This is a genomic window from Empedobacter brevis NBRC 14943 = ATCC 43319 (assembly GCF_000382425.1).
Classification (GTDB): domain Bacteria; phylum Bacteroidota; class Bacteroidia; order Flavobacteriales; family Weeksellaceae; genus Empedobacter; species Empedobacter brevis.
Map to the genome: position 1 here is coordinate 1 of NZ_KB908293.1, position 57,671 is coordinate 57,671.

The window sequence follows — 57,671 nt, forward strand, 5'->3', positions numbered from 1 at the left end:
AAATAATTTCCGGTATTTATAAGCTCCTATGTCAACTACAATACTACTCGTCTTTCGTATTGGGATTGCAAATATACAACCCATTTTTCCGAAACTCCAAACGAAATTTACATTTATTTTACACAAATACCCTAACTCATTGTTATATCGCTAAATATTTTTTAAAAAATCATAAATTAAAACCGAAAAGTGGCCGGATCCCTGCTAAAACAAGCGCGAAATCTATAGAGGGTAAAACCAAAAAATGTCTAGCGATTTGTGATTATTCAACGAAAAGAGAGGAGAAATTCGGGTTATTGAATCGTGGAAGCATCGTGCTATTAACTATAAAAGGAGAACTTCATCGTTCTCCTTTTTTAGTTGAATACTAAATTATGGTTATCGTTTTAACTTGATACAAACAAACTGTTATTTTACTCTATTCAGATTAATATTTAACTTATATTCTAGAATTAAATAACCTCAGCCACAACAAAAGTACTTCCTCCAATGTAAATCATATCATTTTCAGATGCATTTTTCTTAGCTGCTAACAGAGCCTTTTCTACTGTATCAAAAAAATGTTTGTCTTTCATCTCTTCCGGAATGATTTTGTATAATTCGTCAATCGTATATTGACGAGGAACATCTGGTTGACAAAAATAGTAAGTTGCTTTTTTGGGAAAAAATTTCAAAATAGATAACACATCTTTATCGTTTACAAATCCTAAAACCAGATGCAGTTGATTATACGCTTGTTCGTTTATTTGTTTCGAAACTTCTACCAAACCATGAGGGTTATGTGCCGTGTCAGCTACAATTAAAGGATCATGACCTAAAACATCCCAACGTCCACGAAGGCTTGTATTTTTAACAACATTCAATAATCCATTTGAAATGTTTTCTCCAGAAATATTCCAGTTTTGCTTCTGCAGTTGTTCAATTGCTGTTAAAACAGTACGTTTATTTTTGATTTGATAAGAACCTTTCAGATCTGAGGGCAAATCTTGAAAATGTTTATCTTCTGCAAATAGTACATCTGCATTTCGTTCTTTTGAAATCTGTTCGAAAACAGATTTTGTTTCAGTAGTTGTCTCTCCAATCACTACAGCAGTATTTGGTTTAATGATCCCAGCTTTCTCTAAAGCAATTTTATCCAATGTATCGCCCAAAAACTGCGTATGATCTAATCCTATATTTGTAATTACAGAAAGTTCAGGCAAGATAATGTTTGTAGAGTCTAACCGTCCTCCTAAACCTGTTTCGATAATTGCAATATCTACTTTTTGTTGAGCAAAATATTCAAAAGCCATTGCTATTGCAATTTCGAAGAAAGAAGCTTTTTGCTGAATAATTTTTTCTTCATGCTTCTCTACAAAATTAATCACAAACTCTTCATCAACCATTACTCCATTTACACGAATACGCTCTCTAAAATCCTTTAAATGAGGAGAGGTTGTTAAACCTACTTTATAACCGGCTTCCTGAAAAATTGAAGCTAACATATGAGACGTACTTCCTTTACCATTTGTTCCTGCAATATGGACTGATTTAAATTTCTTTTGCGGATTCCCTAAATATTCGCACAAAGCAGTAATATTTGTTAAATCGGCTTTCATTGCAGATGCTCCTACGCGTTGAAACATTGGTAAATTTGTAAACAACCAATTGATTGTTTCTTGATACGTTCTCATTTATTTAAAATTTTACACGAAGATACAACGCGTAAGAATAAAAAAATCGAATTCTTCTGAAGAAAAATTCGATTCTATTCTTTAATTATGCTAACTTCTCAATTAATCTGAATAATCTTGTCTTGTTGTTAATAAAATTCTTAATACGATAAAGCCAACGACTGCAGCCGTTAAAGATGCTACAAGAATCATCAGTTTTGCTTCATTTATATAACTTGGATCTTTAAACGCTAGCATTGAAACAAAAATAGACATTGTAAATCCAATTCCTCCTAAGATACCAACTCCGAAAACGCGTTTAAAATTAACCGCCGTTGGCAATTCACATAAACCTAATTTCACCGCTATAAAGGTAAACAATGTAATTCCAATTGGTTTTCCTACAACTAATCCTAAGAAAATACCTGTAGCCAAAGGGATACTAAAATGTGACAATCCTCCTCCATCTATAGTAATTGCAGTATTTGCTAAAGCAAACAGAGGTAAAATAATAAATGCTACAGGAATATGTAAAGCGTTTTCCATTTTTGCAGAAAGAGATTTGGTGTCATCTTTTTCGAACGGAATGGTAAATGCCACCAAAACTCCGGCAATGGTTGCATGAATCCCTGAATGCAGCATAAACCACCACACAGCAGTTCCACCAATAATATATGGAATCATATTTTTTACCTTCAGTTTATTCAAAGCAAAAAGCCCTAAGAGAATTACAATTGCAATTCCAAACTGTGTGAAATCTAAAGGTAATTCCGGATTTGGGTAAAACAACGCAATGACTACAATCGCGCCTAAATCATCGATAACTGCTAAAGCTGTTAAAAAAACTTTTAACGATAAGGGTACACGATTTCCCAGCATTGTAATAATAGCTACAGCAAAAGCAATATCTGTCGCCATCGGAATACCAAAACCGTGAATTGTATCTGTTCCTTTATTCGCCAAAAAGAAAATAAATGCCGGGACTAACATTCCTCCCAATGCAGCAAACACCGGTAAAATTGCTTTTTTGGTATCTGATAATTCACCTACAAAAACTTCTCTTTTTAATTCTAAACCGATTAAGAAAAAGAAGATCGCCATTAGTCCGTCATTTATCCAATGCGCAAATGAATGTCCAAACATATCCACTTGCCAAATGGAATCATAAGATTCAGCAAATGGTGAATTGGCTAATAATAATGAGAAGGCGGTACAGAAAATAAGTAAAATTCCTCCTGAAGTCTGGCTATGAAAAAATTTGTTAAAAAGTTTCGAAACGATCATTTATTCTTTTTTTAGTTCGGTAAAAGTAATGCAGCCGTTTTTAATTGCCTAATCCTAATCGTACAATAAAGTGTAAATTATCCATGAACTTCTAAATAATTTTCAAAATACTTTTTTGATACCAGTTACTAAAATTGAATATTTTTTCCATGACAACAATGAAACCCAATGGTAGAATGAACAGCATATAATGTTCACTTTCGATAATAAAATAGCTACAAAACAGCAGAAATCTAAGATGTTCTAAATACGGCAACCATCTTTTTTGTTCCAACTGTGCACCAATATTAATTAATGAAATCAACACAAATGCGGTAAAAGAAATTTTTGTGAATTCATCGAATTTCTCAAAATAGTACGTCAGGGCAATCATCATGGCAAACGATAAAATAAGTTGTCCATTAATGTATCCTTTGTATTTAAAATTATAACTTTCCGATTTATTTTTTGACAACCATTTTTTCTCTATCACCGGCCTAATTTCCTGATCCATAACTGCCGGACTGCCAAAATAAATGATTAATTTTTCTTTGATTGATGATTTTCTTTTTGCAGCTTCATACAGCTCAAAATAATAATGAAAATGTTGCCACAGAAAACTATAACTATTAATAGGATGGGTTAAACCATATTTCGGCTTTTCTTCTTCTTTCTGAAACGTTCCAAATAATTTGTCCCAAAAAACGAAGACATCGCCATAATTCTTGTCTAAATACTTTTCGTCTGAGGCATGATGAACGCCATGCAAAGAAGGAGTAATAAAAATATATTCCAACCACCTTTGCTTCTCTAACATCTGCGTATGTGTAAAAAAAGAATACACTCCATGTACAACCAAAATTGTCATAACCAAATTCGGATGAAACCCTATAAAGGGTAATACACACCAAAATACATTTCGTATAATTGCTTGTAATGTTGTGATACGTGCTGCAACTGTAAAATTAAATTCTTCAGATTGATGATGAACAATATGTGCACCCCAAAAAATATTCACTTCATGTCCTAATCGATGATACCAATACCAAACAAAATCTGTTGCTAAAAGCATCAATATCCAGATCCACCAAGCATTTGAAATCTCTAAAAGGCGATAATTTTCATATATCCAATTATACAATTGATAAAAGCTGGCTGTGATAAATAGATTTAACAATCGTTCTGCAATTCCAATTGAAATATTAGAAATTGAACTCTCATATTTATAAATATTCTTTAATTTTTTCCTTTTTACTACAGCATATTCTAACCATAGAAACAGAAAAAAGGCGGGTAAAGCGAATGCTAAATATTCAGGATGATTCATACTTACGCCGTTAAAAACTGATTAATATATTCATTGAAAATCACAGGTTGTTCCATCATCGGAACATGGCCACACCGATCTATAAACGCTAATCTTGCGTTGGGCAAATGGGTATAAAATTCTTCTGCTACATCCGGAGGAGTAACAATATCCTGCTTTCCCCATACCAATAATACAGGTTGATTTATTTTATGCAACAAATGTTTTAAATTTTGCCGTTTCGCATCTCTCGCAATAGAGATAATAGACAACGCTTTCGTCGGTGTATTTGCTGTAGAAAAAACATCATCGACTAATTCTTTCGTTACAACATCTTTCGTCTCGAAGATTTCTTCTACTTTATTTTTAATATAGTTGTAATCTCTTATGCGAACAAAAGATGCCTGTAAATTATTTTCATATAATCCCGAACTACCTGCAAGTATTAATTTATTGACAAGGGTCGGATGGGCTAAAGCATACAACAATGCGAGATGCCCGCCTAAAGAATTCCCAATTAAAATAGGGTGATGAATATGATTAGCTTCGATATAATCTTCTAAAAAATGGACCAATGATTGAAGCGAATTTCTTTTTAGCTGATTAGAAAACAATGGTAAAGTTGGTGTAAAAACATTGTAATCTTTTTCTAAATTTTTGATCACATCTTCCCAATTGCTAAGGCTTCCGAACAAGCCATGCAATAAAATAATATCTTTATTTTTTTCGTATTTCATCCTACATTTATTCTTGGTAACAAGACAAATGTAAATAAAATATTTAAAACTCTATTAATTATATAGATTTTATAGATTATATATTATTCCTGAAGAATGATCTCTTGAAGCTCCTGTTACCGATGCCAAACAATTTATTTCGTTATTTAAACGGCGATATCCTAGAAAAGCAAAAATCAATGCTTCTTTGAAGTCAATTAAACTATCGGTTGGAACGATGATTTCGATCCCGCACAATTCTCGTAATCGGTTCATAAAAAATAAATTTCGAACTCCTCCCCCGGTTATCAACACATTGTTAATATCGTATTCAGTAAAGATTTTATGAATTTGAATTGCAAAGTGCTCAACGCAACTTCTTAACTTATCTTCGGTTGAGATCTCGTACTTATCAACAATTGTTAAAAACTTAGCTTCTACCCATTCAAATCCCAATGATTTTGGAAAAGGTTGTTGATAAAACTGAAGTTGATTTAATTCCTCCACCAAATCTTGATGAACATCTCCTTGTTTCGAAAGTGCTCCATTCTTATCATATTCAAGCCCCTCCAATTTTGAATAATGGTTCAATACAATATTAACAGGGCAAATATCAAATGCAATTCGCTTATTATTTCTGTTCAGCGAAATGTTTGAAAATCCCCCAAGGTTTAAACAAGCATCATACTGATGAAACAACAATTCGTCACCAATCGGAACCAAAGGTGCACCTTGTCCTCCAAGAATAACATCCTGTGTCCGAAAATCACACACGACTTTCTGGAAACACCGGGAAGCAATTGCAGCTCCATTCCCTATTTGCAATGTAAAAGAATGTTGTGGCTGATGAAAAATGGTTTGCCCGTGAGAAGAAACAAAATCAACTTTCTGAATGTTATGCTTTTGCATAAACTCAGCGACCTGGTCACCAAGAAAATAGCCGAATTCAACATCTAACTTACCCAAGTCCATCGCAGCATATTGATAAGCTTCAGTTAATTTCGTCCGCCAATCTGATGTGTAATAAATGGTTTCTGCCTCTAGGATTTCAAACGAATCAGTGTTCTCAAACCTAACATAACAAATATCCAAACCATCTAATGAGGTTCCAGACATTAAGCCGATACAAAAAGTAGGATTTTTCATCATGTAAATTTAATGAGAGTATTTGATAGTAGATGAATCCCGAAGTTAGAAATTCGGAATTCGTTTCAGCATCACATTGAAAGATTCCTCAATATGCTCGGAAAGACAACGAAATTATTACGCGTTACTCAAAACTTAAAACGCGTTAGGGATAGAAGTGAAAATCCTTTGTTTGTTTTTTTTCAACAAACAAAGATTGTAACGTATAGCCCGACCGAAGGGAACGCCCAAACAAAATACATCTTCGTGAATAAATTGTTGATGAAATTTATGATAATGTTCTCTATAAGTTGGTTTTAAATGAAGAGATAATATCTTATATTTGAAAGATAATATACAAACAATAAACATGGCACATGATGTAATCTTCGATTTGATTGAAGAAGAAAAAGAAAGACAATTAAACGGAATTGAATTAATCGCGTCAGAAAACTTTGTTTCTGACAATGTAATGCGCGCGATGGGTTCTGTTTTAACAAATAAATATGCAGAAGGTTACCCAGGAAAACGTTACTACGGAGGTTGTGAAGTAGTAGATGAAGTAGAAACGATCGCTATTGAGCGTTTGAAAGCTTTATTCAACGCAGAATATGCAAACGTACAACCACATTCAGGTTCTCAAGCAAATGCTGCAGTTTATTTGGCTTGTTTAAAACCGGGAGATAAAATCTTAGGATTCGATTTATCACATGGTGGGCATTTAACACACGGTTCTCCTGTTAATTTTTCTGGCTTAACGTATCAAACTTCTTTCTACGGTGTAGATAAAGAAACCGGACGTATCGATTACGAAGCAATGGCTGAAACTGCACGTAAAGAAAAACCTCAAATGATTATTTGTGGTGCTTCTGCTTATTCTCGCGACATCGATTATGCTAAATTCCGTGAAGTGGCAGACGAAGTGGGCGCTTTATTATTGGCCGATATCTCTCATCCTGCCGGATTGATTGCTCGTGGAATTTTAAACGATCCGATGCCTCATTGTCATATCGTGACAACAACAACACACAAAACTTTACGTGGACCTCGCGGCGGAGTAATTATGATGGGAAAAGATTTTGAAAATCCTTGGGGAGCGAAGACACCTAAAGGAGAAGTAAAAATGATGTCTCAAATTTTGAACGGTGCTGTTTTCCCGGGAACACAAGGTGGTCCTTTAGAACATGTAATTGCATCTAAAGCGGTTGCTTTTGAAGAAGCTTTGTCTGACGGTTACATGGATTATATCGTACAAGTTGTGAAAAATGCAAAAGCTTTGGCTGCTGCCTTAGTGGCAAAAGGTTACGATATTGTTTCGGGAGGAACGGACAATCACTGTATGTTAATCGATTTACGTAACAAAGGAATTTCAGGAAAACAAGCAGAGAATGCATTGGTACTAGCGGAAATTACATGCAACAAAAACATGGTCCCTTTTGATGACAAATCACCTTTCGTAACATCTGGTATTCGTTTAGGAACTGCTGCTATCACGACAAGAGGTTTAGTTGAAACCGATATGCAGACAGTTGCAGATTTGATTGACGAAGTTTTAATGAACATCGATAATGAAGAAGTTATTGATGGAGTTGCAGACCGTGTAAACGACTTTATGTCTTCTCGACCTTTGTTTCAGATGAAATAAATTGAATGTTAAAAATTCATTGAGATAATAGAAAAGCCTTGAACAGTGTTCAGGGCTTTTTAGTTGATACAATTAAAGTAAAAAGTCTTCATAAATAATCATACTAAACGAAAAACAATATTGCAAAAAAAAAGCAACCTCTATAAAAGAGATTGCTTTTGATATTTAAAATAAGATAAAAGTCGTTTGTCTTACGCATTCAATGCTTCTGCTCCACCAACGATCTCTAATATCTCGTTTGTAATAGCAGCTTGACGAGCTTTATTGTATTGGATTTTCAAGTTTTTCTGTAACTCGCTTGCGTTGTCTGTTGCTTTGTGCATTGCAGTCATACGGGCACCGTGTTCAGAAGCATTAGCATCTAATACCGCTTTGAATAATTGCGTTTTTAACGTTTGAGGAATTAAATCTTTCAAGATTTCTTCCTTAGAAGGATTGAAGATATAATCTAACTCAGCTGTGTTAGCTTTCTCTTCTGTTTTATCTAAAACAACTGGTAAGAATTGTTCATTTTGAACGATTTGTACCGCTGCATTTTGAAATTGGTTGTAAATAATTCTGATTTGATCAAATTGACCTTCTTCAAATTTAGCAACTAAATCATCTGCAATCTCAGCTACATCTGCAAAATTTAAATTATCCCAAATGCTTGATGCATTTTTGTAGATTGATTGAGATTTTTTGAACGTTTCGTATGCTTTTTTACCAATTGTTAAAAGCTCTACTTCTTTACCGGCTAATTCATCAGCCAACAAAGCATTTACTTTTTTGATAATACTTGAATTGTATCCTCCACATAAACCTCTGTTTGAGTTAATAATGACTAAAAGTACTTTATTAACTTCGCGTTCTTCTGTTAATGCTCCTCCTACTTCAACTTCTAAAGTAGAACTTACATTTTGTAAAAGTTCACGTAATTTATCTGCATAAGGACGTAACTGAACGATTGAATCTGTAGCACGTTTCAATTTAGCAGCAGATACTAATTTCATAGCACTTGTAATCTGCATTGTAGAACCTACAGAAGTAATCCGGTTACGTATATCTTTTAAATTTGCCATAATTCTATTTGAGATGAAGGATGAAAAGAAACTTGAAGATTGAAACCTTCAAGTTTCATTTGTATATTTCTTAGTACTTAGAAGTAGTTTCTGTAATCACTTTCTTCAATACATCTATAATTTCATCTGTCCATTTACCTAAACGGATAGATGTTAAAGTGTCTGCATATTTGTTGCGCATTAACTCAATAAAATCCGCTTGCCACTCTTTCACTTTATTAACAGGAACGTTTTTCAACATCCCGTTAGTACCCGCAAAAATAACTGCTACTTGCTCTTCTACTGAAATTGGAGAGTTTACATCTTGTTTCAATAACTCTACGTTACGCTCACCTTTTCCAATTACATTCATTGTAGCTGCATCTAAATCAGAACCAAATTTAGCGAAAGCTTCTAACTCGCGGTATTGAGCTTGATCTAATTTCAATGTTCCAGATACTTTTTTCATTGGTTTTGTTTGCGCAGAACCACCAACACGAGATACAGAGATACCTACGTTAATCGCCGGACGAACACCAGAGTTGAATAAATCAGACTCTAAGAAGATTTGTCCATCTGTAATCGAAATTACGTTTGTTGGGATATAAGCAGAAACGTCACCAGCTTGCGTTTCGATAATCGGTAATGCAGTTAAAGAACCACCACCTTTTACGATACCTTTCATCGATTCCGGTAAATCATTCATTTGAGCTGCAATTGTATCATCTTTGATCACTTTGGCAGCACGCTCTAATAAACGAGAGTGTAAGTAGAATACGTCTCCAGGATAAGCTTCACGTCCCGGTGGGCGACGTAATAATAAAGATACCTCACGGTATGCAACGGCTTGTTTAGATAAATCATCATACACGATTAATGCAGGACGACCAGAGTCACGGAAGAATTCTCCGATTGCAGCACCAGCCATTGGAGCATATACTTGCATTGGAGCAGGGTCAGAAGCATTTGCAGCAACGACTACTGTATATTTATCTGCACCGTGATCTTGTAATGTTTTCATAATTCCTGCTACTGTAGAACCTTTTTGTCCTACTGCTACATAAATACAGAAAACTGTTTCACCTCTATCGTAAAACTCTTTTTGATTTAAGATTGCATCTAAAGCAACAGATGTTTTACCTGTTTGACGGTCACCAATGATTAACTCACGTTGTCCACGTCCAATTGGAATCATTGAGTCAATTGAAACGATTCCTGTTTGTAACGGTTCGTTTACCGGTTGACGGTAGATTACACCAGGAGCTTTACGCTCGATAGGCATTTCATATAATTGTCCTTCGATAGGTCCTTTACCATCGATAGGATTTCCTAACATATCAACAACACGTCCTAACATTCCTTCACCAACATTGATAGAAGCAATTTTGTTCGTACGTTTTACTGTGTCACCTTCTTTAATACCTTTTGAAGGTCCGAAAAGTACAATACCTACGTTGTCTTCTTCAAGGTTTTGTACCATTCCTTCTAACCCGTTTGAGAATTCTACTAATTCTCCGTATTGAGCATTGTCTAACCCGTAAACACGAGCAATACCATCCCCAACAGTTAGAACGGTTCCAACTTCTGCTAATTCAACTGCTGAATCGAAGCTAGAAAGTTGTTGTTTTAAAATAGCTGATACTTCAGCTGGATTTATTTCTGGCATCTGTGAAATATTTAAAATTTAGGAATGTAATCGTTTTTCGAAAAATCTTTTTTAAGTGTAGCTAACTTCGTTTTAATCGATGAATCTACTTGGTTGTTTCCTATTTTCAATACGAAACCTCCAATTAAAGAAGCATCAACTTTGTTTTCTACTTTTACTTGACTATTTACAGCTAACGTTTGTTTTGCTTTTGCTATAATGTTATCAATTGTATGTTGATCCAATTGTACAGCTGAAGTAATTTCTGCTGTCACAATATTATTTGCCTGATCGTATAATGTAATAAATTGATCAGCAATTTTAGACAAGATATTTTCTCTACCATGTCTTACAACTAACGAAATGAATGTTTGAGAAGTTTTAGATAAAGATTTGAAAATCTCGCTCAACGCAACTTCTTTTTTCTTCACATCAATCACCGGTGAATTTAAGAAAATTCTTAAATCGTCATTTGATTTGATGATGTGACTAACTTCATTCATTTCAGCATACACTTCGTTTGTTTGATTTGCTTCAGTTGCAAACTCCATCAAACCTTTAGCATATCTATGTGCTGCTCTGAATCCTGCCATGATTAATTGAATTTTACGTGATCAATAACATCATTAACCAAAGCTTCTTGAGCAGATTTGTCTGCCAATTCTTTCGTTAAGATTTTTTCAGCAATTTCAATTGACAACTGTCCAACTTGATTTTTGATATCAGCCATAGCTGATGCTTTTTCATTTTGGATCGCTGTTTTAGCATTTTCAATTAATTTGTTTGCTTCTACAGTTGCAGAATTTTTCGCCTCGTTGATGATATTTTCTTTCATTTCACGCGCTTCTTTCAAGATAGCATCACGTTCAGCACGAGCTTCTTTCATGATCTTCTCGTTTTGAGCGTTTAATAAAGTCATCTCTTCTTTTGCTTTTTTAGCTGCGTTTAATGCATCCTCGATAGATTGTTCTCTTTCTTTAACTGCAGATAAAATTGGTTTCCAAGCTAATGATCTTAACAATACTAATAAGATGATAAATACGACCGCAGTCCAAAAAATAAGACCAACTGAAGGTGTAATTAAATCCATTGTGTGTATGTATTAAATTTTATTTTTTACTAATTAATTTTTTAATGAATTAGCTTCAACAACCAACCGTTATTGAAGCTAATTTTAATTCAAATATTATCCGTTACCTAATAACGCAACTACGATACCAAATAAACCTGCACCCTCGATTAAGGCTGCTGCGATAATCATAGCTGTTTGAATTTTTGAAGCCGCTTCTGGTTGTCTAGCGATTCCTTCCATAGCTGATCCACCGATTTTACCGATACCTAAACCAACTCCTAAAACTGCTAAACCAGCTCCGATTGCTGCAATACTTCCTGTCATGATAATTGTATTTAATTATTAAAAAATTATTTTATTGTTTTTTATATTCTATTTTAATGATGTTCGTGTTCAGCAACTGCTGTTCCGATGAATAAAGAAACTAGCATTGTGAATACGAAAGCTTGTAACGCTGCTACCAACAATTCTAAACAGTAGATAAATAATGCCAATGGGATAGAACCTCCTGCCATTGCTTCTGTTTGGAAAATGAAAATCAACGAGATTAACGACATGATGATAATATGACCAGCAGTAATGTTCGCAAATAAACGAATCATTAAAGCGAAAGGCTTCGTAATAATCCCAATCAATTCAATTGGAGCTAAAATAATTTTCACAGGAACCGGAACGCCAGGCATCCACAGCATATGTCCCCAATACCCTTTATTTCCTGAAAAATTAATAACAATTAAAGCGATAAATGCTAATACAAATGTAACAGCGATATTTCCTGTAACGTTAGCTGCACCTGGTAATAACCCTAATAAGTTGTTGATCCAGATAAAGAAGAATAACGTTAATAAATAAGGCATAAACTTCGCATATTTTTTCTCTCCTATATTTGGAATTGCGACTTCATCACGAACAAAAATGATAATTGGTTCAATAAATCCTGCGATACCTTTTGGTACCATATTTCCTTTTTTGTAGTTAGAAGCAACTGCAGAGAAAACTAAGATTAAAATCACAAAAGACAATAACATTGACGCTACGTTTTTCGTAATCGAAAAATCCAAAGGTTTTGCATTTTCCAAATGAATAGTTCCTTTCTCATCTACATGTGGAGTAACAGAACCTTGTGCGTCTGTTTTGTAGATTTTTTCGTGGTAGTTAATGTAGTAATTTCCATTACTTTCTACAACAGCCTCATTGTGGTGAAATTTAGAAGACATGAAAACATTTAATCCATTGTCATCCCATAATATAACTGGTAATGGAATAGAAACACTCTTTTCTCCTTCTCCAAAAAAATGCCAGTCGTGAGCATCAGCAATGTGGTGCATAATACCTGGTACTGGGTTAAATGTAGATTCACCAGATTTCACTTTAGCAGCTTCCTCTTGGTTTTTCACTTGCTCACTTTTAATTAACTCCTCAAACGTTTTTGGAAGATTCTCATGCGGAACCGCTGTAGAGGCGAATCCGAAATTGAAAAGTAACAAAAACGCTAATAACGCTGAAAATTTCATGTATAATTCCTTTGTTTCTAAATTGCGTGCAAAATTATAGTAAATTAACCACTTACCAAAGTCAAATGCTAAAAATCATTAAACTTTTTTTAACTTTAAATTAATTAAGCGAATAAACACTAAAACTTCGGCTAGCAAAATTACAAAATAACTTATAATTAATTGCACTACATTCGATTTAATTTCTTGATTCACAACAACCAAAGCTAACACAACAGCCATCTTCGCAATCATCCCTCCCATAAAGGCAAAACCAACATAATCAGGGAATTTTATCTTCACAAAACATCCTACTTGTAAAATCATTAAGGTAATTAAACCAATTATTAAATACATCTTTGGTACAATCAGCGGATTTTCGCTAAAATTGTAATGTACCACAATTGCATAATGAATGGCACAAAAAAGTGCAATCATCATAATAAAAGTGAAAGCTAAAAAAATAAATTTCTTGATCATCTGATTATTTTTTCGGTAATTGCTTTAACATCAAATATAACCCTGCAAAAACTCCCAGCAAAGATAAGCCAGCCGTCCATAATGGTTGCTCTGTTTCGAATTTTTTATCCAAAATAGTTCCTAACCATGTAAACAAAGCAATCACAGCAGCCATCTGCATTCCCATTGCAGAAAACTTTAAATATTGATTTACACCTTCGGTCTTTCGATTTTGTTTCATAACTTTTATGTAATTTTGCAAAAAATTATTTCGTGGTAAAGATAGGAAACATAGAATTACCAGACTTCCCTTTATTGCTTGCGCCGATGGAAGATGTAAGCGATCCGCCATTTCGCAGGTTATGCAAAATGCATGGTGCAGATTTGATGTACACAGAGTTTATCTCTTCTGAAGGGTTGATTCGTGACGCAATTAAAAGTCGTCAAAAATTAGATATTTTTGATTATGAACGTCCAATCGGTATTCAAATATTTGGAGGAGATGAAGAAGCTATGGCCATGTCAGCAAAAATTGTTGAAACCGTTCAACCGGATATCGTAGACATTAATTTTGGTTGTCCCGTAAAAAAAGTGGTTTGTAAAGGTGCCGGAGCTGGTGTTTTAAAAGATATTGATTTGATGGTACGTTTAACAAAATCGGTTGTTGAAAGTACTCATTTACCTGTTACAGTAAAAACTCGTTTGGGTTGGGACTCAGATTCTATCAACATATACGAAGTTGCAGAACGTTTACAAGATACAGGCATTAAAGCATTGTCTATTCATGGTCGTACACGAACACAAATGTACAAAGGTGAAGCCAATTGGGAACCAATTGCAAAAGTAAAAGCAAATCCAAATATTGAAATTCCAATTTTTGGAAATGGCGACATTGATTCACCTCAAAAAGCGATTGAATACAAAGAGAAATATGGTGTAGATGGCGTAATGATTGGACGTGCCGCAATTGGATACCCATGGATTTTTGAACAAATAAAACATTATCGCGAAACCGGAGAATTATTAGCAGAACCTACCATTATCGAACGAATGGAAGCTGCTAAAAACCATTTAAAATGGGCCATTGATTGGAAAGGTGAACGTACCGGTATTTTAGAAACCCGAATGCATTATACCAATTATTTCAAAGGTATTCCCAATTTCAAACCTTATCGTACAAAATTAGTCACACAAGATAACCTTGTTGATTTGACACAAACTTTTGAAGAAATCGAAAGAGAATTCATTCCAAGTTTAGAAGAAATATAATTTTACTCATAAAAAAATCCACCAACTACTTGGTGGATTTTTAATTTAAACTTGAGACTATAATTAATTACAGTTATCTACAATCATTACTTCTTCAGGATTCAACGTATCATATTTCATTAATACCACTTCATCTACGTCAGCTCTTGATTGCAACGTAACTTCATAAACTTCTTCGTTCACAGGATATTGTATAGTTGCTTTCGGACGTTTAAAAGTACCGCTTGTCTCAACCACAACTCCTTCTACACATTTTCCGGATTTTGCCAATTGATCTTCCAGTTGATTTTTTTTGTATTGGCTAAATCCAAATGCTGCAACACCTAAAATCGCAATGATGATATAAAAATATTTTTTCATAAACTTTTTTATGTTTCTTATTCGTTTTTGTTTGAAACAAATTTATGCGCAATCCTATTTTTATAAAATCCCCATTAATGGCTAATTTTGAGTTTCGGATTTGGTTTTCAAGGCGTAAAGTGCAAACGTACCTAACCAATGACTTCCCATATAATCATCATTTGTGATATTATTTAATGAATAATTCAAATGATTTTGTGCGATTTTTTTCAACTGATTTAATTCCGGTAATTTGTTTTGAATTTGATACAAAGCTGTAGCGCGACTAAAATTCAATCCATCCAAATGTACCAAATGTCCGTCTGTACGATCCGAAACAACACCGGGTTTTAAATCAAAATTCTTTTTGAATAATTCCGGTAAAAAACTTTTCAGCCATTTTTTATATTCGTCATTCTGTTGAATTTTTGACATAACCAACGCTTCTTCCAAACAAGGTGAAAGAAAATCAGAACCACTTGGCTCGAACACAATGTTACATTTTTTGTCTTTTGCATACAAACGATTCGCATTCTCTATAATTGCTTTTTCGAACGATTGATCGTTTACCGAACGCGCATAATCTATTGCCAGACTTAGTCCAAAAGCTGTATTATCATGAGTTCCTGTACGAATTGGATACACTAATTTCGGTAAATACTCTTTGTATTTTACAAGAATCAAATCCGTCAATGGTCTTAAATTTTCTGCCCAAACCTGCGCATCTTTATCCTGCCAATTGTTTAATTCCATTTGTAATTGTAACAACCAAGCCCAACCATATGTCCGTTCGAAATTCTTATTGTTTTTATCATTGAAAAACGACATTTCAACCGCTACGTTTTCAGGTATTATCAATTGATTTAATTCATTTCTCACCTGGTTATTTTGATCCAATTCCGGAAAATCTTTCATCAATTTTACAATCGACCAAAATCCATGTACAGAAGAATGCCAATCGAAACACCCATAAAAAATGGGACGCAATTCTTTCGGTGTTTTTAAATCGTGTTCACTTCCTAGTACATTTCCTAATTTATTCGGGTATTCAACAGAAATACAATGCGTCGGTAATTCAAATATTTTCTTCGCCTGTTCCAAATGTAATTCCTGAGCAAAAGAAGTTGTGGTGGATAAAATTGTAAAATAAATTAATTTTTTCATCAAAATGTTTTTACCAAATTACAGCTTTTTATTGGAGTCTAAGAATTTTTTGAGCTCATCTTTCGTTTGTTGGCTCTCAGGAAAATTTTTCGCATTTTGTTCGAAAAACTGTTGTGCTAACTCATTTTTCTTTTGTTTCATCAAATAATTTGCAACATTATTGATATACGTTTCACTTGGTTGAAACCTATGATTTAATTTCTTAGAAACAGCTTCAAAAGATTCATTTACGAGATTCGGATGATCGGGAATTTGTTTGATATTAATTCGATATCCCTCAAACTGCCAGCGCAAATAATCGATAGAACCAATCATTGGAACCGACCCATGTTCTTCTTCTACATATTGCTTATAATAATAGCTTAAAGTTTTATTGTCCGATGCTTTCAAGCGTTCATCAATTGTTTTTATGCCTTGATAATGATCACGTAAATGATCCACGTTTTGATTTTCTCCAACTTGGGTTATCATTAAAAACCGATTTTCAAAATTATGAGAAGTTACATTTTGATAAACGTTCAACAATTCTTTATCATTAAACCAAATACTTGGATCATGCGCTACATAGCCATTAAACGTTTTGGGATGATTGTACAACGTTTTTAAAGCAAAGTAACCGCCTAAAGAATGTCCGATTAACAGACGAAAATCATTGACACGATAGTTTTTCTGCATAAAAGGAAACAATTCTGTTTCAATAAAGTGTAGAAAATTGACATCATTTACATGTGTAAAATCTTTTGCTCTGTCCCCGTTCTTATTTGTAATTCCGACAAGGATAGACTCCGGCATTTCCGGATAAAAGCCTGACTGGAATTTATTGACAACTCCGGTTAAAAATGTAAAGTTATTTTCTGCATCCAGCACATAAATCACAGGATAATTTACTTTTTGGAGTTTTGAATGATGATATGATTCTGGCAGATTAATCCAAATTTCCCGTTCTGCATTCAATGATTTTGAATTTATTTTCTGTATTTCTCCAATGGATAATTTCTCTTGAGAAAATCCAATTTGAACAAGTATAAAACAAAGTAAAAGCAGTAATTTTTTCATGTTTAAAATTTTTCTAAAATTAATTATTTAGAACTATTCTATACAAATGATTTTAGACAGCGTTTGAACCAAAATAGTTAACTCTTTTTCAAGAACATTTTCTTCGTCCATCAAACACTATAAAATTTTTAATCAAAAAAAACGACCTCATCCTGAAGTCGTTTCTATTGATTTTATTTTTAGTCATGTTGAAGTTGTTTCAACCTCACATTCCTTATATTCTATTTTTCTAATTTCTAACATGAAATCAACCTCACAAAACTAGCTAAAAATATTCCATTTCAATCCAAGCTGAAATTTAAAATCTCTGTAAGGCACATTAGGGGCTGCAAAATAATCCGGCTGTTTTGTAAACGATGCGTTAATGTGTTCTCCTCGGATATAAAAACGCATGTTGCGTACTTTGAAATTAATGAAAATATCCAAAATCGGATAACCGCCAATTTCCTGAACACTAGTCGGATCCTGTAACGCAAATTCATTAATAACCGGGATATAACGCAAACCGTTGTATTTTGTAAAATACGTGGCATTAATACCAGCCTGCAATTGTGCATTTTTATTGAATAGTTCACCTTGCCAGTACAATGTTTCACGAATTAAGAAATCAGGAAGCGGCATATACTGCTCATTTTTCGAAACTTTTTGATATTGAGCTGTCGACACCAAATTTATTTTTCCAAATCTTAAATGATTTTCTCCTTTAATCTTAACGTAATTTAGGTTATCTGTCAATTGTTTGTATGTTAAATCAGCATCTAAATAAACATGATTATCGATATTGTAAATAGCTGCTTCTAACGTTGTATTAACCTTTTCTAAATTTAGTTTCGCGAAAAGTTTTTGGATATTTTCTGTCTCAAATTTATTCGCATAGTTAAAATCAGCAAAGAAACTTTGGTTGTAAATGGTATTAAGTGACGGAATTTTTGACTGTAACACTGCTCCGGCAGATAGTGTATAACCAACAATCGGTGTTATATCTAAAACAGCATCTACATTGTAAACACTTTTGTAATTATCGGATTGTAAAAATTCTACATTTCCGTAAAGTTTTAATTTCTCATTCCAATCAAAATCAACTTTACCAACTACTCCAAAAAGATTTTCCTTAACCTCCTTAGGATTATTTACATCATAAATTACAACCTCATTGATATCTTTTGCTGAAGTGACCAATGGCTGATCAGAGAAAATACGCAAATTCTGAAATTTAACACCCGCTTCTATTTTCACACGATCTGTCCACTGGAAACCAGCTGTTGTTGTATTCGAAAAATCGGTGGCACTTTTACGATTATTAGTACCGAAACCTGTGATGATGGGACTAGAGTATAAATCTGCGACAGGAGAAGAATCCTCGTATCTGAATTTTTGTTTTTCGTACGAAAATTTATTTTTTAATTCGATTGGATTATAAAAAGTAGAATCTTTCTCATTCATCTTCTTTAGAATTCCATACGATGCATTCAATTCTATTCGACGCGCATCAAATTCCGATTTCGCTGTTTGAGAATTTACTAGAATATTACGTACATTTGTGATTCTACGATCGTCTTGCAAAATAAAATCGTTGATATCTCTGATTCCCCCATTTTCATTATTCTTCAAATTCTGAGCTGCATAATGCCACCATAATTTAAATCGTTCTGACTTTGTTTTGTAATTTGAGGAAAATACGAACGTATTATTCTGTGCCTTCTCATGACGGTAGCGTCCTTCGGAAATTAAACCTCGGTAATGAAATGTATAATTGAATTGTTTGTTGATATTATGTGAGAATGTTGAAGACAAAAAATTACCTTCTTTTACTCCATTTTCATAAATAAATTCGGTATAAGGAGTTTTGACATCATAGTATTTGATATCATTTGCCTGGTAATAGTTGTACTTTTTACCGGTTGGCAACATTGAAGAATTAAACGGTGCATCTTGGTATTCTAAATCCACTACAACTCCTCCTACATTAGGAAAAAATAATTTACCAAATGCATCTCGTCTTATAAAATTTTGGTTGTAATAATTATTGATGCTTAATGTTGTATCAATAACTTCAGGCTTACGCCCATTTGTCCAAAATTTATAATCATCTATTTTTGTTTTAAAATAGGTCACCGAATCATTTGTTGTTGATCCTTTTAATGGTTTTAAAATCTTTATAGAGTCTTCTTGAGCCTGTACCATGACAGCTCCCAATAAAAATAAACCAATGATTGTTTTTTTCATCCTGTTGAATAAATCCTTACAAAAGTAATCTAAAATTGAGAGATACAAAAAAACCCACTTATTTCTAAGTGGGCAAATGTTATAAAAAAGTGCTTCTATTGCCAAAGAGGATGATTAACCATTAATTTATTCAATTCCAGTTCTGTCCTTCCAATTGGAAAAACAAAATATTTACTGTCACTTGCTTGATAACAAGTTCCATCTAAACAATTTGTTTTTTTATCTATTGGCAAATTATTTCGTTTTAAATCAAAGAAGCGATGACCTTCTGCAACAAATTCTTTTTGCATATCAAGAATAATTGCTGTTAAAACATCTCCAGAATAAGGATTAGCTCCTCTTTCCACTGCATGAGTATTTAATAAAGTTAATGCTTCTGAAGTTTTTCCGCTTTTCGCTAATGCTTCCATTTTTATATACTTCGCTTCAGTCATACGAAAAACCTTTACATTTCCTTGATAATTCCCTCCTACACTTCGTGGATATTTAGTTGTCCAGACTCCTTTTGGAACATCTGTGAACGTAACTGATGTATTAAACAGAGCTTTTCTAGCATCATTATTATCATATAATTTATACACTCCTTCTCTTACAAGCATACTTCTTTGACCTCCGGTATTTGCATAAAAAGAAGCTAAATGCGCATTAATTTGAAGACTATACGAAGAAGATTGCTCTATCTCGAAAATTGTTTCATTGTGATTTTCACTAATACTAGCATCAGTGTTTGTAAAATAATCTTTCAGACCGGTAGAATTAACAAGACTAAAATTAGATGGAGAGCCATTTAATACTTCATCAGCATATTGAACCGCTTTATCATAATCTCCTGCTTTTCCTCTAGTTAAATAAGCTTTAGCTAATAAAAACTTACCAGCTGTAGGTGATAAAAATATTTTAGAACTTCTTGCAGATGGAGACATTTCCGCTACACCTTCTGTGAAATCTTTTATAATTTGATCATATACTTGATCGACAGTTGCTCTAGCATTTATATCATTTGGATTGTATTTTTTTGTTTTAAGAGGAATTCCGTACTCCTGAAAATTACCTGATGTAGGATTCGAAGAATACAATTGAACCAAATAAAAATAGGCCAATCCTCTCGCAATTTTAGCTTCACCTTTCATACTCACCACATTAGTGTTACTAGGTACATTATCGTCTAAGATAATAAAGTTTGCGCGTTGGATAACATCATATAAAGCTCTATATTGACCGAAAGAAGTTTCTGCAAACCAATTAAAATTTGTAATTCCATTATAATATCCTCCACCATAATTGGTAGATTGAAAAACATTATCTGAAATTAAATCCCCGTAAAGGATTAAAGTTGCTCCAAAATTAGTCCCTGAACCCAATGATGTATACAATGAATTCGTAATTTTTTGCATATCGTCTTCATCTTGTACATAACCATTATAAACATCTTGAATCTCAGGTTCAAGATCCAAACGATCTTCATTACAAGAAAATCCAACAAAAAGAAGACTTACTAAAGATATTTTAAATATTTTTTTTAACATGTTTTTTTTATTTTTAAAAGTCTAAAGAAATTCCCATTGAAATTGATTTCATAATAGGAGAAGTATAATCATAAGCACCTTTTCCTGCTGCCCCACCATAAGCATTAGAATTTGATTCAGGATCAAAATCCAGCTTTTTATCAAATGTATATACCCACATATTTATTCCTTTCATATAAACAGTCAAGCCTTCAATTCCACTGTTCTTTATAAAAGATGGTGATTTAAAAGTATAAGAAACTTTTACTTCTTTTAAACGAATGTGATCACCTTTTCTAACCCACCTAGAAGAAAGACCTTCACTTCCTGAAGGATTTCCTACAATTTGTTTAGGATTTGATGCATTTCTATTATCAGGTGTCCAAGAATCATACAAAGCAGATGTGATTTGATTTCTACTCATAATAGAGCCATCCCCTAAAACAAAATTTTGCCACATATTATTTACATAATAATCAAATTGACCTGTAAAGAATACACTTAAATTAAAGCCTTTGAAATTAAAATCATTTTTGAAACCTGCTGTATATTTTGGGAAACTCGATTTCCCCATCCATACACTCTTAGCTTGACTTCTATCTGTAGTTGTTTCTGTCTTTGTTCCGTCAGTCCAATATAATCCCGCTCCAGTTTCAGGATCTACTCCTGCCCAAAGAGGAATATAATATTCCAAAAATTCTTTTCCTTCAGCAAAAGCTTTTAATCCATTTCCTCCTCCTCTCAAAATCAAGTTTGGATCTCCGAGTTTAGTTACAGTATTATCATTGTAAGCAAAGTTTCCATACATTCCCCATTTAAATTCTCCATCTAAAGGTCTTGCATTCACGGTTAGTTCAACTCCCTTATTAGTAAGCTCTCCTACATTAGATTTAAATGTTGATGGATTCCCATTTTCCTGTGCAATTGAAGTATCCCATATAGCAGATGTAGTTACTTTGTTATAAACATCAACCGAGAAGTTTAAACGGTCTTTCAGTACCCCAAAATCTAAACCAAAATTCCATTGCTTAGAGACTTCCCATTCTAAGTCTTTATTCCCTGCACTTGCTAAAGACATAATAGGAACAGTCTCTCCATAAAAACTATTAGAAAAATAAGGTAAACTATTATAAGCTGATGAAGCCTGATCTGCATAAGGGATATTTCCAATTTCACCATAATTAACTCTCAATAGCAATTGCGAGAAAGGTAAACTAGAAAAATCTTTCAAAATATTCCAGCTTCCACCAACAGACCAAAAAGTTCCACCTCTATTAGATGATCCAAGAGTAGAATTAGAATCATATCTTAACTGACCAGAAACAGTATATCTACCATCTAGCACATAATTCAAACGAGAGAAATATGATATTTGTGCCCATTTGTAATAACTTTCAGATGATGCATCTCTTGTCGATCCAAAGCCTAAATAAGGTTTAGGTTTAGACAAATGTCTCACATAAGCATAGGTATTATTCCATTTATGCTCTTGGTACTCCATTCCAGCATAAACCTGCAAATCATGTCTATTATTAATAATATTTCGATAACTTACAGAATTTTGCCAGTTCCAATCAAATGCTCTTGTATCTGCCGCTTCAACTAAGCCTCCTTTTAATCCTTTACCTGGATCAGCTTGTGCTAAACCATCTGCTATTGAAGGATCCCAATATGTTTTTTCATTCATATCTTGATATTGCAATCCAAATAATGTATACAAATAAAAGTTTTTAACAAACTGTAATTCTGCATTAATAGAAGATAAATAAGTTCTAATATTACCTCTAGCAAAATCTTTATTTAGAATTGCTACTGGATTAAAGTTATCAGCTGTACCTCCTAAGCTTTGATTATAACTACCATCTGCATTATAAATTGGGTAAATTGGCAACATTGTAAACTGAGCTCTCCATGGGTTTCTATATGCTCCTCCATCATCAATTGACGTTCTTGTCACGTTAGAAAAGTTTCCATTAAATCCCATTTTAAAGATATCACTCATCTTATGATCCAATGATAAATTAACGCTCATACGATCAAATTTACTATTTATAGGTAAAGGTTTATTTTGATAATATGAACCACCAACTCTAAATGATGTATTTTCGCTACCTCCAGTTGCTGAAAAATTATATGTATTAACCGAAGAAAATTTTCTCATCACTCCTCTTCTCCAATCTTCACTTGTTTTTCCATCCCAATTAACATCTCCTGCAAATCTAGCTATGGCGTCACTCATGTTAGCAGCATAACCAGGATCAGTATTCATATTAGCTAAAGCTCCCCATTGAATATATTCAGACGAAGTCATAAACTTTTGTTCATCAAAAGCAATATCCTGGTATGCCATATCTGATGAAACATTAAATCTTGTCTTTTGATTGTAGCGACCTTTCTTCGTCGTAATCACAATAACCCCATTTGCTCCTCGAGCTCCATATAATGCTGTAGCAGAAGCATCTTTAAGTACTGAAACATTTTCTATCGCATTAGGATCAATTGAAGCTAAAGGATTCCAAGATTCCATCACGGATGCGTTATCCGAACCTTTCCCTACAACTACTCCGTCAATTACATATAGTGGATTTGGCGTCCCTATTAAAGACCCAACCCCGCGAATTGTTATAATATTGGCAGAACCTGGGTCTCCTGAATTTGTAGAGAAAACCAATCCTGCTACACGGCCGTTTAATACCTCATCAATAGAAGCTGTTGGTGCTAATTCAAAATCTTCTTTTTTAATAATATCATACGCTCCAATTTTTTGAGCGGCATCCATTTTAATCCCTCCGACTAAATTTACTGTCCCTAATTCGATATTCTCTGATGCTTTTGACGTAAATTTAACATCGCCAAGGGTTGTAGAAGTAACTTTTACAATTTTCTCCTCTCCGTTAGAATCAATAATTTTTAATGTATCGCCTACTTTTGCATCTACATTGAAGTTTCCATCTCCGTCCGTAAAAACTGAAGTGCCTGTTCGTGTAACAATTACTTCTGCTTCTTCCATTGGAAAACCATTCGAGTCTTTTAAGACTCCTTTAACTTGGGCATAGGCTAAACCTCCCATCAAAAACATTGATAGAATGCCCAAAGAAGTAAATCTTCTCCTCATATTGTGTTAATTTTTAGTGCTAATTATTTCAAATATGAGAAATATCATTCATACATGCAAATATTTTGTTAATTTTTTTTAACAAAAACAAAAAAGCCTCTTATTTCTAAGAAGCTTAAACATAGTATATTAATACTAAATATATATTTTAAAATGTAAATGTTGTTCCTTCAGCTCCATCTTTTAGCTGAATTCCTAAAGCACTTAACTGGTCTCTGATCTGATCTGATAAAGTCCAGTTTTTATCCACACGAGCCTGGTTACGCATTTCGATCAGCATTTTTACAACACCATCTAATTTATCCGAACTTTCGTTTACGGCTTCCGTATCTAACCCTAGAACTTCGTGAACAAAACCGTTCATCAATACGTTTAAACGATCCAAATCTTCAGCTGTAATATTCTCGAAACTATCTTTGATGGAGTTAATCATCTTAACAGCATCAAACAAATGGGCTATCAATATTGGCGTATTGAAATCATCGTCCATCGCAGCATACAATTTCTTTTCTAATTCAGCTATATCAACAGTTGACGTTTTCTTTGGTGTTATACTTTCTAATGTTTTCAGTGCTTCTACCAAGCGGTTATACCCTTTTTCTGACGCTAGCATCGCATCATTCGAAATATCTAAAACACTTCTGTAATGTGCTTGTAAGAAACAAAAACGAACAACACTTGGATGAAAAGCTTTCTCAAAAAAATCATTTTCACCAGTTACTAACTGCATAGGTAAAATATAATTCCCTGTCGATTTACTCATACGCTGGCCATTCATGGTCAACATATTTGCATGCATCCAGTACTTTACAGGTTCGTGTCCATTCGATCCTTTCGCCTGTGCTATCTCACATTCGTGGTGAGGAAATTTAAGGTCCATTCCTCCTCCATGAATATCGAAATAATCTCCAAGATATTTTGTACTCATCACTGTACATTCTAAGTGCCAACCAGGGAAACCATCTCCCCAAGGCGAAGCCCAACGCATAATATGAGCAGGCGAAGCATTTTTCCAAAGCGCAAAGTCTACCGGATTTTTCTTCTCTCCTTGTCCGTCTAAATCTCTTGTATTATTGATTAATTCTTCGATGTTACGGTTACTCAGTTCACCATAATCAAGCCCTTTTTTATTATAAGCTTCTACATCAAAATAAACCGAACCATTCACTTCATAAGCAAATCCTAAATTGATTAATTTTTCAGCTAATGCAATTTGCTCTAAAATATGCCCTGTTGCTGTAGGTTCAATTGTTGGAGGAAGTAGATTAAATTTTTCTAAAACTTTATGAAAATCAACTGTGTACTTCTGTACAATTTCCATTGGTTCTAGTTTCTCTAATTTTGATTGTTTTACAAAACGATCATTTTCTACATTTCCATCATCAGTCAAATGCCCGGCATCGGTAATGTTACGAACATAACGGACTTTGTAACCTAAAAATTTCAGGTAGCGATAAATCATATCAAAAGACATAAATGTACGTACATTTCCTAAATGCACATTACTATACACCGTAGGCCCACAGACATACATTCCAACATTATCTTGATTGATCGGTTCGAATGTTTCTTTTTGTCCTGTTAAGGAATTATGTACTTTTAATTGATTTTCTTTTACCATTTTATAGGATTTATTTGTTTAAACATTGAAAGGAGTTTTCATTCCGATGTACGAAATAAACTCTTTTCTTAATTGCTCATTTTCTTTAAATGCTCCGCCAAATTCAGCTGTAACTGTACTTGATTCGATGTCTTTGATTCCGCGCGAATTTACACACAAATGTTTCGCATCAATAATACATGCCACATCATCCGTACCCAAAGCTTCTTGCATGGCTTTTACAATTTGCATCGTCAAGCGCTCTTGTACTTGCGGTCGTTTTGCATAATATTCTACTATACGGTTCATTTTAGACAATCCGATGACTCTTCCTTTCGAAATGTACCCTACATGTGCGCGCCCTACAATCGGTAAAAAGTGGTGCTCGCAAGTTGAATAAACCACGATATCCTTTTCAACCAACATTTGATTGTAGTTATACTTATTATCAAAAGTAGACATCCCGGGCTTGCGCTCCGGCAATAAACCACCGAAGATTTCTTTTACGAACATTTTCGCAACACGCTTCGGCGTTCCTTTCAAACTATCATCTGTTAAATCTAAGCCTAAAGTTTCCATGATATTACGAAAATCCGCTTCTATCTTTTCCACTTTTTCTTCAGCAGACAACTCAAATGCATCACCTCTCAAAGGAGTTTCTAAGTTCGCTGACATATGGTCGTCTCCTATTTCGTCATGAAGATGTTTATCACACATTACATAAAAATTTCTGCAAATTTATAAAAGATAGTGTTATAAAACCTTATCAAAACTCAATTATTCGAATTGACATGATTTCTATTATTTATTGAACCAATGAAAATATTATCTTTGATGTATCACAAATTCGAAAAAATGATCAAGAAAACTTACGGAATCGATTTTCTTTCGTTCGAGGACTACAAAGAAATCAAACAAGGAAACATCGAAATTGAACTGAATGAAGCAAGTCAAAAACAAATCTTACAATCTCAACAGAATGTTGCCAAAATAGTTGCTTCCGGACAAACTGTTTATGGAATCAACACTGGTTTTGGACCGCTTTGCGACACCAAAATTTCAGAAGAAGAAACACGCCAACTTCAACATAATTTATTAATCAGTCACGCTGTAGGTGTTGGGAACCCAATCAAAAAGGAAATTTCTAAAACCATGTTGATTGCAAAAGCGCATGCTTTATCAAAAGGATATTCGGGTGTGACGTTAGATGTGGTAGAACGAATTTTATTAATGGTCGAAAAAGATATTATTCCGGTTGTTCCTGAGAAAGGTTCGGTTGGTGCATCGGGCGATTTAGCACCTTTATCACATTTATTTTTACCCTTGATTGGTGAAGGAAAAGTGTGGGATGGTGATACTATCATTTCGACAAAAGATGCTTTGGCTAAACACAATTTGCAACCTTTGCATCTTTCTGCAAAAGAAGGTTTAGGATTGATAAATGGAACACAATTCATCTTATCCCATGCCTTAAACGGTTTAGAAAAATTTGAATATTTATTAAATTTAGCTGACGTTGCTGGAGCTTTATCACTGGAAGCTTACGAAGGTTCACCTCGCCCTTTTGAAGAAGAATTACATCAGGTTCGCCCGTTTAAAGGAACTTTATTGGTTGCAGAACGAATGAGAAACTTATTAAAAGGTTCTGAAATTGCTTTTTCTCATGCAGATTGCGGACGAGTACAAGACCCCTATTCATTACGTTGTATGCCACAAGTGCATGGAGCATCTCGCAATGCATTTTTTCATTTAAAAGAATTGGCAGAAATCGAATTAAACTCTGTTACGGATAATCCTATTGTTGTTTCAGATGAAGAAGCCATTTCCGGAGGAAACTTCCACGGCCAACCTTTAGCTATGGTCTTAGACTATGCTACAATCGCAGCTTCTGAATTAGGAAACATTTCGGATCGCCGTCAATATTTATTAATTGAAGGAAAATATGGTTTACCGAAATTATTAACCGAAAGTTCAGGATTAAATTCCGGTTTTATGATTCCTCAATACACTTCAGCTGCCTTATGTACAGAAAACAAAACATTATGTTTTCCTGCTTCTGCAGACAGCATCCCAACTTCTTTGGGACAAGAGGATCATGTTTCAATGGGAAGTATTTCGGGACGAAAATTCAACCAGGTATTGGATAATGTCGAAAGAATTTTAGCCATCGAGTTGATGTATGCTTGTCAAGGTTTAGAATTTAGACGACCTCGTAAAACAAGTCCATTTCTGGAAGAGGTTTTTGCTAAAGTTCGTTCGGTTTGCCCAAAATTAGAAGATGACCGTTTGATTGGTGATGATATCAACAATATCATCGATTTATTGCAAACTGAAGATTTCAAGCATTTAATTTTAAAATCTTTATAATAATGAAAACCAACCGCCTAATCCTATTTATTTTTTTATTAACATCAATAATCTCCCAAGCGCAAACCACAACTTATGGAGATAGCAAACCGGAAGAGTTTGAATTTTTACCATATGAAGGAAGTCGAATAATTCAAGGATTTCGTGTAGATATGGGAAATGAGAAATTTTGCATTGTCTATTCAAAACCGGATAAAGGTATCACGCCTGATACTGTTTTTATTCAAGAATATAAAAAAGACGGACTTGAATGGAAACAAAATATAAAAGGAAAACGATCAAGTAAACACACTATTTTCATTTGGGGAAAACGAGGAGGTTTTTTCACTGATAACACAAAAACAGGAATTGCATATACTGCTTTTAGTGAAGAAGATTTGAAAACCGGAGATCGCTTTATTGTAGGATATTTTATCTTATATAAAAACACTGTTTTCACCATTGAAGAGGATAAAAACGGACATATGAAGAAGTCAGATAATTTTGAACAAATTCCTTTACATGCAAAAGAAAGAATTTTAGATGCTTTCAGTAAATTAGATAAATGGAGTAAATAAAATGTTCAAATTTGATAAAAAATCATTCATCATTGCCGTTTTTACTTTCTTAATAGAAGTGATAATTGCTTTGTTTATCAACGACAAAATTATCCGTCCGTTTGTCGGAGATATATTGGTCGTTGTATTTATGTATTATTTTATCAAAGCATTCATTAATACAAAAACGATTAACATTGCTATTTTTACATTAATATTTTCTTTTATCATTGAAATTTTACAGTATTTCAAATTTGTTGAAATCATCGGTTTAGGACATAACAAAGCTGCCCGAATTATTATTGGCACCTCTTTTTCATGGATTGATCTCTTATGTTACTTCATCGGTTTTCTTCTATTATTTTTTATTGATAAAGAGTTGAACAACAAAACATTTAAAACATACAAAAAATGACGTTTCAAGAACAAATAAAACAAGGTATTCCTTCTGCTTTACCTCAAAAAAAAGACAGAAATCCAAACATTAGCCACGCACCAAAACGTAAAGAAATATTATCAGATGAGGAAAAAAAGTTAGCGCTTAAAAATGCATTACGTTATTTTGCACCTCAACATCATGCTGAATTAATTCCTGAATTTAAAAAAGAATTAGAAGATTACGGCCGGATTTACATGTATCGCTTAATGCCGGATTATAACATATATGCTCGCCCAATAGAAGATTATCCCGGAAATTCTGAACAAGCAAAAGCCATTCAGTTAATGATTCAGAATAATTTGGATCATGCAGTCGCTCAACACCCGGAAGAATTAATTACCTATGGCGGAAATGGAGCAGTTTTTCAAAACTGGGCACAATATCTTTTGACAATGAAATACTTGTCTGAAATGACAGATGAACAAACATTGGTCATGTATTCGGGTCACCCAATGGGATTATTTCCTTCGCACAAAAATGCACCTCGCGTTGTGGTAACGAATGGAATGGTTATTCCGAATTATTCGAAACCGGATGATTGGGAAAAAATGAATGCTTTAGGCGTTTCTCAATATGGGCAAATGACGGCAGGAAGTTACATGTACATTGGCCCGCAGGGAATTGTGCATGGTACAACGATTACTGTTTTGAATGGTTGTCGCAAAATTGATGACAAAGGAACTTCCGGAAAATTATTTGTGACCGCCGGTTTAGGTGGAATGAGTGGTGCTCAACCAAAAGCAGGAAACATTGCAGGAGTAGTTTCTGTCACGGCGGAAGTAAATCCTGCTGCAACTTATAAACGTCATGAACAAGGTTGGGTAGATGAAGTTATTGCTGATTTGGATGAATTAGTTGTTCGTGTTCGCGAAGCCAAAGAGAATAACGAAGTTGTTTCGATTGCGTATGACGGAAATGTAGTTGATATTTGGGAGAAATTTGATGAAGAAAACCTGTACATCGATTTAGGTTCAGATCAAACATCGTTACATAATCCTTGGGCTGGTGGATATTATCCGGTCGGATTATCATTTGAAGAAGCAAATGATATGATGGCAAATGATCCTATATTATTCAAAGAAAAAGTACAGGAAACATTACGTCGTCATGCTGCAGCTGTGAATAAACATACCGCAAAAGGAACCTATTTCTTTGATTACGGAAATGCTTTTCTATTGGAAGCTTCTCGCGCAGGGGCAGATGTAATGGCAGAAAACGGAATCGATTTTAAATATCCTTCCTATGTTCAGGATATCATGGGACCAATGTGTTTTGATTTCGGATTTGGACCTTTTCGTTGGGTTTGTACTTCAGGAAAAACAGAAGATTTACAAAAAACAGATGAAATTGCTTGTCAAGTATTGGAAGAAATCATGCAAAATTCTCCAAAAGAAATTCAGCAACAAATGCAGGATAATATTACGTGGATAAAAGGAGCACAAGAAAATAAACTGGTTGTTGGTTCACAAGCCCGTATTTTATATGCTGATGCTGAAGGACGTATCAAAATTGCAAAAGCGTTTAATGATGCTATTTCGAAAGGTGAAATCGGACCAGTTGTTTTAGGTCGTGATCATCATGACGTTTCAGGAACAGATTCTCCTTTCCGTGAAACTTCTAATATTTACGATGGATCAAAATTTACAGCTGACATGGCCATTCATAATGTCATTGGTGATAGTTTCCGTGGAGCAACTTGGGTTTCTATTCACAACGGCGGTGGTGTTGGATGGGGAGAAGTCATTAATGGCGGATTCGGAATGTTATTAGACGGTTCTTCTGATGCAGAACAGCGTCTAAAATCAATGTTGCATTGGGATGTAAACAACGGAATTGCCCGTCGTTCTTGGGCAAGAAACGAAGAAGCTATTTTTGCTATAAAACGTGCTATGGAAAACGAACCTTTGCTAAAGGTTACATTGCCTAATATCGTTGATGAAGAATTATTGTAGAAAGTAAAGATTGGGAAACAAGTGGTAATTTAACGATGAGTGGAAGAAATCCTTTTACTTATGAGAAAAGATAAATCTAATTTCACAAAAAAAGCATCTCATTTGAGATGCTTTTTTTGTAACTTAATGTCATGATAAAACAAATTCAGAATGACTAAATAAGGATACATAAAGTTAATGTCAAAACCATTCTTGATAGAGGTTCATTTATACACAAACAACTTCTTAACCTACATCAATACAATCAACTAGATGGATTCGTAACTTTGTGTAAGAAATTAAAAAACATATAAAAACCAATTGTTATGAACACAAAAAATATAGAAGCTGTTATTGCTCCAAAAGAACCTCATTTTGTAGGAGATGGATTTAGAGTACACAACTTTATTCCAAGTGGTTATCATTTAGACATGAGAAGAATGGATCCATTTATTATGTTAGATTACAATTCTAAATTCAACTTCCCTGCAACTGACAAACCAAAAGGCGTAGGTGTACATCCTCACCGCGGTTTTGAAACGGTTACAATTGCTTACCAAGGAAGTGTATCTCATCACGACAGTTCTGGTGGTGGCGGAACAATTCACCAAGGTGATGTACAATGGATGACAGCTGCATCAGGGGTTTTACACAAAGAGTACCATGCAGAAGAATTCTATAAAAAAGGTGGAATCTTCCAGATGGTTCAATTGTGGGTAAATCTTCCTGCAAAAGATAAAATGAGTACGCCAAAATATCAAGCAATCGAACATAAAGCTATTCCAACTGTTGAAGTAGAAAATGGTTTTATTGAAGTGATTGCTGGTGAATACAACCAAACAAAAGGTGCAGCGTCTACATTTTCTCCTGTTAATATGTTGAATGCAAAATTGAATGTGGGCGGAAAAGCAAATTTCAGTTTTCCTGCAAATTACAACACTCTTTTGTTGGTCATCGAAGGAGAAGTAAAAGTAAACGAGCAGGAAATTGTCCCTACAGATCATTTGTTATTGTTTACAAACGAAGGAGAGGATTTTTCTGTTGAAGCAACTGAAAACAGCGTGGTATTAATTTTGAGTGGTGAACCATTAAATGAACCAATCGCTTCTTATGGTCCTTTCGTAATGAATACACAAGAACAAATTCGCGAAGCATTTGAGGATTATAACAATGGAAAATTTGGTACATTAGAAGAGTAATTAAACAACTTAAAAATAAATTTGATGGAAATTAAACAAATAGACGATAAAAAAAACGGGGCGTTTGTCGTTTTAGATGGCGATAAAAAAGCTGGGGAAATGGCTTACGTTTGGGCCGGTAATGATAAAATTATTATCGATCATACGGAAGTTGATGAAGCTTATGGAGGGCAAGGTGTCGGTAAAAAAGCTTTGCTAGCCTTAGTTGATTGGACAAGAAAAGAGAACATTAAAGTCATTCCTTTATGTCCGTTTGCGAAAGCCCAATTTGATAAAAATTCTGAAATTAGAGATGTTTTATCATAAAATAAAAAAAAGGAACTCTATTTAGAGTTCCTTTTTTATTCTTAATATCCAACAGCTTGATCATCTCCTCTCGGATCTGCACCAGCTTGATAAGTACCATCAGCATTAACAAGGATTCCTTCGACTCTACCGTAAGGTTTACGTTCTTTCAAAAGATAGCCTTTTTGTTGTAAAGATTCTCTAACATTCTCGGAAATCGCATTTGGTTCGTAATCGATCTGATCCGGTAGCCACTGATGATGGAACCGAGGTGCTGCAACCGCTTCCTGCATAGACATTCCGAAATCAACAACATTTAAAACGGACTGAAAAACAGACGTAATAATCGTAGAACCACCTGGTGTTCCTACCACCATGAATAATTTTCCGTCTTTCTCCAGAATCGAAGGAGTCATCGAACTTAACATTCGTTTAGAAGGTGCTATTGCATTGGCTTTTCCTCCCACTAAACCATATAAATTAGGTGTACCTGGTTTCACAGAAAAATCATCCATTTCATCGTTCAGTAAAAATCCGGCACCTTCTACAACCACCAAAGAACCATACGAATTATTCAATGTTGTTGTAACAGAAGCAGCGTTTCCTTCTTTGTCTACAATTACATAATGTGTTGTTTCCATCGATTCTTTGCCAATTATTTCCCCCGGTTTTATCGCTGAACTTAATGTTGCTTTGTCAAATGAAAAATCTTTCATTCGGTTAACATTATAACTTTTATCCAATAATTGTTTTTGAGGCACGTTTATAAAATCCGGATCGCCTAAATGCTCAGCTCTATCAGCGTAGACTCGTCTTTCTGCTTCCACCATCACTTGAATCGTAGAATCTGCTTGAAATCCCCATTTCTGAATTGGATAACCTTCTATTGATTGAAACAACGAAATCAAAGCAATTCCTCCACTTGAAGGGGGTGGCATCGAAATAACTTTGAGTCCTTTATAACCTCCAGAAATCGGCGTTCTCCAAACCGATTGATACTGTTTTAAATCTTCATGCGAAATAATCCCGTTTCCTCTTTTCATTTCATTCACAATCAAATCTGCAGTTTTTCCTTCATAAAAACCTGCTCGTCCTTTTTGTTGAATTAATTTTAAGGTATTTGCCAAATCTTTTTGAACCAATACATCCCCTTCTTTCCAAGTTGATTTAGAAGTTAAAGCATTTGTTTTTGCATTATATTTTATAAAATTATCATGTTTATTCGTTAACTCATGAGCTTGCTTTTCGGTAATTTTAAATCCTTTTTGAGCTAAATTAACGGCTGGCTGTACCAATTCTTTCCAGCTCAGCTTACCATACTTCTCATGCGCTTTTACCATTCCGTCTACGGTTCCGGGAACACCTGCTGACAACTGTCCATATAAACTAAGATCTGTAATTGCATTTCCATCTTTTCCCCAATACATATCTTCTGTTGCTTTTAATGGCGCTTTTTCACGATAATCTAATGCGTCTGTGTTTCCCTTTGCATCGCGGTAAACCAAAAATCCACCACCTCCAATATTTCCGGCATTCGGATAGACAACTGCCAAAGCAAATTGTACTGCTATCGAAGCATCGATTGCATTTCCTCCTTTTTTTAAGACTTCAACTCCAACCTTTGAAGCTTCAGGGTGAGCTGTCACAACAACTCCATTTTTATATGATTCTTGCGCATTTAATTGAATAATTGCGAAAAATGAAACTATAATAAATGATATTTTTTTCATACTAAATTGATTTAAACAAAATTACCAAACCTCTATCAATTGTGATAAAGATTTGGTAAAATATAAAAACTATTTCAATTATAAACTTAATGATAAACGTGCAAATGCAAATCGTCCTCCTGTTCCGAATTGTTGTCCGGTGCGTGAATACACAAAGTATCCCGCTCCTCTATTTCCTCCGATTCTTGTTTCATCAGGATAGATATCAAACAAATTATTTGCTCCCACAGTTAACGAAATATTTTTGTTGAAAGCATAACCAAAACTCAAATCCGTTACAACTTTTGAACTATATGTTTGTGCATCTGCTAGTGTATTTGTAGCAGCATCAACTTCACCGAAATAAACATTTCGCAAATAGACATTCCATTTATCCAATGAATAATTCAATGATAAATTAATTTTTGTACGTGGAATGGCAGATTCTAAATAAATCCTACTTGAACGATCAAAATAAGTTGATTCTTTTCCTTTCAACAAATCAGAGGCATGTACATCCCCAACAACGTTTGTTTTACTAAATGTTGCAGATAAATCTCCGCGTAATTTCCCTGTTCCTATGCGATCTTGGTACGTTAAAACAATGTCCAATCCCTTTGTTTCCGTATCAATTGCATTTGCAAAGAAACGAGCAGAAGTTGCATTTGCTTGTTGTAATAATTCGTAAATTTCTTTATCCTGAGCAGAAGCAGTCGCAGAATTGCTTCCTGTAAATGCTCCTGTATAGATTACCCTGTCATCAATTCGAATGAAGTAACCGTCAACACTCAATTTGAATTTTCCCCAATTTGCTGTAACTCCGGCCGAAACACTTTTCGATTTTTCTTCGCTCAATTGTGGAATTCCTAATAATTTGGCTGCACGACTGTCGTTAGTAAATGTTCCTGAATTTGAGATTACACCTTCCTGGAAGACACTGGATGTTGCACTAAAATATAGTTGATGCAAAGACGGAGCTCTAAATCCTGTACTTGCGGCTGCTCTCAATACATAATTTCCTAATTTATAACGTGTCGAAATTTTTCCGTTCAATGTTGAACCAAAATCTGAATAATCCTCGTAACGAAGTGCTCCGGCAACCAAGAAGTTTTTGGTAAAATTAAATTCTGTATCCAAATATGCTGCGACAGAATGACGTTTTGCATTCACTTCATTTGCCGGCAAAAATCCTGGAAATGCTTGTGCTCCTCCTGCTAAAGCTGTACCATTTGCTGCAAATAACGTATTGATGTTCCCGTTAAAATCCGGAATATAAATTGGGCTTCCATTTCCATCTACACCAATTTGTCTTACTTTTCCATAATTAGCATAAGAAGCTTCTTCACCTGCAAGAATTTGATAATTCTCGTAACGGAATTCTGTTCCAAATGCAACATTAATTCCCGCTAGAGCATCATCAAAAAAACGTGTAAAATCTAAATTGGTTGTATTTTGAGTAAAGCGATATCCACCAGCTTCAAAAGAAGTTGGTGAAGCATCTCTCATGGATGCATTTACTGTATTCTTTACTCCAAAATCGATACTATTATTTCCGTACGTATTAGAAAAATCTACTTTCCATCCATTGATTTCACTACGAACTCCCGCAGCCAAAGACCGATCATAATTATTTGTTTCAATTAAAGGTAAATAACCGTTTGGAAAAATGGATGCAACTGTTTGGTGCAATTGAGCCGGCTGACGACGAAACGCCGCAGATTCTCCCAAACGATAATTTAATCCTCCAAAAGCATAGACCTCCGTTTTTTCAGAAACCGGGAAAAGTGAATTAATAAAAACCGCCCCTCCTTCATTTTTTGATTGTCCAATACGTGAAACATAGTCACCACGTGTTTGACCACGACGCGCTAATTCCTCTTCAGTTATATCTTTTCCTGTTGGATTTGGATACAAATCAGTACGATTATAATCAGAGAAAATAGTACCCGTAAATTCTTTTTGACGATTAAATGGTTGACGCTTATCATAAGAACCTGCAACATTTACAAATCCTCCTTTTTCGCCAACTTTCACCCCATAATTTACATTTGCCTGAAATGTTTCACCATCAAAACTATCTTCTGCATTTTTAGAAAGATTTCCTCCATATGAAATTGATGCCCGTAATTTATCCGTTGAATCTTCTAGGACAATATTAATTACTCCGGCAATAGCATCAGAACCATATTGTGCAGCTGCACCATCACGAAGGATCTCTATTCGTTTGATAGCAGAAGTTGGAATTGCATTTAAATCTGTTCCTACAGAACCTTTACCAAACGAACCGTTGATGTTCACCAAGGATGTTGTATGACGACGTTTTCCGTTGATTAAAACCAGAACCTGATCTGGCCCAAGTCCTCTTAAAGAAGCTGGATCAATGTGATCGGTACCATCTGAAATAACTTGTGTATTTGAACTAAAAGATGGTGCTACATAATTTAAAATTTGATTCAACGATACTTGCCCAACGTCTTTTGTTACCTCTTTGATATCAATAACGTCTATTGGAGTTGATGAGTCCAGTTGAGTACGGCCAACGCTACGAGATCCAATCAGCACAACTTCACTAAGATCAGTTTCTGTATCAATTGATTGAAGAAAGAAATCTAATGAAACTTCATTTTCATCCAGCACATCAAGCGTTTGTGTTGAGGTAGGCTCTCCAATCTTAGACACGATAATTTCATATTTTCCAGGTTCAAGAACTAATTGGTACAAACCATTTACATCTGTCGTAGTTGTAATATTAGTTCCTTTTACATTTACAGTTGCATTGTCTATAGGTCCATTAACATCTTCAACAGTACCTGTTACTTTGGTTTGAGCAAACAAAAATGTTCCTCCGAATAAGGCTGTAAGAAAAAATATTTTTTTGAGTGAGTCGAATTTCTTATTCATTTTTTATTTTTAAAAGTCTAGCAAATTTATAGACTTTATAGGAAATAAAAAAAGTCTCCATTAAATAAAATAAAAGAAAACTTTAAATAACAGTGAAATCATAATTTAATCCTGTTAAAAATCAATAAATTAGGATAAAATTCAATTATAACAAATAGAAAATTATAAAATTAGATTTTTTTTCAATAAAAAAAGGAGCTCAATTGAGCTCCTTTTAAAAATTTATATGAATTGATTATTTCAATTTCTTTTTAACCTCTACAGTTTCGTAAGCTTCGATAATATCACCTACTTGAATGTCGTTGAAGTTTTTGATGTTAAGACCACATTCGTAACCTTTGTTCACTTCTTTCACATCATCTTTGAAACGTTTCAATGAAGCCAATTCTCCATCATGAATTACAACACCATCACGGATAATGCGAATTTTAGAGTTTCTGTAAACTTTACCATCAAGTACCATACATCCGGCAATTGTACCGACTTTTGTTACTTTGAATGTTTCACGAACTTCAATATTACCCGTTACTTGCTCTTTCAATTCCGGCGATAACATTCCTTCCATTGCTTCTTTGATCTCTTCGATAGCAGCATAGATAATAGAGTATGTTCTAATTTCAACTTCTTCTTTATCTGCAATATCACGAGCAGAGCTACCAGGACGAACATTAAATCCAATAATAATCGCATCAGATGCAGATGCTAACAATACATCAGATTCTGTAATTTGTCCGACACCTTTATGTAAGATATTAACAATAATCTCTTCTGTAGATAATTTTTGTAACGAATCTGTTAATGCTTCCACAGATCCATCCACATCTCCTTTCAAGATAATATTTAATTCTTTGAAATCTCCTAAAGCAATACGACGTCCAATTTCATCAAGCGTAATGTGTTTTTGTGTACGGATCGTTTGCTCACGCTGCAATTGATCTCTACGAGATGCAATTTGTTTCGCTTCACGTTCGTCCTCATAAACTTTAAATTTATCACCTGCTGTTGGGGCTCCTGCTAAACCTAAGATTGTAACCGGTGTAGACGGTCCTGCAACTTTTACATTGTTACCACGTTCATCTAACATTGCACGAACTTTACCATGATGAGATCCTGCTAACACATAATCTCCAATATGTAATGTCCCAGTTTGTACAATAATTGTAGAAACATATCCACGTCCTTTATCTAATGCAGCTTCTACCACTGTACCAGATGCTTTACGTGTTGGATTCGCTTTAAGATCCAGTACTTCAGCTTCTAATAAAACTTTTTCCAATAAATCTTCAACTCCTAAACCAGATTTTGCTGAAATCTCTTGAGACTGATAAGTTCCTCCCCAATCTTCAACCAATAAATTCATTTGAGCCAATTGCTCTTTTACTTTTTCCGGATTAGCTGCAGGCTTATCTACTTTATTAATTGCAAATACCATTGGTACTCCTGCTGCTTGTGCGTGAGAAATAGCCTCACGGGTTTGCGGCATGATTTGATCATCGGCTGCAATTACAATAATTGCAATATCGGTTACCTGAGCTCCACGAGCACGCATCGCTGTAAAGGCTTCGTGACCAGGCGTATCTAAAAATGCTACACGTTTACCACTAGGTAAAGTTACATTGTACGCACCAATATGCTGTGTAATACCTCCTGATTCTCCGGCAATTACATTTGCCTTACGAACATAATCTAATAAAGATGTCTTACCGTGGTCAACGTGTCCCATTACAGTGACAATTGGCGCACGACTAACTAAATCTTCCGGGTTATCAATTTCTTCCTCTTCTGTTGAGATTTCCTCTTCGGCATTAGCAAATACAGCTTCAAATCCGAAATCATCGGCAACTAATTGAATTGTATCAGCTTCCAGGCGTTGGTTCATTGTTACCATAATTCCCAAAGCCATACAAGCAGAAATAACTTCTGTAACAGAAACATCCATTAACGATGCCAATTCATTAACCGTAACAAATTCTGTTACTTGTAATGTTTTGTCCATGTCCATTGCTTCTTGCTCTTGCTCAGCAAACTCACGACGTTCTTTACGCTTATCTCTTCTATGTTTCGCTCCTTTAGATCCTTTTCCTTTATTGGTAAGTTTATCTAAAGTGTCTTTAATTTGTTTTTTAACATCTTCGTCAGAAAGCTCTACCTGAGGAACTCTCGGTCCACGGTTATTTCCACCTCTAAAGTTTCCACCACCTTGTCCTTGACGGTTTCCTCCTTGGCCTCCCTGGCGATTTCCTCCTTGACCACCTTGGCGGTTTCCTCCTTGACCACCTTGTCCTTGACGGTTATTATTCCCGCCTCCGTGGTTGTTATTCCCACCTTGGCGGTTGTTATTGTTCCCTCCAGCGTGGTTATTATTTCCACCTTGACGATTATTGTTTCCTCCGTTTTCACCAGATTTAGCAACATCTTCAGGTTTCACATTTTTCTGGATACGTTTGCGCTTTTTCTTATCAGCAGCATTATTTGCACCTTTCTGATTTCCTTTTTTATCGTCAGATTTTTTCTTATCGAATTTAGATAAGTCAATTTTTGCACCTGTAAAATTAGGGCCGTCTAATTTTGTGTAGACAGTTTCAATTTTTTGAGGTTCAACTGCTGCTACTTCTTCAATTTCTTCTTTCTTCACTTCAGGCTTCGCTTCCGTTTTTACTTCAGGTTTTTTAACCTCTTCCACCTTTTTAGGTTCTTCTTTCTTCACCTCTTTTTTAACTTCCGCCTTAGGTGCTTCCGCCTTTTTAGGTTCTGCTTGCTCTTTTTTAGGAGCCGGAGAATCTTGTTTTTTAGGTTTTCCTGTATTATTTATTTTATCAAGATCGATTACTTTAATCACTTTCGGACCTCTTACTTCCTCTTTTGATTCAGTTTTGATTTCCTCCTTTGGAGCTTCTTCTTTCTTGATTTCTTCTTTTTTCACTTCTTCCTTAGCCTCAGGTTTTACTTCTTTGGCTTTTGGTTTTAAAGCATCTAAGTCTATTTTACCAACAGTCTTTGGTCCTTCCAATTCAACTTTCGTCGTTTCGATAATTTCAGGTTTCTTTTCTACTGGTTTTTCTGTTGCAGCTTTTGCTTCTGCTTCTTTTTTCTCAGCAGCTTTGATATCCGAAATTTTGTTAATGACTACTTCACCGGAAGCTTGCTTTTGTTTAGCATCAGATCGGAACTCATTAACTAAAATATCATAAGTTGGCACATCGATTTTAGAGTTCGGGTTTTTCTCTACAGTTTTTCCTCTCCCTTCTAAAAAGTCAACAGCTCTATCTATTGATATATTTAATTCTTTTAATACTTTACTTAATCTTATTGTTTCCGACATATGAAGCTAATCTCTTATTTTAATGTTTGCAAATGTATGAATTGTTTATGACTTGAGTGTGAATTAATCTTCAAACTCTTCTTTTAACACACGGATAACGTCTAAAATAGTTTCCTCTTCCAGATCCGTACGTTTGATTAAGTCATCTACATCTTGTTCCAAAATACTTTTGGCAGTATCTAACCCGATAGCACTAAATGCTTCGATTACCCATGCATCGATTTCGTCTGAGAATTCTGATAATTCTACATCCTCGTCTTGGGCTCCTTCTCTAAAAATATCAATTTCCATTCCAACTAACTTAGAAGCTAAACGAACATTGTAACCTCCTTTACCAATTGCTTTCGATACTTCGTCTGCATTTACGTAAACTAAGGCTTTGTTTTCTTCTTCGTTAATTTCGATATTCGAAATTTTAGCTGGGCTTAAAGCACGTTGAATAAATAAGCTTTGATTGTTTGTGTAATTAATCACATCGATGTTCTCGTTACGCAATTCACGTACAATAGAATGAATACGAGATCCTTTCATTCCCACACAAGCTCCAACCGGATCAATACGGTCATCATAAGATTCTACGGCAACCTTTGCTTTATCTCCTGGAATACGAACCACATTTTTGATGGTAATTAATCCGTCTAAAATTTCTGGAATTTCTTGTTCAAATAATTTCTCTAAAAATTTTGGTGATGTTCTTGATAAAATAATTTGAGGTTTTGCTCCTCTCAATTTTACGTCATCTACAACAGCACGCAAAGTGTCTCCTTTTCTGAAAAAATCTGATGGTATTTGATTTTCTTTTGGTAAAATCATTTCATTTTGTTCGTCATCCATAATAATCACTTGCTTGTGACGTACATAATGGATTTCTCCCGAAACAACTTCTCCAATTAATCCTTTAAATTTCTCATATAAATTAGAGTTATCATGCTCCATAACTTTAGACACCAATGTTTGGCGCAAAGTTAAAATGGCACGACGACCTAATGCTTCGATCGGAATTTTTTCCGATACTTCTTCACCTACTTCGAAATCTGGCTCTATTTTACGTGCTTCAGACAATTCGATATCCGTTGCATCATCTTCAGAAAAACCGTCTTCTACTACGATACGGTTATGCCAAATCTCTAAGTCTCCTTTATCAGGATTTACAATAATATCAAAGTTATCATCTGTTCCATATTTCTTTTTCAAAACACTTTTTAAGGTTTCTTCTAAGATTGCCATCAGCGTAATACGGTCGATGTTCTTATCGTCTTTAAAATCTCCAAAAGATTCAATTAATGCAAGATTGTCCATTAAACTTTAATTTTTTAAAAGGTGACTTTTATAATCGCTTTCTTGATGTCAGCGTAATTTATTTTTTCTTCGTGTTCTACTGTAATTTTACCTTTTCCTATTGGTTTAGGCTCGCGTGCTTCCCAAAAAATTGTAACACCTTCTTCATCGGCTTCTACAATTTCGCCTTCCATCACTTTATCATCTAACGTGGCTTCTAAAATTCGACCTACATTTTTTGCAAATTGGCGGGGCATTGTTAAGTTACTTCCTACTCCAGGAGAAGAAACCTCTAATGCAAAATCACATTCTTCTCTATCGAGATTGTGCTCTACATGTCGGCTTATTCTTACAATTTCTTCGACTGAAAGACCTTCATCTCCATCTGCTAAAATTATAATTTTATCATCCGGAGTGATTTTCCAATCGATTAGAAACAATGACGGATTTTCCGCAATTGCTTCATCTATCAGCTGTTTTACTTTACTTGAATCCATATACAACGAAAAAGAGAGCTATAACCAGCCCTCCCCCATTTATTTCTTTAAATTCTCTGCAAATATAGGTAAATATTTTCTATTGACCTAATTTCAATCATTTAATCTGACTAATTCATTAATTGATAAACAAATATTCCTACAAAAATTAATGTTAAAATAACATCATAACCTGTTGTTAAAATAAAACCGACAAAAGATCCAAACGCTGATTTTAAAGCTGCTTTCGGTTCAGCTGCACTGAAAATTAATTCCCCTAATAATGCTCCGATAAATGGACCAATAATAAAACCTATTGGAGGAAAAAACAAACCTATAATTAATCCTATAACAGATCCCCAGATACCATATTTGGTTCCGCCTAATTTTTTGGTCATATAAGCAGGCAACAAATAATCTAAAAGCGCTCCGATCAACACAAAAAGCCCTGCAATTATTATTGTTCCCCAACTGTAACTACAATCTCCACTAAATTTAAAAACCAATAGACCTGCCAATGCTAAAGGCGCACCAGGTAACACCGGTAATACTGTTCCGACTAAGCCCACAACTAATAAAATTCCGCTTATAAGATTTAGTATACTATCGTTATCCATTATTTTAGTATTTTTAAAACTGTAACTTTGCACAAAACAAATCTATTTTCAAACTCAATTGACAGCCTATGCAAGATAAATCTTTTTATGAAGAATTTTCCGATGGAGTAAAGTTTTTTTTCAATCAATATTTTAAAATTGATTTATCTGAAAACCTTTTTACTTTCTTGGAAATCGTTTCATGGATTGCCATTTTATTTATCATTGATTTTCTTTTAAGAGCAACGTTAATTCCTCTTATTAAAAAAGTAAGTCGTTTTACTGAAAACGACTGGGTAAAATTCTTGTACACAAACAAATTTTTTATTTCAACCATTCATCTCATCCCGATTAGTTTTGCACTGAGCATGAATGTTATTTTGTTCAAAAATGATGGAAATATTTTTCATGTCGTTCAACGAATTACACAACTTATTTCCTTAATTGTTTTTACACAACTTATTTTCAGAGTCATCAATACCATTATTGATGTCTACAATGAAGAAAATAGTTACACCACTGTCGGTGTAAGAACTTTTGGCCAAATGCTAAAATTTATCATCACTTTTTTCTCTATTCTTTCTGGAATAATGATTTTGTTTACCGTAGATAAGAATACCATTATTACAGTTCTCGGAGCTTTAACAGCTGCTGTTTTATTAATTTTCCGCGATGCTATTTTCGGGTTTGTTTCGGGTTTGCAAATTTCATATTCCAAAATTGTAAAGGTTGGAGATTGGATCACTATTTCGAAAGGAGATATTGAAGGAACCGTAAAAGAAATTAATATTAACCTTGTTAAAATAGAAAAATTTGATAAATCTATTGCAACTGTACCGACAGTAGATTTGGTTTCATCTCAAGTCACCAATCATATGGCCATGTTAGCAACCGGAACCAGGCAAATAAAACGTTCGGTTTCATTTAATGTGAATTCATTTCAGTTTTGTAATGAAGACATGTTGAATCGATTTGAAGACATCACTTTAATCCATCGTTATATTCAGCAAAAACGGGAAGAAATTACGCTTTTCAATAGAGCCATAGAAAATTCAGACCTCGATATTAATGGTAAAAACTTAACCAATATTGGTGTTTTTAGAATTTATGTGGAAAATTATTTAAAAAGTTTAAAAACCGTTTCTCAAAATGATCCGATTATTGTGAAACAACTGCCGGTTTCTTCTCTTGGAATGCCATTGGAAATTAGTTGTTTTACAACATCAGCAAATAATTTAGAATTCGAACGAATTCAATCTGATATTTTCGACCATTTGTTAACAGCTTGTCGTAAATTTGACTTGGAAATTATGCAAAGCATTTCGCTTTCTGATATTAAAAAATTATAATACAAAATCATGACTAAATTAAGTGTTAATATAAATAAGATTGCTACTATTCGTAATGCGCGTGGTGGAAATACACCAAATCTTGTAGAAGCTGCAATCAAAATTCAGGAATTTGGTGGGCAAGGAATTACTATTCACCCTCGTCCGGATGAGCGTCATATTCGTTACCAAGATGTTTATGATCTGAAGCCTGTTGTAACAACTGAATTCAATATCGAGGGAAAGCCAATTGACAGCTTTATGGAATTGGTTTTACATTCTAAACCGGAACAAGTAACCTTAGTTCCTGACGCAGAAGATGCCATTACATCAAATGCCGGTTGGGATACAATCAAGTACCAAGATTATTTAACGGATGTAATTAAAACATTTAAAAACGCCGGAATCAGAACTTCTATTTTCTTAGACCCTAATCCTGCTTTAGTGGAAGCTGCTGCAAAAACAGGCACAGATAGAATTGAACTGTATACAGAAGAATTCGCTACCCAATATGGATTGGGAAACCTAGATGCAATTATTCCATACAGAGAAACTGCAAAATTAGCTATTGCAAATGGATTGGCGGTAAATGCCGGACATGATTTGAGTTTGGATAATATTGAATATTTTGTGCGAGAAATTCCTGAAATTGCAGAAGTTTCGATTGGACATGCTTTAATTTCTGAAGCTCTATATTTAGGTTTAGAAAATACCATACAAGCTTATTTACGTAAAATTGAATTAGCAAATTTGTAGAATAATGACAGAAATCGTACACAGCAAAATTGTTGGTTCAGGTGAGAAACATTTATTGGTTTTTCATGGACTATTCGGGCAATTGGATAATTGGAGCACATTAGGAAAACATTTTGGCGAATATTTTACGACACATTTGATTGATTTACGTAATCATGGACGTAGCTTTCATAGCGAAGATTCTTCTTTAGCTGCAATGACACAAGACATTGTGAATTATATGGATGCAAATAAAATCGAAAAAGGACATCTTTTAGGACATTCGCTTGGAGGAAGAATTGTGATTGATTTTGCCATGCTTCATCAACATCGTTTGGATCATTTGATTGTTGCAGACATGGCGCCAAAAGCTTATCAACCTCATCATAATGCTATTTTTAAAGCCTTAAAATCAGTTGATTTTGATAAAATTGAAACAAGAAAAGATGTAGAAGCTACTTTGGAGCAATATATCCCGGAAATTGGTGTACGCCAGTTTTTATTGAAAAACGTTTACCATAGTGATAATGGAAAATATGCCTTCCGTTTCAATTTAACTGCTTTGGATCAATATTACCAGGAAATGATCGGTTCTGAATTGTTAAAAGGTAAATTTGATGGGCCAACTTTATTTTTGGGAGGAGCAAATTCTAACTATATCATGCCTGAAGATGAAATGAGTATTAAAGAGCGTTTTCCAAATGCGGAAATCAAAAAAATTGCAAACGCAGGACATTGGTTACATGCTGAAAATCCGAAAGATTTTACAACAGAGGTTTTGAACTTTTTGTTGAATGAATAATTAAAAAAGCGAGGCTCAAAATTTGAACCTCGCTTTTTTAATCTAAAAGAATTATCATACTGAACTCGTTTCAAAATCGTGTAATGAGAAATGAGATGTTGAATTATTTCAACTTGAATTATTTATATAATTTCTCTAAATTTCGTTACTTCAAATTGCAACAATTCGTTTGCGGTTAGTTTTCGAGGAGAATAGGCAACCAATTCTACATTCTTAAAAGAAAAACGAATCAAATAATCTCGTCCCTGAAATTTAGACGAAATCACTTTTCCTTCGAATTTACCATTCTCTGTAATTGCAATTTCTTCCGGATAAATTACAGTTTTAGAAGATGAATTGATTTCTAATTTTTCTGATTCATCCAGAATATTCACATAGCCAAAAAGCTTGGCTACATATTCTGAAACAGGAAAATTCCTTACATTTTCTACCTCATCAAACTGAATCATCTGTCCATTTTGCAAAACCAGAATCTTATCCGACGTATAAAAGGCATCATTCAAATCGTGAGTCGTAAAAATTACAGTAATTTGATGTTCTTTACACCAATCCATAATTTTTTCTCTGATTGTGAGTTTCAATGTTTGATCCAGATTAGAGAAAGGTTCATCCAACAATAAAATCTCAGGTTGCTGTGCTAAAGCTCTTGCAATAGAAACTCGTTGCCGTTGACCTCCACTCAATTTATTTGGAAAAATATGCTTATAATCTAGCATTTCGATAACATTCAGTGCTTCGTCAATTTGTTCCTGTTTAAATTCTAAATCAAAATTGCTTAAGAATTTTCCAACATTTTCCCCTACTGTCACAAAGTCTAATAAATCATAATCCTGTGCGACATATTTCATCATTTTATGACCCGGAATCAGGTTATAAGCCGGACCTCGTAATTTTTTGTTACAATATAAAATCTCACCTTCTTCAAAATCCAATAAACCATATAATAATTTCAGTAAAGTAGATTTTCCGCTTCCGCTTTCCCCAATAACACTAATTACTTCACCTTTTTTCACGACAAAATCAATACCATTAAGTACTTTTTCTTCGAAATCCGGATAATTATAACTGAGTTGTTTTACGTATAGCACGATTGAATAAATTTTCTTATTTTTGGCTAAGGTATTTAGATTTATTCAATATTAAATAATTGGTTAATCATTTCATTTATTGATATAAATCAATACCAACAATCAATTTATATTATAGTTTTGTAAAAAATTTAAAAAACAATATGAAAAAATTATTTTTAGGATTAGCTGTTGTTTCTGCTGTTGCATTAACATCTTGTGGAGGAAAAACTGAAACTAAAGCTGCTACAGAAGCTCAGGAAGGAGCAACTGCATCTGAAGGAGCTGCTGAATTTGCAGTTGATACAACGACATCTGTTGTGAACTGGAAAGGAGGAAAAACTTTTGATGACATCAACAAACCGGAGGAAGGACACTACGGAGTTGTGAAATTAAAAGAAGGTACTGTAAAGGTAAACAACGGTGTTTTAGAATCAGGTAAATTTGTTGCTGATTTTGCTTCTTTCGAATCTAAAGATTTAGACGCAGATGCGGAGAGCAAAGGGAAATTGGACGGTCACTTAAAATCGCCAGATTTCTTAGACGTTGAGAAATTCCCGACAGCATCTTTCGAAATTACAGGAGTTAAAGCTTTGGAAGGTGGTGATTACAATTCAGAGATTTCTGGAAATTTAGATTTCCGTGGAACACCAAAAAATGTTACGTTCAAAGCTAACGTTACAGTTGATGCAAACGGAGTAACAATCAAATCTGAGGAGTTCGGAATTAACCGCAAAGATTTCGGAATTGCTTTTGTTGGAGCAGGAGGTTCTGTTATAAAAGACGAGGTTTTATTGCAAGTTGATTTAACTGCGAAACCAGCTACAGCAACTGCAGAAGCTGCAAAATAATCTGTCTTATAGATATTAAAAATTATAGAAGCCGTTTATCTAGATAGACGGCTTTTTTATTTAATTTTATAAAAAATATAATTTCTCAATTATTTTTTGTGATAATTAATTGAACTTAATTATATTCGTACTCATAATTAATAACATACATTAACAAAACAATGAAAACAATTAAGTTCTTCCACACGGATGAAACATTTAATTATAATATTGAAAAATCTTTATGCAAAGTCGTTTTTCAAGGAAATAAAAAATGTTTATTGGTAGAAATACATTCAACTGATGACTTAGAACATGTAGAAGGAGATTCGTTACAAAATGATTTTCCACAACTTTCTCTCTTTATCGATGATTTTCCTTTAGATGTAGAATCTGTAGAGGAATTAAATGGTAAAAAAGTTTCTATTCCATATGGTTTTGCCGAGGAAGAAGATGAAGAAGGTGAACTTGTAGAAGTATATTACACCTCGTTAAATGTTTCGGAGGAAGATTACGAAACAGTAAATAACGAATTAACTTTCAGTGTAAATGAAAAAGGTATTTTGACCCTGAACTGGAAAGGTGAAGTACAAGATTTTACAGAAGAGTCTGATGGAGATCTTCCCTTTGAAATTGACTGTACTTTTGAAGAATTTGAATTTGACGAAGACGATTACGAATAAAAGAATAAAACAAAAAACCTCTCAAATCTGAGAGGTTTTTTTAATCACTATAAATTATGAAAAAGTTTACTTTAACTCATCGATTATTACATTGGACAATCGGAATATCGATGATGATGCTTTTCTTAACTGGTTTTTTGAGAATGGAATGGATGAACAAGAAAAATCTTTCTACTTTAATTACTCATGAAGTTTCAAAAGAAGGTTTAAACATTTCTGACGCTACTTTAAAAACAATTGGAAGAAGTTCTTTAGAACCAATGTGGCAATGGCACGAAATATTTGCTTATGTCGCTTTAGGTCTTTTTGCCATACGAATTGTCTATATGTTAGTAAAAGGAATCCGATTTCCTAATCCTTTGAAAAGCCATTCAACATCTGAAAAACTTCAGGGAATAATTTATATGATTTTCTATTTATTAATACTAGTTAATATTGTGACAGGATTTTATTTAATGTGTGGAAATGGAACTTACAAAGATCCTATGGAAGAGCTACATAAAACTGCAATTTATTGGTTCCCTCTCTTCTTTCTTATTCATCTCATTGGAATTATTATCGATGAAACCAATAAAAATTCTGGAATTGTTTCGAAAATGATAAATGGTAAAGATTAAAAATAAAAAAGACACTTCGTAAAGTGTCTCTTTTATTTAAACAATTGGTATATTTTATCTTTTTCGTATCTTTCAATAGTTACTTTTTGATCGGTTTTATAGAATGTATATTCTCTACTATTATCCGTATCAATAATATAATTGGGAAAAGATTTATTTGATCTTCTCATCCTTGTCTCCTTGAGATTTTTTCGATCCTTATTAGATATCAAAAAAGTCTTTTTATCAAGAATCAAAAAATAATATTCTTTTTCTAAGAAATAATATCCACTTGATGATTTTACAGTTAAGAGTAATTTATTATCCTTTACTTGATAAGTTCCTTCTGCAAAACTATAATCAGCATTATTGATTTCTTTACCATTTTTATCTAACTCTACAATACAGCTATAAAAAACAGACTTATATTTGAATTGTTGATTGTTAAACAATTTCAATTCAAAGTTGCTATGTTTAAAGATTAAAGGAGAGGTCAATACTAATTTATCTTGTGCTTTTGTATTAATTGCAAGTAAAAATAATAATCCAACCAATAATTTATTCCAAAAACTCATATAACTGATTAACAATTATATAAATATAAAGAAAATTATCTTCCTTTCATAAAAATCCAAGCCAATAATCCCCACCCGATAATCATAAATAAACCTCCTAATGGAGTAATTGGTCCCAGAAATTTCAAGTTCGTATTCCAATGTTCTGCAAACGACAACAAATAGATACTCACAGAAAAAATAAATGTTCCGGCAATCAAACACCAAGCAGCCGAACGTTCTAAACCATTGTTGAAGTGAAAATACATTCCAATCGCCAATAAAACAATTGCGTGATACATTTGGTAACGTACTCCAACTTCAAAACTCGCTAATTTCTCTGCAGGTAATATCTTCTTGAACGCATGTGCCCCAAATGCACCTAAAATAACCGCAATCATTCCATACAATGAAGCGATTGTCAAAACAAGATTTTTCATAATTATCTCTTTTTATATTTATTCAGATTTCTTTTTCCCGGCCACAAAATCTTTCAAATAATAAGGCTCGAAATAAGCTACATCCTCAAAAGATTGTTGATTAAATTTTTCTTCTGCAACACGAATCATATCTTTCGCTGACGGAAAAGTTTGAACAAATGTTGCATTTAAATTTCCTAAAACTTCCCGGCACTTCTCTGCGCCATCACCTACAAAGACAATTCGTTTTCCTTTCAATTCTTCAAAAGAAGTTTCATCGATGACTTTTGCTTCGGTTTCTGTTAATTGATTGCCTTGTTTATCAAACAAAGCGGTATACACTTCCATTCGGCGAGCATCAATCATTGGAATGATCAAATCAAACTCTTTATTGAATTGAGATTCAGCTAAAATCTGCAATGAATTTATAGCCAGTAACGGTATATCGGAACCGTATGCGAAACCTTTAGCAGACGAGACACCAATTCGCAAACCTGTGTAAGAACCCGGACCTTTTGATACACAAACAGCATCTATATCTGTCCAATTTATTTCGGCTCCTTTTACACACCAGTCTACAAACTGATTCAATTTCTCACCGTGTGCATAGTTTTCATCACTTTCTTCAACCAAACATAGTTGAATGCCATCTTTAGCAATCGAAACTGAACAATTTTTTGTTGAAGTTTCTAAATTTAAGATTGTTGCCATGATGCAAAGATACATCACGAAAGTTAGATGACTTGTGTTCGGTAAGATGATTTTCTTTCGGAATTAAGGAAATAATCACTTTAATTTGTCTGCTGAACAAGCTCTAATCTATTTACAACTGAATTTTGGTCTAAAATAGTTCCCGGCGAAAGTACTGCATTTGTTTCAATTTTAGACTGAGCACCTCCTAAGACTCCAAAATTTGCTACATTCGTCGCTATAGCTTGGTTATTTAATCGTTATTTTTCTTCTAGTGTAATTGGAACTCCTGCATAGAAATCCAATACTTTTTGTTTGAAAATATAGTTGTATTTTGCTTGTAACATTTGGGATTCTGAAACCATCATATCATTTCGAGATCGGTTAAAATCATATAAATTGATTACACCTGCCTGGTATGATTTTTCTGCAAAGTCGTACGAAATCTTAGCATATTTTACCGCCTCTTTTGACGAATCATACGACGCATAAGAACTATTCACTTCGAAATAAGCCGACTGAACGTTTTTCAATACATCTTGTTTCGATTGCAAGTAATTTACTTTTACTAAATCTTCGTTGATTAAAGCTTTTTGAATATTAATTTTATACGAATATTGGTTCCAAATCGGAATTGTAACTCCTACGCCAAAAACTCCCGTTACATTATGACGTAATTGCTCTAACAATGCATCTTGACGCAATCTTTTGTTAAAATACTGCATATAATTTGTTCCAAAATTAAAACTTCCTGTTACTTTAGGGAACAATGATGTTCTGGCAATTTGTGTTTCTTTTGAAGCCACATCCATCTGCAGTTCTGCATGCTTTACAGCTGGTTGGTTCTGATAAGCCGTTTCCACAATATCTTCCAAGTTGTATAACTGAGAAGTCACATTATCAGGTATTTTGACATCCGTCACCGCAAAATTCCTATAATCATTTAACTGCAATAACATTGCCAGATTGAACAACGAACGTTCGATTTCAATCTGTGCGTTTACAACTTCACGCGTATTTGCTGCCACTTCAGATTCTGACTGTGCGACAACAGATTGCGCCACATTTCCTACTTTAAATTTCTTGATATTCTGGTCTAACAATTGTTTTGAAATACTCAGATTTCCAACAGCAACCTGCTTCAATTCTTTATTCAGTAAAACAGCTAAATAGTAATTTGCTATTTGCAACGAAATATCATTTACAGTAATGGCTGTTTGTACTTTTGCTGCTTCCAACTCTAAAGTAGCCTTGTCTTTATTCAGCTGAACAATTCCTCCATTATAAATGTTAATACCGGACTGTACACCAAAAGAATGTGTAAATTGATAATAGCCTTTTTCAATAACAGGATTATAGGTTCCAATTGTAAAATTGTTATCCACATAACCAGAAACTGTAGGTAACCACGCGTTGTAAGTTTGTTCCAGGTTTTTATTGAATATTTCTTGGTTAATTGTATTCTGTTGAACAGTCAAATTATTTCTTGAAGCGTATTCAATACATTTTTCAATGGTCCATTCTTCTTGAGCAAATGAATAAATTGAAGCTAAAAAAGGTAGCGCAAAAAATAATCGTTTCATAAACTATTCTGGTCAGAAAATTAAAGATATTAAATAAGTCGAATTTCTAACAAAAATGTTACGAAATCCGACTTAAAAGTTTATAGGGTTAACAATATTAACCTTTAATTTTTGAAGCAACTGCAAATTCTTCTGCAAAAGCAGCAATTCTTTCCGCTACCTCCTTTTCTTCTGTTGCTCTTTCGTAAGAACTTGACATAGAAATTAAGATTTGGTGAAAGAAACGTTTCATATCATCTTGTGTCATATCTTTTGTCCACAGATCAATACGCAAAGCTTCTTTTGATTTGTCATCCCAAACAGAAAGTAACATTGCTTTTGTTTCTTCGTTGCTAATTCCTCCATCTGGAGCATTCCAAGTCATTTTTTCCGGCACATGATTTTCGTCCAATTCAATCTCTACAGATATATTTGTTGTTCTCATAACTTCTACTTATTAGTTTATTTGACAAAATGGTAAACTTTACCATCTATTGTTTTTGTTGTATAATTTGCTGAATTATTACTTTCTAAGGCGGGTTTGTATTTCGATTCTTTGAAAATTTTCTGCGCATCCATATCCTCTAATAAAGCCTTTAACTCTACTTTTGAATTTACTTTCATGTATTGACGAATAATTTGCAATCCAATCCAAGCTGCAATTTTCCCAGGAGATTCTTGCTCTATTTCATTATTAAATTTAGAAAAAGGACTCGTACTCAAAAAACGTTTATCTAAAGAAACATCAGAGCTGAACACATAATTTTGTTCCACAAAGAAGTTCCAAATCTGTCCTTCATTAGCAATGCACCATTGAATTTGTTCCGGCGTATAACCTACCTTATATTCATCTGGTGTATCTGTTAACAAGGCATCTTGTAAAATGAGTTTCTTTCCTTCATAAATCATTTTATCGATAAATAATTGATTTCTTGGACTAAATGTAACAATATCGTTTGCAATGGCATCAACTGCCTGTGATGGTAAACGCAACAAATCCATATTCGAACGCAAATAACGCTCTACACCAATACTGTCATACAATTTATTTTTAGCCCCTAAATAAGCATCCATTGCAATAAACATTAAACCGGATTGCTGGCTAAACATAATTGGATAATCTAAATTCTGCAGTCCTGATGAATAGGTGTAAATTGTTGGAATTTTATATTCAGGAAAATAATGTTGATAACGTTGAAACATTGGGGTCAACGATTGATTCAATTCGTTAAAATTTCCAAAGATTTTTCTTGACTGCCCATAAATATTCAATTCTTCTTTATTGCGACGCTGCTTTTCCCATATATCATCAGCTGTTTTCGCATCAAAAAAGAAAGGATAATCTTTTCTCAATGTCGCTAAAGGAATAGAGTCATTAAAAAAGTCCTGGCTTATATCATGAATGTTTAATTGAACATTTTGCTCTTTCACATCCACATTCCATGATTTTTCTTTTTTGCACGCAGTAAATAAAATTAAACTCGCAAAAGCTAAGCGATATACAAATTTCATTGTTTGGTTATTTAGCTAACAAAAATAGTAAAATAATCTGTAGAATTTTAAACCTTAGTTTTTTTCATAATGCTATATTTGAAATAAATTATTAAACTATGCAAACTGAAAAAGTTGTACAATATATTGTTTCCTGGTTAAAAGATTATTTGGAAACTTCACATCAAAAAGGATTTGTAATCGGAATTTCAGGTGGAATAGATTCTGCCGTTACCTCTACGCTTTGTGCGATGACAGGTTATCCACTGTTAAATTTGGAAATGCCTATTCACCAAGAAAAAAATCAAGCCGATAGAGCAAAACGACATATCGAATGGCTGAAAGAAAGGTTTTCTTCCCCAATCGATTCTATAGAAATTGATTTAACCACAACTTTTGATGCAATGGTTTTGGCTTTACCAAAAACTGAAACGACAGACAAAGTCAATTTAGCTTTGGCTAATACACGCTCACGTCTGCGAATGACGACACTTTATTATTTTGCTGGTTTGCACAATTATTTGGTTGCAGGAACAGGAAACAAAGTAGAAGATTTTGGGGTCGGTTTTTATACTAAATATGGTGATGGTGGAGTAGATTTGAGCCCAATCGCCGATTTGATGAAATCGGAGGTGTATCAAATTGCAGCATTTTTAGGAATCAATACGGACATTCAGAAAGCAAAGCCAACCGATGGTTTATTTGGAGATGATCGTTCAGATGAAGATCAATTAGGAGCAAACTATGATGAATTAGAATGGGCGATGAAAGCCAAAGATATCGGCTATAGTGCTGATGAATTCGATGGTCGTCAAAAAGAGGTTTTCGAAATCTATTCGAGATTGAACCGAATTAATCAACATAAAATGGTTCCGATTCCTGTTTGTGATATTCCGGATGAATTAATGAAATAAAACAAAAAACTCAGTATTCCTACTGAGTTTTTTTATGTTGTAAATAATATGTAATTGCCATATAAGCTAAGGTGATGCCTGATAAATTTGCCATTAAATCTACAAAATCAAAACTTCGATGAAGTGATGTTAAAATTCCTTGCAAAATTTCGATCAAAAAGCTGATCAGAAATGGAATAATCATCAACCGAAGGTTAGTTAGTTTGTATGCGACAAATAATAAAATCGTCATCATCCCAAACATTCCACAATGTACAATCTTATCTAAATTATTAATCTCAAAGAAGATCTCCAATTCTTTTATCGTACCTAATTTCGAGAAATTTTCTTGTGGAAGCAGTGTCAAATAAAACACAACGCTTACATAAGCAAAAAATAATATTTTTTTTGTCTTATGCACCGATTAATTCTCCGTAAGCAGCAGCATCTAATAAAGAATCTAATTGAGATGCGTCTTCAACCTTCACTTTGATAATCCATCCTTTTCCGTAAGGATCAGTATTGATTAATTCCGGTTCTCCCTCTAATTCTGTATTGAATTCTACTACTTCACCGCTGATTGGCATAAATAAGTCAGAAACTGTTTTTACTGCTTCTACTGTTCCAAAAACTTCTTCTTGACCTAAAGTTTCTCCTTCAGTTTCCACATCAACATAAACGATATCTCCTAACTCTCCTTGTGCGAAAGCTGTAATACCAATTGTTGCAACGTCTCCTTCTACAGAAATCCACTCGTGATCTTTACTGTACTTTAAATTGTTTGGAATGCTCATAATGTTTGTTTTATTGTTTTTTAATTTCCGAATGTAAAGGTAGCACTAAATCCGGCACGAATTTGAGAAATTGGAAAAGCTGTTGAAATTTTATATTTACTCATCATCTGATCCCAATAGAATCTCACATTCAGGTTTTTACTCACGTTGTAATCTGCCGTTAATTTAAATGTCATAATTCGCTGACCTCCCGTTATTTGAGAATCTCCTCCTACACCAGTTTTTTTACCAGGATCATTTATATCTCCAAAGACATCTACTATTTTCCTAATCGTTGTTTGATTATCTCTTAAAGAGAAATCTCCTCGTATATTCAGATCACCTTTAATTGTTTTTTGGCTTCCTTGGTAACGGATTTTCATTTTGAAATCTTTGAAAATATATCCAAATCCTAAAATATATTCAGACCCATAGTCCTCTGTGTATGTGTAATTCACTGCACTTAGCGATAACAGACGATCTCTATTATATTGTGCTCGTAATTGCATACTGTTACGAAACGTTAAATCTACTCCCATTAATGGAGAAAAAGACTCGATCATTGTAACAGCCCCATACAAATTCCTTGTATAGAAATTTCCATTACTATCTGTTCCTGTTACCGTTCCTCCGTTTAATACTCCTGCATCTAACATATAGTTTGGATTAGATTGAACTCCTGTTGTTGTATAAGTAGAGTTGTACGCACTTGAAATTTCTACATTATCAAAATACTTATTTACAATTGGAATAGATTTTAATCCGGTATACGTTATTCTCCAGTTCGGAATTGGAATCGACCTGTTATAACCTAATTTATAACCGCTCGCATCTTTTCCTTGCACCGCTGATAAAAATGCCGGTAAAAGTACATCTGAACTTTTTTCACTAAATCCTTCGTAGTACCCTAAATCTTCATTTTCTGAACTTCCTCTCGTTCTTCCTAAACGTCCAGAAATTGTTTTCGTATTGGCTAAAAATTGTTCAAAAATCGCATCACCATCTTTAAACGCTGTTCTGATATTAACTGTGGAGATATTAAGATTTGTCAGCTCATCGATATAAGGATTTTGAACAGCCAGATTAAATCCGGAATGATAAATACGACGATCTTTCATTCGTTTCGCATTCAAGTCAATTCGTAAATCCGGAATTGGTTCAATCAAAGCAGTTGCATTAAAATCGCTTCCTTTTGTAATTTGATAAGCATCCGTCATCAATTCATCTCCGACAACTAAACCTCTTTCTACCAGTTGTCGTTTTATATCGAATTGCGTTCCATAAACAAACCCTAAACCTGGTCCATTTTTACCATCTACGCCAAAAAATCCCGGTTCATATAATAGTCCTGGAATCACAGCTCCATTCCGTTGATTATAGGTGAAATTTGCACGCTTTAAAGATGATAACACCATCCATCCATAATCTTTGGCTGTAAATTTATGTTTGAATTTATATGCCGATTTTTTATTTGTACGACGCTTCTTCGAAAATAAGGTTGCATAAGCAGTATTCAATGAGTCAATTTCGGCACGACGACCTTTTAAAATAGAATCGAAACGTTTATAACCTTTAAATTCAGGATAAAATCTTGTAAAATCTAAATCCCCTATTAAGTTAATTGAATTCGAATTCTGGGCAGTACCTCTTCCTAAAGTAGCATCTCGCGTTTTAATCGATCCATCAGAATTTACAACTTCTGTTTCAAAATTTCGATAAGCCGTTGCCGTTGCGATCCAATTGTAATTTGATGTAAATCCAGCTTCAATATTCATCCAATTTAAATAAGGGAAGAATTTCAACGGCAATTTATAATTTAACTGAAACTGCTGATCATACTGAACAGGACGACCTATTGTAAACATATTTTGCCAAATCAAACTTTGATCTGCTTGTTGAAATGTAGTTCCGTCATTCAAGGTCATTGTTGAAGAGGTTAAATCTAATCTCAACGATTTTGTCAAATCAAATCCTAAGTTATACTGCCAATTAAACAAGAAATTGTTACTGTAAGTAGGACGAATCAAACTTGAAGAACCTCCTCCTAAATATTGGCTAATATCACGGTATTGTCTTTCACTATATGTACGCGCAATTTCTGTTCGGAAAGAGAAGCGTGTTGGCAACGGATTTATATTAAACTCCCGAATAAATTGTAGGTATTTACTCGATTCTTCTTTTGGCTGAACAGCTCTCCATTTCTTAAATGGTTCATAGGATTTCCCTTTGAATCCATAGCTATAGTTTAAAGAAGCCCTCAATTGCTGATTGATATTATATTGTGTATAAATATCGCGGTAATAATTATCCGAATACATCATCGAGACTGAGAAATTCGATGGATCGTAGAATCTGACAGGACTGTTAGTACTTGTTGATCTGATTTTACGAATATTATTGAACGCAAAACTCTTGAATTGTGTATACGTTCGTACAACTTTCTCTAATTCTGCTTTATTAGGAGCTTCATCAAAAATAATATCATTATCCAACGGATTATATTTCGGGTCAACAAAGCT

The 57,671-nt window shown here is 34.0% G+C and carries 53 protein-coding genes (1 of these 53 running past the window's edge); 16 read left to right on the forward strand and 37 right to left on the reverse strand.

Annotated features, from left to right (window positions below):
* The coding region (locus H277_RS20405; RefSeq protein ID WP_221406893.1) for a hypothetical protein at positions 1-371 on the forward strand (371 nt) is incomplete at its 5' end.
* Positions 372-452: 81 nt separating this feature from the next.
* On the opposite strand, the gene H277_RS0105395 is transcribed toward H277_RS20405, so the two are convergent.
* The 5 genes from H277_RS0105395 to H277_RS0105415 all read right to left on the reverse strand — a co-directional run bounded on the left by H277_RS0105395 (position 453) and on the right by H277_RS0105415 (position 6,083).
* Positions 453-1,673, reverse strand: a complete 1,221-nt coding sequence (locus tag H277_RS0105395; RefSeq protein ID WP_019974565.1) for a bifunctional folylpolyglutamate synthase/dihydrofolate synthase — start codon at positions 1,671-1,673, stop codon at positions 453-455.
* 102 nt (positions 1,674-1,775) lie between these two features.
* Positions 1,776-2,936, reverse strand: a complete 1,161-nt coding sequence (gene nhaA, locus H277_RS0105400; protein ID WP_019974566.1) for a Na+/H+ antiporter NhaA — start codon at positions 2,934-2,936, stop codon at positions 1,776-1,778.
* Between the two features lie 91 nt (positions 2,937-3,027).
* Positions 3,028-4,242: a sterol desaturase family protein gene (locus tag H277_RS0105405; RefSeq protein ID WP_019974567.1), complete on the reverse strand. Its 1,215-nt coding sequence runs from the start codon at positions 4,240-4,242 to the stop codon at positions 3,028-3,030.
* A gap of 2 nt (positions 4,243-4,244) precedes the next feature.
* The gene (locus H277_RS0105410) at positions 4,245-4,958 is read right to left on the reverse strand and encodes an alpha/beta fold hydrolase (RefSeq protein ID WP_019974568.1); all 714 of its coding nucleotides are present in this window, start codon (positions 4,956-4,958) and stop codon (positions 4,245-4,247) included.
* A gap of 69 nt (positions 4,959-5,027) precedes the next feature.
* The gene (locus H277_RS0105415) at positions 5,028-6,083 is read right to left on the reverse strand and encodes an anhydro-N-acetylmuramic acid kinase (RefSeq protein WP_307723992.1); all 1,056 of its coding nucleotides are present in this window, start codon (positions 6,081-6,083) and stop codon (positions 5,028-5,030) included.
* 349 nt (positions 6,084-6,432) lie between these two features.
* Between H277_RS0105415 and glyA the strand changes: the two genes are divergently transcribed.
* A complete protein-coding gene (gene glyA / locus H277_RS0105420; protein ID WP_019974570.1) occupies positions 6,433-7,707 on the forward strand; it encodes a serine hydroxymethyltransferase in 1,275 nt (424 codons plus the stop codon).
* 191 nt (positions 7,708-7,898) lie between these two features.
* On the opposite strand, the gene atpG is transcribed toward glyA, so the two are convergent.
* The 8 genes from atpG to H277_RS0105460 form a co-directional block, all read right to left on the reverse strand.
* Positions 7,899-8,768, reverse strand: a complete 870-nt coding sequence (gene atpG, locus H277_RS0105425) for an ATP synthase F1 subunit gamma (RefSeq protein ID WP_019974571.1) — start codon at positions 8,766-8,768, stop codon at positions 7,899-7,901.
* A 70-nt stretch (positions 8,769-8,838) separates the two neighbouring features.
* Positions 8,839-10,413, reverse strand: a complete 1,575-nt coding sequence (gene atpA, locus H277_RS0105430) for a F0F1 ATP synthase subunit alpha (RefSeq protein WP_019974572.1) — start codon at positions 10,411-10,413, stop codon at positions 8,839-8,841.
* A gap of 11 nt (positions 10,414-10,424) precedes the next feature.
* A complete protein-coding gene (atpH, locus tag H277_RS0105435) occupies positions 10,425-10,985 on the reverse strand; it encodes an ATP synthase F1 subunit delta (protein WP_019974573.1) in 561 nt (186 codons plus the stop codon).
* 2 nt (positions 10,986-10,987) lie between these two features.
* Positions 10,988-11,482, reverse strand: a complete 495-nt coding sequence (locus tag H277_RS0105440) for a F0F1 ATP synthase subunit B (RefSeq protein ID WP_019974574.1) — start codon at positions 11,480-11,482, stop codon at positions 10,988-10,990.
* A gap of 96 nt (positions 11,483-11,578) precedes the next feature.
* The gene (gene atpE, locus H277_RS0105445) at positions 11,579-11,788 is read right to left on the reverse strand and encodes an ATP synthase F0 subunit C (protein WP_013598300.1); all 210 of its coding nucleotides are present in this window, start codon (positions 11,786-11,788) and stop codon (positions 11,579-11,581) included.
* Between the two features lie 53 nt (positions 11,789-11,841).
* Complete coding sequence (gene atpB / locus H277_RS0105450; RefSeq protein WP_019974575.1) at positions 11,842-12,978, reverse strand: F0F1 ATP synthase subunit A; 1,137 nt, start codon at positions 12,976-12,978, stop codon at positions 11,842-11,844.
* Positions 12,979-13,056: 78 nt separating this feature from the next.
* Positions 13,057-13,437 (reverse strand): hypothetical protein, encoded by a 381-nt coding sequence (locus tag H277_RS0105455; protein WP_019974576.1) that lies wholly within the window; start codon positions 13,435-13,437, stop codon positions 13,057-13,059.
* A 4-nt stretch (positions 13,438-13,441) separates the two neighbouring features.
* Positions 13,442-13,657 (reverse strand): AtpZ/AtpI family protein, encoded by a 216-nt coding sequence (locus H277_RS0105460; protein ID WP_019974577.1) that lies wholly within the window; start codon positions 13,655-13,657, stop codon positions 13,442-13,444.
* A gap of 32 nt (positions 13,658-13,689) precedes the next feature.
* Here H277_RS0105460 and dusB point away from each other — a divergent pair, with 32 nt between their 5' ends.
* On the forward strand, positions 13,690-14,685 hold the full coding sequence (gene dusB, locus H277_RS0105465) for a tRNA dihydrouridine synthase DusB (protein WP_019974578.1): 996 nt from the start codon (positions 13,690-13,692) through the stop codon (positions 14,683-14,685).
* A 63-nt stretch (positions 14,686-14,748) separates the two neighbouring features.
* Here the strand turns inward: dusB and H277_RS0105470 are convergent, their stop codons facing one another.
* The 8 genes from H277_RS0105470 to folE form a co-directional block, all read right to left on the reverse strand.
* Positions 14,749-15,045: a hypothetical protein gene (locus H277_RS0105470; protein ID WP_019974579.1), complete on the reverse strand. Its 297-nt coding sequence runs from the start codon at positions 15,043-15,045 to the stop codon at positions 14,749-14,751.
* An 81-nt stretch (positions 15,046-15,126) separates the two neighbouring features.
* Entirely contained in the window at positions 15,127-16,188 is a 1,062-nt protein-coding gene (locus H277_RS0105475; RefSeq protein WP_019974580.1) for a DUF2891 domain-containing protein, read from the reverse strand.
* A gap of 18 nt (positions 16,189-16,206) precedes the next feature.
* The gene (locus H277_RS0105480) at positions 16,207-17,244 is read right to left on the reverse strand and encodes an alpha/beta hydrolase (RefSeq protein WP_019974581.1); all 1,038 of its coding nucleotides are present in this window, start codon (positions 17,242-17,244) and stop codon (positions 16,207-16,209) included.
* A gap of 261 nt (positions 17,245-17,505) precedes the next feature.
* Positions 17,506-19,470 carry a putative porin gene (locus H277_RS0105485; protein WP_019974582.1) on the reverse strand — a complete coding sequence of 655 codons (1,965 nt, stop codon included), beginning with the start codon at positions 19,468-19,470 and terminating at the stop codon, positions 17,506-17,508.
* Between the two features lie 95 nt (positions 19,471-19,565).
* Entirely contained in the window at positions 19,566-20,996 is a 1,431-nt protein-coding gene (locus H277_RS0105490) for a RagB/SusD family nutrient uptake outer membrane protein (protein ID WP_019974583.1), read from the reverse strand.
* A gap of 13 nt (positions 20,997-21,009) precedes the next feature.
* The gene (locus H277_RS0105495; protein ID WP_033422591.1) at positions 21,010-24,090 is read right to left on the reverse strand and encodes a SusC/RagA family TonB-linked outer membrane protein; all 3,081 of its coding nucleotides are present in this window, start codon (positions 24,088-24,090) and stop codon (positions 21,010-21,012) included.
* Between the two features lie 148 nt (positions 24,091-24,238).
* Entirely contained in the window at positions 24,239-25,711 is a 1,473-nt protein-coding gene (cysS, locus tag H277_RS0105500) for a cysteine--tRNA ligase (RefSeq protein ID WP_019974585.1), read from the reverse strand.
* Between the two features lie 18 nt (positions 25,712-25,729).
* The gene (folE, locus tag H277_RS0105505) at positions 25,730-26,407 is read right to left on the reverse strand and encodes a GTP cyclohydrolase I FolE (protein WP_019974586.1); all 678 of its coding nucleotides are present in this window, start codon (positions 26,405-26,407) and stop codon (positions 25,730-25,732) included.
* Between the two features lie 138 nt (positions 26,408-26,545).
* On the opposite strand from folE, the gene hutH reads away from it, so the two are divergent.
* The 6 genes from hutH to H277_RS0105535 all read left to right on the forward strand — a co-directional run bounded on the left by hutH (position 26,546) and on the right by H277_RS0105535 (position 32,468).
* On the forward strand, positions 26,546-28,057 hold the full coding sequence (gene hutH, locus H277_RS0105510) for a histidine ammonia-lyase (RefSeq protein WP_026357426.1): 1,512 nt from the start codon (positions 26,546-26,548) through the stop codon (positions 28,055-28,057).
* A 2-nt stretch (positions 28,058-28,059) separates the two neighbouring features.
* A complete protein-coding gene (locus H277_RS0105515) occupies positions 28,060-28,614 on the forward strand; it encodes a hypothetical protein (RefSeq protein WP_019974588.1) in 555 nt (184 codons plus the stop codon).
* Between the two features lies 1 nt (position 28,615).
* Positions 28,616-29,008 (forward strand): ribosomal maturation YjgA family protein, encoded by a 393-nt coding sequence (locus H277_RS0105520; protein ID WP_019974589.1) that lies wholly within the window; start codon positions 28,616-28,618, stop codon positions 29,006-29,008.
* Positions 29,005-30,984: a urocanate hydratase gene (locus H277_RS0105525; protein WP_019974590.1), complete on the forward strand. Its 1,980-nt coding sequence runs from the start codon at positions 29,005-29,007 to the stop codon at positions 30,982-30,984. Before H277_RS0105520 ends, H277_RS0105525 begins: the two co-directional genes overlap by 4 nt.
* Before the next feature lie 305 nt (positions 30,985-31,289).
* Positions 31,290-32,162: a pirin family protein gene (locus H277_RS0105530; protein WP_019974591.1), complete on the forward strand. Its 873-nt coding sequence runs from the start codon at positions 31,290-31,292 to the stop codon at positions 32,160-32,162.
* Positions 32,163-32,186: 24 nt separating this feature from the next.
* Positions 32,187-32,468, forward strand: coding sequence for a GNAT family N-acetyltransferase (locus tag H277_RS0105535; RefSeq protein WP_019974592.1), 282 nt, complete (start codon positions 32,187-32,189; stop codon positions 32,466-32,468).
* Between the two features lie 41 nt (positions 32,469-32,509).
* On the opposite strand, the gene ggt is transcribed toward H277_RS0105535, so the two are convergent.
* The 6 genes from ggt to H277_RS0105565 all read right to left on the reverse strand — a co-directional run bounded on the left by ggt (position 32,510) and on the right by H277_RS0105565 (position 42,750).
* Positions 32,510-34,177 carry a gamma-glutamyltransferase gene (gene ggt / locus H277_RS0105540; protein ID WP_019974593.1) on the reverse strand — a complete coding sequence of 556 codons (1,668 nt, stop codon included), beginning with the start codon at positions 34,175-34,177 and terminating at the stop codon, positions 32,510-32,512.
* A 78-nt stretch (positions 34,178-34,255) separates the two neighbouring features.
* Complete coding sequence (locus tag H277_RS0105545; protein ID WP_019974594.1) at positions 34,256-37,057, reverse strand: TonB-dependent receptor; 2,802 nt, start codon at positions 37,055-37,057, stop codon at positions 34,256-34,258.
* Positions 37,058-37,292: 235 nt separating this feature from the next.
* Positions 37,293-40,379 (reverse strand): translation initiation factor IF-2, encoded by a 3,087-nt coding sequence (infB, locus tag H277_RS0105550; protein ID WP_019974595.1) that lies wholly within the window; start codon positions 40,377-40,379, stop codon positions 37,293-37,295.
* Between the two features lie 63 nt (positions 40,380-40,442).
* Positions 40,443-41,678, reverse strand: a complete 1,236-nt coding sequence (nusA, locus tag H277_RS0105555; protein ID WP_019974596.1) for a transcription termination factor NusA — start codon at positions 41,676-41,678, stop codon at positions 40,443-40,445.
* Between the two features lie 14 nt (positions 41,679-41,692).
* Positions 41,693-42,154 carry a ribosome assembly cofactor RimP gene (rimP, locus tag H277_RS0105560; RefSeq protein WP_019974597.1) on the reverse strand — a complete coding sequence of 154 codons (462 nt, stop codon included), beginning with the start codon at positions 42,152-42,154 and terminating at the stop codon, positions 41,693-41,695.
* A 110-nt stretch (positions 42,155-42,264) separates the two neighbouring features.
* A complete protein-coding gene (locus H277_RS0105565; protein WP_019974598.1) occupies positions 42,265-42,750 on the reverse strand; it encodes a DUF456 domain-containing protein in 486 nt (161 codons plus the stop codon).
* Positions 42,751-42,818: 68 nt separating this feature from the next.
* Between H277_RS0105565 and H277_RS0105570 the strand changes: the two genes are divergently transcribed.
* Genes H277_RS0105570 through H277_RS0105580 form a run of 3 tightly spaced genes read left to right on the forward strand, consistent with a single transcriptional unit; the run spans position 42,819 to position 45,594 of the window.
* A complete protein-coding gene (locus tag H277_RS0105570) occupies positions 42,819-44,078 on the forward strand; it encodes a mechanosensitive ion channel family protein (RefSeq protein WP_019974599.1) in 1,260 nt (419 codons plus the stop codon).
* Positions 44,079-44,087: 9 nt separating this feature from the next.
* On the forward strand, positions 44,088-44,813 hold the full coding sequence (locus H277_RS0105575; RefSeq protein WP_019974600.1) for a pyridoxine 5'-phosphate synthase: 726 nt from the start codon (positions 44,088-44,090) through the stop codon (positions 44,811-44,813).
* A 4-nt stretch (positions 44,814-44,817) separates the two neighbouring features.
* Complete coding sequence (locus H277_RS0105580; protein ID WP_019974601.1) at positions 44,818-45,594, forward strand: alpha/beta fold hydrolase; 777 nt, start codon at positions 44,818-44,820, stop codon at positions 45,592-45,594.
* A 122-nt stretch (positions 45,595-45,716) separates the two neighbouring features.
* On the opposite strand, the gene H277_RS0105585 is transcribed toward H277_RS0105580, so the two are convergent.
* A complete protein-coding gene (locus tag H277_RS0105585; protein WP_019974602.1) occupies positions 45,717-46,682 on the reverse strand; it encodes an ABC transporter ATP-binding protein in 966 nt (321 codons plus the stop codon).
* A gap of 143 nt (positions 46,683-46,825) precedes the next feature.
* Here H277_RS0105585 and H277_RS18685 point away from each other — a divergent pair, with 143 nt between their 5' ends.
* From H277_RS18685 to H277_RS0105600, 3 genes are all read left to right on the forward strand, one after another.
* Positions 46,826-47,512 carry a YceI family protein gene (locus tag H277_RS18685; RefSeq protein WP_019974603.1) on the forward strand — a complete coding sequence of 229 codons (687 nt, stop codon included), beginning with the start codon at positions 46,826-46,828 and terminating at the stop codon, positions 47,510-47,512.
* A gap of 161 nt (positions 47,513-47,673) precedes the next feature.
* Positions 47,674-48,174, forward strand: coding sequence for a hypothetical protein (locus H277_RS0105595; RefSeq protein ID WP_019974604.1), 501 nt, complete (start codon positions 47,674-47,676; stop codon positions 48,172-48,174).
* A 56-nt stretch (positions 48,175-48,230) separates the two neighbouring features.
* Positions 48,231-48,791: a cytochrome b/b6 domain-containing protein gene (locus H277_RS0105600; RefSeq protein ID WP_019974605.1), complete on the forward strand. Its 561-nt coding sequence runs from the start codon at positions 48,231-48,233 to the stop codon at positions 48,789-48,791.
* Positions 48,792-48,823: 32 nt separating this feature from the next.
* Here H277_RS0105600 and H277_RS0105605 read toward each other — a convergent pair whose 3' ends face one another.
* From H277_RS0105605 to gldB, 6 genes are all read right to left on the reverse strand, one after another.
* Positions 48,824-49,345 (reverse strand): hypothetical protein, encoded by a 522-nt coding sequence (locus tag H277_RS0105605; protein WP_019974606.1) that lies wholly within the window; start codon positions 49,343-49,345, stop codon positions 48,824-48,826.
* A 35-nt stretch (positions 49,346-49,380) separates the two neighbouring features.
* On the reverse strand, positions 49,381-49,764 hold the full coding sequence (locus tag H277_RS0105610) for a DUF423 domain-containing protein (RefSeq protein WP_026357427.1): 384 nt from the start codon (positions 49,762-49,764) through the stop codon (positions 49,381-49,383).
* An 18-nt stretch (positions 49,765-49,782) separates the two neighbouring features.
* On the reverse strand, positions 49,783-50,454 hold the full coding sequence (tsaB, locus tag H277_RS0105615; protein ID WP_019974608.1) for a tRNA (adenosine(37)-N6)-threonylcarbamoyltransferase complex dimerization subunit type 1 TsaB: 672 nt from the start codon (positions 50,452-50,454) through the stop codon (positions 49,783-49,785).
* 239 nt (positions 50,455-50,693) lie between these two features.
* Entirely contained in the window at positions 50,694-52,016 is a 1,323-nt protein-coding gene (locus H277_RS0105620) for a TolC family protein (protein ID WP_019974609.1), read from the reverse strand.
* A 97-nt stretch (positions 52,017-52,113) separates the two neighbouring features.
* On the reverse strand, positions 52,114-52,440 hold the full coding sequence (gene gldC / locus H277_RS0105625; RefSeq protein ID WP_019974610.1) for a gliding motility protein GldC: 327 nt from the start codon (positions 52,438-52,440) through the stop codon (positions 52,114-52,116).
* 17 nt (positions 52,441-52,457) lie between these two features.
* On the reverse strand, positions 52,458-53,507 hold the full coding sequence (gene gldB / locus H277_RS0105630; RefSeq protein ID WP_019974611.1) for a gliding motility lipoprotein GldB: 1,050 nt from the start codon (positions 53,505-53,507) through the stop codon (positions 52,458-52,460).
* Positions 53,508-53,605: 98 nt separating this feature from the next.
* Here gldB and nadE point away from each other — a divergent pair, with 98 nt between their 5' ends.
* The gene (gene nadE / locus H277_RS0105635) at positions 53,606-54,400 is read left to right on the forward strand and encodes an NAD(+) synthase (RefSeq protein ID WP_019974612.1); all 795 of its coding nucleotides are present in this window, start codon (positions 53,606-53,608) and stop codon (positions 54,398-54,400) included.
* A 19-nt stretch (positions 54,401-54,419) separates the two neighbouring features.
* On the opposite strand, the gene H277_RS0105640 is transcribed toward nadE, so the two are convergent.
* The 3 genes in view from H277_RS0105640 to sov are tightly spaced (at most 20 nt apart) and all read right to left on the reverse strand, a layout consistent with a single transcriptional unit that may run on beyond the window.
* Positions 54,420-54,800, reverse strand: coding sequence for a VanZ family protein (locus tag H277_RS0105640; RefSeq protein WP_019974613.1), 381 nt, complete (start codon positions 54,798-54,800; stop codon positions 54,420-54,422).
* On the reverse strand, positions 54,793-55,173 hold the full coding sequence (gcvH, locus tag H277_RS0105645; protein WP_019974614.1) for a glycine cleavage system protein GcvH: 381 nt from the start codon (positions 55,171-55,173) through the stop codon (positions 54,793-54,795). The genes H277_RS0105640 and gcvH overlap by 8 nt, the downstream gene beginning before the upstream one ends.
* A 20-nt stretch (positions 55,174-55,193) precedes the next feature.
* Positions 55,194-57,671: the final stretch of a T9SS outer membrane translocon Sov/SprA gene (sov, locus tag H277_RS0105650; RefSeq protein ID WP_019974615.1), read on the reverse strand. The gene runs 4,716 nt beyond the window's last position; only the last 2,478 of its 7,194 coding nucleotides appear in the window; its start codon lies beyond the right edge, outside the window — the gene reads right to left on this strand; it ends in the stop codon at positions 55,194-55,196.

Excerpts from the sequence above, each read along its gene's own strand:
- H277_RS0105415 (WP_307723992.1), bottom strand. The coding sequence starts at position 6,083 with ATGAAAAATCCTACTTTTTGTATCGGCTTAATGTCTGGAACCTCATTA.
- H277_RS0105530 (WP_019974591.1), top strand. The coding sequence starts at position 31,290 with ATGAACACAAAAAATATAGAAGCTGTTATTGCTCCAAAAGAACCTCAT.
- nhaA (WP_019974566.1), bottom strand. The coding sequence starts at position 2,936 with ATGATCGTTTCGAAACTTTTTAACAAATTTTTTCATAGCCAGACTTCA.
- infB (WP_019974595.1), bottom strand. The coding sequence starts at position 40,379 with ATGTCGGAAACAATAAGATTAAGTAAAGTATTAAAAGAATTAAATATA.
- atpE (WP_013598300.1), bottom strand. The coding sequence starts at position 11,788 with ATGACAGGAAGTATTGCAGCAATCGGAGCTGGTTTAGCAGTTTTAGGA.
- H277_RS0105520 (WP_019974589.1), top strand. The coding sequence starts at position 28,616 with ATGTTCAAATTTGATAAAAAATCATTCATCATTGCCGTTTTTACTTTC.
- ggt (WP_019974593.1), bottom strand. The coding sequence starts at position 34,177 with ATGAAAAAAATATCATTTATTATAGTTTCATTTTTCGCAATTATTCAA.
- H277_RS0105485 (WP_019974582.1), bottom strand. The coding sequence starts at position 19,470 with ATGAAAAAAACAATCATTGGTTTATTTTTATTGGGAGCTGTCATGGTA.
- H277_RS0105525 (WP_019974590.1), top strand. The coding sequence starts at position 29,005 with ATGACGTTTCAAGAACAAATAAAACAAGGTATTCCTTCTGCTTTACCT.
- H277_RS0105545 (WP_019974594.1), bottom strand. The coding sequence starts at position 37,057 with ATGAATAAGAAATTCGACTCACTCAAAAAAATATTTTTTCTTACAGCC.
- H277_RS0105440 (WP_019974574.1), bottom strand. The coding sequence starts at position 11,482 with ATGGATTTAATTACACCTTCAGTTGGTCTTATTTTTTGGACTGCGGTC.
- H277_RS0105495 (WP_033422591.1), bottom strand. The coding sequence starts at position 24,090 with ATGAGGAGAAGATTTACTTCTTTGGGCATTCTATCAATGTTTTTGATG.
- H277_RS0105535 (WP_019974592.1), top strand. The coding sequence starts at position 32,187 with ATGGAAATTAAACAAATAGACGATAAAAAAAACGGGGCGTTTGTCGTT.
- H277_RS0105620 (WP_019974609.1), bottom strand. The coding sequence starts at position 52,016 with ATGAAACGATTATTTTTTGCGCTACCTTTTTTAGCTTCAATTTATTCA.
- H277_RS0105600 (WP_019974605.1), top strand. The coding sequence starts at position 48,231 with ATGAAAAAGTTTACTTTAACTCATCGATTATTACATTGGACAATCGGA.
- H277_RS0105515 (WP_019974588.1), top strand. The coding sequence starts at position 28,060 with ATGAAAACCAACCGCCTAATCCTATTTATTTTTTTATTAACATCAATA.
- glyA (WP_019974570.1), top strand. The coding sequence starts at position 6,433 with ATGGCACATGATGTAATCTTCGATTTGATTGAAGAAGAAAAAGAAAGA.
- H277_RS0105410 (WP_019974568.1), bottom strand. The coding sequence starts at position 4,958 with ATGAAATACGAAAAAAATAAAGATATTATTTTATTGCATGGCTTGTTC.
- atpB (WP_019974575.1), bottom strand. The coding sequence starts at position 12,978 with ATGAAATTTTCAGCGTTATTAGCGTTTTTGTTACTTTTCAATTTCGGA.
- H277_RS0105455 (WP_019974576.1), bottom strand. The coding sequence starts at position 13,437 with ATGATCAAGAAATTTATTTTTTTAGCTTTCACTTTTATTATGATGATT.
- H277_RS0105575 (WP_019974600.1), top strand. The coding sequence starts at position 44,088 with ATGACTAAATTAAGTGTTAATATAAATAAGATTGCTACTATTCGTAAT.
- H277_RS0105565 (WP_019974598.1), bottom strand. The coding sequence starts at position 42,750 with ATGGATAACGATAGTATACTAAATCTTATAAGCGGAATTTTATTAGTT.
- H277_RS18685 (WP_019974603.1), top strand. The coding sequence starts at position 46,826 with ATGAAAAAATTATTTTTAGGATTAGCTGTTGTTTCTGCTGTTGCATTA.
- H277_RS0105460 (WP_019974577.1), bottom strand. The coding sequence starts at position 13,657 with ATGAAACAAAATCGAAAGACCGAAGGTGTAAATCAATATTTAAAGTTT.
- tsaB (WP_019974608.1), bottom strand. The coding sequence starts at position 50,454 with ATGGCAACAATCTTAAATTTAGAAACTTCAACAAAAAATTGTTCAGTT.
- atpG (WP_019974571.1), bottom strand. The coding sequence starts at position 8,768 with ATGGCAAATTTAAAAGATATACGTAACCGGATTACTTCTGTAGGTTCT.
- H277_RS0105480 (WP_019974581.1), bottom strand. The coding sequence starts at position 17,244 with ATGAAAAAATTACTGCTTTTACTTTGTTTTATACTTGTTCAAATTGGA.
- H277_RS0105470 (WP_019974579.1), bottom strand. The coding sequence starts at position 15,045 with ATGAAAAAATATTTTTATATCATCATTGCGATTTTAGGTGTTGCAGCA.
- folE (WP_019974586.1), bottom strand. The coding sequence starts at position 26,407 with ATGTGTGATAAACATCTTCATGACGAAATAGGAGACGACCATATGTCA.
- atpH (WP_019974573.1), bottom strand. The coding sequence starts at position 10,985 with ATGGCAGGATTCAGAGCAGCACATAGATATGCTAAAGGTTTGATGGAG.
- H277_RS0105490 (WP_019974583.1), bottom strand. The coding sequence starts at position 20,996 with ATGTTAAAAAAAATATTTAAAATATCTTTAGTAAGTCTTCTTTTTGTT.
- rimP (WP_019974597.1), bottom strand. The coding sequence starts at position 42,154 with ATGGATTCAAGTAAAGTAAAACAGCTGATAGATGAAGCAATTGCGGAA.
- H277_RS0105595 (WP_019974604.1), top strand. The coding sequence starts at position 47,674 with ATGAAAACAATTAAGTTCTTCCACACGGATGAAACATTTAATTATAAT.
- cysS (WP_019974585.1), bottom strand. The coding sequence starts at position 25,711 with ATGGTAAAAGAAAATCAATTAAAAGTACATAATTCCTTAACAGGACAA.
- gcvH (WP_019974614.1), bottom strand. The coding sequence starts at position 55,173 with ATGAGCATTCCAAACAATTTAAAGTACAGTAAAGATCACGAGTGGATT.
- nusA (WP_019974596.1), bottom strand. The coding sequence starts at position 41,678 with ATGGACAATCTTGCATTAATTGAATCTTTTGGAGATTTTAAAGACGAT.
- H277_RS0105475 (WP_019974580.1), bottom strand. The coding sequence starts at position 16,188 with ATGAAAAAATTAATTTATTTTACAATTTTATCCACCACAACTTCTTTT.
- H277_RS0105605 (WP_019974606.1), bottom strand. The coding sequence starts at position 49,345 with ATGAGTTTTTGGAATAAATTATTGGTTGGATTATTATTTTTACTTGCA.
- gldC (WP_019974610.1), bottom strand. The coding sequence starts at position 52,440 with ATGAGAACAACAAATATATCTGTAGAGATTGAATTGGACGAAAATCAT.
- H277_RS0105395 (WP_019974565.1), bottom strand. The coding sequence starts at position 1,673 with ATGAGAACGTATCAAGAAACAATCAATTGGTTGTTTACAAATTTACCA.
- atpA (WP_019974572.1), bottom strand. The coding sequence starts at position 10,413 with ATGCCAGAAATAAATCCAGCTGAAGTATCAGCTATTTTAAAACAACAA.
- H277_RS0105405 (WP_019974567.1), bottom strand. The coding sequence starts at position 4,242 with ATGAATCATCCTGAATATTTAGCATTCGCTTTACCCGCCTTTTTTCTG.
- H277_RS0105580 (WP_019974601.1), top strand. The coding sequence starts at position 44,818 with ATGACAGAAATCGTACACAGCAAAATTGTTGGTTCAGGTGAGAAACAT.
- H277_RS0105570 (WP_019974599.1), top strand. The coding sequence starts at position 42,819 with ATGCAAGATAAATCTTTTTATGAAGAATTTTCCGATGGAGTAAAGTTT.
- H277_RS0105610 (WP_026357427.1), bottom strand. The coding sequence starts at position 49,764 with ATGAAAAATCTTGTTTTGACAATCGCTTCATTGTATGGAATGATTGCG.
- gldB (WP_019974611.1), bottom strand. The coding sequence starts at position 53,507 with ATGAAATTTGTATATCGCTTAGCTTTTGCGAGTTTAATTTTATTTACT.
- hutH (WP_026357426.1), top strand. The coding sequence starts at position 26,546 with ATGATCAAGAAAACTTACGGAATCGATTTTCTTTCGTTCGAGGACTAC.
- nadE (WP_019974612.1), top strand. The coding sequence starts at position 53,606 with ATGCAAACTGAAAAAGTTGTACAATATATTGTTTCCTGGTTAAAAGAT.